This is a genomic window from Streptomyces sp. cg35 (assembly GCF_050410835.1).
Classification (GTDB): domain Bacteria; phylum Actinomycetota; class Actinomycetes; order Streptomycetales; family Streptomycetaceae; genus Streptomyces.
Genome location: NZ_CP191268.1, coordinates 2,314,881 through 2,372,551, shown reverse-complemented (window position 1 = coordinate 2,372,551; position 57,671 = coordinate 2,314,881). Strand labels below are relative to the sequence as shown.

Genomic DNA, 57,671 nt, shown 5'->3' with positions numbered 1-57,671 from the left:
TCGACTCGCTGGAGGACTTCGAGTCCGCGATCGCGGAACTGAGGGAACAAGCGCCCGGCGCGGAGGCGGACGCCGCGGGCGCGGAGCGCGTAGAGAGTGACAGCGGGCCCGGAGGGACTGTGGAAGTCCCCGTGCCCGCCCACGCCGCCGACTGACCGGCCAAGGGCCGGGCGGCGGCGATCCACAGACCTGTTGCGGGCGGCAAGAGCGGCGCCCGCAACACAAGACACACACCGTGCCACGGGAAGAACCAGGCACTTTTGGGCGTTTTAGCCCGGTATATGGGAGGCGGCATGACAGAGACGGCGAGCGGCCCGACACGAGGTTCCCGAGCGAAGGGTTCCAAGGCCACCAAGGGTCTGCGTATCGAGCGCATCCACACCACCCCCGGCGTGCATCCGTACGACGAGGTGGAATGGGCGCGTCGTGACGTCGTCATGACCAACTGGCGCGACGGCTCGGTCAATTTCGAGCAGCGTGGCGTCGAGTTCCCCGAGTTCTGGTCGGTGAACGCGGTCAACATCGTCACCAGCAAGTACTTCCGGGGCGCCGTGGGCACCCCGCAGCGAGAGGTGAGCCTGAAGCAGCTCATCGACCGCATTGTGAAGACGTACCGGAAGGCCGGCGAGGACTACAAGTACTTCGCTTCGCCCGCCGACGCCGAGATCTTCGAGCACGAACTGGCGTACGCCCTCCTGCACCAGATCTTCAGCTTCAACTCGCCGGTGTGGTTCAACGTCGGCACCCCGCAGCCCCAGCAGGTCTCCGCCTGCTTCATCCTTGCCGTCGACGACTCCATGGAGTCGATCCTCGACTGGTACAAGGAAGAGGGCATGATCTTCAAGGGCGGCTCCGGCGCCGGCCTGAACCTCTCCCGGATCCGCTCCTCTAAGGAGCTGCTCTCCTCCGGTGGCAACGCCTCGGGCCCCGTCTCCTTCATGCGCGGTGCCGACGCCTCTGCAGGAACGATCAAGTCGGGTGGCGCCACGCGCCGCGCGGCCAAGATGGTCATCCTCGACGTCGACCACCCCGACATCGAGGACTTCATCGAGACCAAGGTGAAGGAAGAGGAGAAGATCCGCGCCCTGCGCGACGCGGGCTTCGACATGGACCTGGGCGGCGACGACATCACGTCCGTCCAGTACCAGAACGCCAACAACTCGGTCCGTGTGAACGACACGTTCATGAAGGCGGTCGAGGAGGGCGGCAAGTTCGGTCTGACGTCCCGTATGACCGGTGACGTCATCGAGGAGGTCGACGCCAAGTCGCTCTTCCGCAAGATGGCCGAGGCCGCCTGGGCCTGTGCCGACCCCGGCATCCAGTACGACGACACCATCAACCAGTGGCACACGTGCCCGGAGTCCGGCCGGATCAACGGCTCGAACCCGTGCAGCGAGTACATGCACCTGGACAACACGTCCTGCAACCTCGCCTCGCTGAACCTGATGAAGTTCCTGAAGGACGACGGCAAGGGCCACCAGTCCTTCGACGTCGAGCGCTTCTCGAAGGTCGTCGAGCTGGTCATCACCGCGATGGACATCTCGATCTGCTTCGCGGACTTCCCGACCCAGAAGATCGGCGAGAACACCCGCGCCTTCCGTCAGCTCGGCATCGGCTACGCGAACCTGGGCGCCCTGCTCATGGCGACCGGCCACGCCTACGACTCCGACGGCGGCCGCGCTCTCGCCGGCGCCGTCACGTCGCTGATGACGGGTACGTCCTACAAGCGCTCCGCGGAGCTCGCGGCGGTCGTCGGCCCGTACGACGGCTACGCCAAGAACGCCACCCCGCACCAGCGCGTCATGAAGCAGCACGCCGACGCCAACTCCGTGGCCGTCCGTGTCGACGACCTGGACACGCCGATCTGGGCCGCCGCCACGGAGGCCTGGCAGGACGTGATCCGCCTCGGGGAGAAGAACGGTTTCCGTAACTCCCAGGCGTCCGTCATCGCGCCGACCGGCACCATCGGTCTCGCGATGTCCTGCGACACCACCGGCCTCGAGCCCGACCTCGCCCTGGTCAAGTTCAAGAAGCTGGTCGGCGGCGGCTCGATGCAGATCGTCAACGGCACCGTGCCGCAGGCCCTGCGCCGCCTGGGTTACCAGGAGGAGCAGATCGAGGCGATCGTCGCCCACATCGCCGACAACGGCAACGTGGTCGACGCCCCGGGCCTGAAGACCGAGCACTACGAGGTCTTCGACTGCGCCATGGGCGAGCGCTCCATCTCCGCGATGGGCCACGTCCGCATGATGGCCGCGATCCAGCCCTGGATCTCCGGCGCCCTCTCCAAGACCGTCAACCTGCCGGAGACGGCGACGGTCGAGGACGTCGAGGAGGTCTACTTCGAGGCCTGGAAGATGGGCGTCAAGGCGCTCGCCATCTACCGCGACAACTGCAAGGTCGGCCAGCCCCTCTCCGCCAAGACCAAGGAGAAGGAGAAGGCCGAGGTCACGGAGAAGGCCGAGGCGGAGATCCGCAAGGCGGTCGAGAAGGTCGTCGAGTACCGCCCGGTCCGCAAGCGTCTCCCCAAGGGCCGTCCCGGCATCACCACCTCCTTCACGGTGGGCGGCGCCGAGGGCTACATGACCGCCAACTCCTACCCGGACGACGGTCTCGGTGAGGTCTTCCTGAAGATGTCCAAGCAGGGCTCCACCCTCGCGGGCATGATGGACGCCTTCTCCATCGCCGTCTCCGTGGGTCTGCAGTACGGCGTGCCGCTCGAGACGTACGTCTCGAAGTTCACGAACATGCGCTTCGAGCCGGCCGGTATGACGGACGACCCGGACGTGCGGATGGCGCAGTCGATCGTCGACTACATCTTCCGTCGCCTGGCGCTCGACTTCCTGCCGTTCGAGACGCGCTCCGCGCTCGGCATCCACTCCGCCGAGGAGCGTCAGCGTCACCTTGAGACGGGCTCCTACGAGCCCTCCGAGGACGAGGTCGACGTCGAGGGGCTGGCGCAGTCGGCGCCCGTCCAGACGCTGCAGGCTGAGTCCCTGAAGGCCGTCGAGACGCCGAAGGCCGAGGCCGCCACCGCGCAGCCCGCCCCGAAGCAGGCGCACACCAGCGCCGAGCTCGTCGAGATGCAGCTGGGCATCCAGGCCGACGCCCCGCTCTGCTTCTCCTGCGGTACGAAGATGCAGCGCGCCGGCTCCTGCTACATCTGCGAGGGCTGCGGCTCGACCAGCGGTTGCAGCTGATCGCCTGATCCGAAGGGGCGGCGGGACCACTACGGTTCCGCCGCCCCTTCGGCGTCGGCGGGCTAGAGGCTGCCCATCGCGACGGCGAACGAGGCGAGGTCGCCGTCGAAGCCGCGGACGACTTCCTGGAACGACCACTCGCCGTCGGCGTCCCGGGTGAACTCGGCGATCGTGGTCGCCGAACTGCCGCCCACCGCGGAGAGGTCGTGCTGCGACAGGTCGGTGTAGCCCTCCCGTATCCGTACGGCCGTGTTCGCCACGTCCCGGAACACCGTGGTCTGCCCGGCCGGCTGTTGTTCGCTCTGCTGTATGGCGACGCCCACGACCACGCGTGCGTACCGGTCCGCCAGCCGATCCAGCTCGAGCGTCATCACCTCGTCGAAACCGAGTCCCATCCCGGTTCTGCTGTCCCGGTTGAGGGTGATGGTCCCGTCGGGGGAGCGGCTGTCGAAGTGGACGACATAGGCGGGGCTGCCGTGCGGGTCGTCACCCGTGTACGTCGCGGCGATGAGGTCCAGGTCGTGGGGAAGCGAGCCCAACGGGCTCGGGTCCCACTTCAGGCCGACTTCGATCTTCTCGATCCCCTTGCGGAGGCTGCTCACCGAACTCCCCCTTCTCGGTGCAATGTTGAGTGCTACAGACACGCTACGTGGTCCCACTGACACCGCGCGGCCGTACCCGTCAGTGCGGGATGCGGCGGGGCGGCCGGGTGGATGTCTCCTCACGGAAGGACTCGATGGCACTGCTCACCTGCCGGATGAGGTGGGTGTCCTCGATGCGGTCCAGATACTGGCAGTGCCGTGCCACCCCCTCGAGTTCGAACGCGAAGTAGAGCGCCATCAGAGGATTGATGAACAGCTCACTGCCGCGGGTGCGCGCCGTGAACTGCACGTCTCCGAAAGCGCCTTGGACCGCGGCCGCGATCGATCCGTTGACGATGCTCGGATGGGCAGGCGTGTGTTCCTGCGCATGGGCGACAGCGTCCACGAACAGGGCGCCCTCCTTTGATGCGCGGGACAGCGAAAAGGCACCCAAGTAGTCGCCCGACCGCTCCAGAGCTGCGATGTTCTCCAGGACCAGTCCGTGACTGACCCCGTGGTACGCGTCGACTCCGAACCCGAGGGAGAGGACGAGTCGTGCGGGACCTTCGATACGCGCGAGCGCGGCCACGCTCGTGAGGTCCTCCTCGGGTGTGCCGAGACCTGATTCGTCACCCCGCATCAGGATGTCCGTGCCCCCGTCCACCAGGACCACCGCGTCGATGTCGTACTGCTCGATCAGCGACTTGTAGGCGGCGCGCAGCGGCTGCACGCCCACGCGCGCGAGGGCGTGCACCGTGTCGGGATAGCCGTGCAGGCGCAGCCATTGAGCGAGGGTGCGCTCGGGGAAGTAGGTCTGGTGAGGCGCCGAGTCCGGCGTCACCCGTGCCACGTCCGGGGCTGTCCAGGCGTCCGACGGCAGCCCCTCGACCGCGCTGAACGTCAGATTGGCCAGTTGGACTTCCTTGCCTTCATGGAGGAGGGAGAGGGCTATGGGCAGGCCCGCGTAGATGTCGAAACCACCGCCCGCGCCTGCGACGAGGACACGCTGTGCGTCGGCCAGTCGTGCCGAAACCGGGTTGGTGAAGAGCGCCGTCATGTCGATCATTGTGGAATGACCTGGAGCGCGGAAGTACTGGATATTGAGGCCCAGTTGCCGCGGATCGGCTTCAAGGGAGACCTGGAGGCGGATGGGGAGACGCTCCGAGGCTTGTGCCGTGCCCTTGTAGCCCATGCAGTGGCGATTCCGTTCGAGAATCCGGAAATGCTGCTGAGCAGGCCGACACCCCTTGATCTGGCCTTTCTGTAGAACAAGTTGGTGCAAAAGCGCCGTGGCGGCCACGGCTATGAGCGCGACCTGTTGTTCGCAGCCGTACTGGAGCAAATGGGCTTTCCTGCGTGCGAGCGAGGAGTTGCTCTGCGATGTCGGATTAGGTGCGGCCGGGGCTGCGAGAGCTGATTCTCGGTCCACGGGGCGAACGGAACGTTCAGGCGAGCGAGTTGAGGACGTTTCTCGATCGTTAGTTCGGGTTCGAGTTGAGCGTCGGGATCCCGCCGAGTTGCTGCGCGTGCACTACACCGGAGAGTGGCCCCGCTTCATGCGCCGCGCCGTACGATGGCGCGGTGCTGGTCAAGTGGATTCGCTGCACTGTGGTGGACCGTCGGGGGTTCGAGCGAGGGCAGCGGAAATGGGCGGGGCTCCTTGGGGAGCCGGGGTTCCGGGGGCAGGGCGGTGGCTGGAGCAGAAAACGGCCCGACGTGGCCCATGTCTTCGGTTTCTGGGAGAGCCGTGCCTTTTACGACTCCTTCATGGCGCGGTCCCACGACCGGCTCGCGGCGGCGCAGTCGGGGACGTACAAGGGCATTCAAACGAAGCTGTTCGACCACCGCTTCGATGTGAAGACCGGCTTCGAGCCGCGGTTCACGGACGCGGATGTCGTACGGGTCGCGCACTGCCAGGTGAATGCCGAGCGGGCGGAGCACTTCACGTTGATGCAGCAGAAGGTCTGGAACCCGGCCATGGCCGGCTCGCCCGGGATGGTCCGTGGCCTCTTCGGGGAGGCCCCGGGCGACGAGTTCCTGGTCCTCTCGATGTGGCAGTCGGCCGCCGAGCACGGTAAGTACCAGGTCGACCGGGTGGAGCGGCTGTCCCTGAGAGCCCAGATCGAGGCCGACGTGGCCGCCATCACCGGTGACATCGTGAAGCTGGAGCCGACCTGGACCGTGTGAGGCCCCGACCACGCGCGCGTGCCATCGTGCGCTGCCATGCCATGTCTACGCCGGATGGAGCCCGTACGGGTGCTCGGACCCGGCCGATTCGATCTAGGGTCGTGGCATGGCACGACCGCGGCGCATCGTTCTTGTCCGACACGGCGAATCCGAGGGAAACGCCGATGACACCGTGTACGAGCGTGAGCCCGACCATGCCCTGGCGCTGACCGAGACGGGGTGGAGGCAGGCCGATGAGACGGGGCAAGAGCTGCGGGAGCTGTTCGGCCGCGAGCGGGTGAGCGTCTACGTCTCGCCGTACCGGCGTACCCATGAGACGTTCCGGGCGTTCCGTCTCGACCCCGAGCTCGTCCGGGTGCGGGAGGAGCCTCGCCTCAGGGAGCAGGACTGGGGGAACTGGCAGGACCGCGACGACGTACGGCTCCAGAAGGCCTACCGCGACGCCTACGGGCACTTCTTCTACCGCTTCGCGCAGGGAGAATCCGGGGCGGATGTGTACGACCGGGTGGGGGCGTTCCTGGAGAGCCTGTACCGCAGCTTCGAAGAGCCCGACCATCCGCCGAACGTGCTGCTCGTGACCCACGGCCTGACCATGCGGCTGTTCTGTATGCGCTGGTTCCACTGGAGCGTCGCGGATTTCGAATCACTGTCGAATCCCGGGAACGCCGAGACGCGGGCGCTCGTTCTCGGGGAGAACGGCAAATACGAACTGAACCGGCCATTCGAACGATGGTGCGACCCTAGGCCCTATGGGGTCACCGGATAGAGTGGCAGGGCGATGACCGCTGATTCCTCTCCCGACGGGCGCTTGGACCGCGCCTTGTCCAGCCTGCGCGGACTTTCCGTGGGCGATGCGCTGGGGTCGCAGTTCTTCGTCCCGGCGAACTATCCGCTGCTCAAGCGCCGCGCCGTTCCGGACGGCACCTGGCAGTGGACCGACGACACCGAGATGGCATGCTCCGTGGTGGCCGTCCTCGCTGCTCACGACCGTATCGACCAGGACGAACTCGCGCGTTCGTTCGCCGAGCGCCACGACTTCGACCGTGGGTACGGCCCCGCTGTGAACCGGCTGCTGCGGCAGATCCGGGAAGGCGGCGACTGGCGGATGCTCGCGTCCGCGCTGTTCAAGGGGCAGGGCTCGTGGGGCAACGGCGCGGCGATGCGCATCGCGCCGCTCGGCGCCTACTACGCCGACGACCCCGAGCAGGCCACGCACCAGGCCGAGATCTCCGCGTATCCCACGCATCAGCACCGTGAGGCCGTCGTCGGCGCGATGGCCGTGGCCGCCGCCGCGGCGCTGGTGGCCGATCCTGCGGGGCCGCCGAGCCCGCGGGACCTGCTGGACGGCGTGATCGCCCTCGTGCCGCGCAGCGCGGTGGGAGCGGGCCTGCGCCGGGCCAAGGATATGCTCGACTACGGCGACCCGGCCACTGTGGCCGCGGTGCTCGGGTGCGGTCGGCGGACGTCCGCGCATGACACCGTGCCGTTCGCCCTGTGGTCCGCGGCGCGCGGGCTCGGAGACTTCGAGCGGGCCTTCTGGAGCACCGCCCAGGTGGGCGGCGACATGGACACGACCTGCGCGATCGTGGGCGGCGTCGTCGCTTCGGGCAAGGATGGAGGGCCGCCGGCCGACTGGCTGGAGCGGACCGAGGCGCTTCCGGAGTGGGCGCCGACCTCGTCGGTCTGACGCACCGCACCCTTCTGCCTTTGATGAGCGACCGGCATCGTGGATGCCGGGCCGTGCCTCGCTGTGCACAGTGACCCGGCATCCACGTACTCGGCAGGGCCCTCAGCCCCCGGACGGCCCTGCAGCGCTCGCTGTGCCGGAGAGCGCCTCGAGGTCGCTTTTGCGGACCTTGATCACCAGCAAGGCGACCACCACGGCGAGGACGGCCATGGCCGCCGCTGGGATGAACGCCGTGGAGATGCCGTGTGCCAAGATCTCGTGGCTCCACGGCGCTGGCAGCTCGTGGGTCCTGGCGAACTCGGCCTTCTGTTCGGGCGATGCGTTGGCCATGAAGTCGGCCGCCTGGGTCTTGGCCTCGTCACGGCTCGCCGTACCGAAGACGGTCGTCAGAATGGACAACCCCAGCGAACCGCCCACCTGCTGCGTCGTGTTCAGCAGCCCCGAAGCCGCCCCCGCCTCGTGCGGGGCCACTCCGGAGACCGCGGTGAGAGTCACCGTCACGAAGTTCAGGCCCATACCGAAGGCGAAGATCAGCATCGGGCCGAGGATCCCGCCCACGTAGGAGCTGTCAGGGCTGATCAGCGCCTGCCAGGCGAGCCCGACGGCCACCAGGGCCGAACCGCCCACCAGGAAGGGCTTCGGTCCCAGGACCGGTAGGAACCGCTGCGACAGACCGGCGCCGACCGCGATCGCAGCCGTCACCGGCAGGAAGGCGAGACCTGCCTCGATCGGCGAGTAGCCCAGCACGTTCTGTACGAACAGGACGATGAAGAAGAACATGCCGAGCATGGCCGCGGCGAGACTCAACATGATCACGTACGTGCCCGACCGGTTGCGGTCGGCGAACATCTTCAGCGGGGTGATCGGTTCCTTGGCCCGGCTCTCGATGGCCACGAACGCCACCAGAAGCGCGACGGCGGCGCCGAACGATCCGAGGGTCAGGTTGTCCCGCCAGCCCTCCTCGGACGCACGGATGAAGCCGTACACGAGGGCCGCCATGCCGAGCGTGGACGTCAGCGCCCCGGAGATGTCGAAACGTCCCGGGTGACGCTCCGACTCGTTGATGTACCTCGGTGCGAGGACCGCGATCAGAATGCCGATGGGTACGTTCACGAACAGCACCCAGCGCCAGTCCAGCCACTCCGTCAGCATGCCGCCGGCCAGGAGGCCGACGGCGCCGCCGCCCGCCGAGACCGCGGCGAAGACCCCGAACGCGCGGTTCCGTTCCGGTCCTTCGGGGAACGTGGTGGTGATGAGTGCCAGTGAAGTGGGCGACGCGATCGCGCCACCGACGCCCTGAAGGGCGCGCGCTGTCAGCAACTGCCACGGTTCCTGGGCGAGTCCGCCGAGGAGGGAGGCGAAGGTGAACAGCAGGATGCCGGTCATGAAGACCCGGCGACGGCCGAGGATGTCACCGGCGCGGCCGCCGAGAAGCAGCAGGCCGCCGAAGGTGAGGGTGTAGGCGCTGACCACCCAAGTGAGGTCGGTGGTCGAGAATTTGAGAGCGTCCTGAATGTGCGGGAGCGCGATGTTCACAATCGTCGCGTCGAGGACCACCATGAGTTGGCAGGCGGCGATGACGGTCAGGGCGATGCCGGGGTGCCCCTCCCGGCGGGCCGCTCCCGGTTTCTGATCTTGCGTTAACTGAGAGGTTGTCACTATGGATCCCCCACGGGCGTATTAGTGAACGATCCCGTTCACTGTCGCGTCAACGGTAGTGAGTCCCCTTCAGTGAACGCAACCGTTCACTGAACTTGTTGCCGTGCGTTGTTCACCGCTCGACCTGCTCAACGGAGAGATGACGATGGTTACTTCGCGCTGGACGGCCGCCTCCGCTCAGTCGGCCGCCTCCATGCGCAGGCGTGGTCCCGTGCTCGAACGGGCCATCCTGGACGCCGCGCTGGATCAGCTCAGTACGGTCGGCTGGAACGGTCTCACCATGGAAGGTGTCGCCGCGGGCGCACAGACGGGCAAGGCCGCGGTGTACCGGCGCTGGCCCTCCAAGGAGGACCTCGTGGTCGACGCCCTCCAGGCCGGACTGCCCAAACTGGACTCCGCTCCGGATCTCGGGGGAGTACGCGAGGACCTGTTGGAGCTGTGCCGGCAGATGCGGGCGGCCATGTACTCGCGGCCCGGTTTTGCGGTGCGCTCCGTGCTTCACGAGTGCGACACCTTGACGGCCGAGCGCTTTCACGGCGTGATCATCGAGGGTGTCGTCGAGCCCAGTGTGCAGCTGATCAAGGAAGTCGTACGTCGTGGGATCGAGCGCGGTGAGGTGCGCCCTGACGCCGCGGACGCCGCGGTGTGCGACGTCATTCCCGCACTGATGATGTACCGCTCCAAGGTGTGCGGAAGCGAATGGGAAGAGGTGGATCTGGTGGAGATGGTCGACCAGGTGATGGTGCCCCTGCTGCGGCGGCACGCGGGCTGAGCCCGGCCGGGTGTCGCGGCGGGGCGTCGGCGGCGTACGCTGTGTGCCGCCATGCCGTACGAACCACCCACCCACGCCGTCGAGCGCTCACTGCGCGCCACCACCGGAGCCAAGATCGTCGCCGGTGTCGACGAGGTCGGCCGCGGCGCCTGGGCGGGCCCGGTCACCGTCTGTGCCGCTGTCACGGGCCTGCGCCGCCCGCCCGAGGGGCTCACCGACTCCAAGCTGATCAGCCCCAAGCGTCGCGAGACGCTCGCGGAGGAGCTGGAGAGCTGGGTCACCGCGCACGCCCTCGGTCACGCCTCGCACGAGGAGATCGATGATCTGGGGATGACGGCGGCGCTCCGTCTCGCCGCCGTGCGTGCCCTGGAAGGGCTGCCGGTGCGGCCGGACGCCGTCATTCTCGACGGGAAGCACGACTATTTGGGTGCCCCCTGGCAGGTCCGTACGGTGATCAAGGGGGACCGTTCCTGCATCGCCGTCGCCGCGGCCTCGGTGATCGCCAAGGTCCGCCGCGACAAAATGATGGCCGAACTGGGTATCGACCATGCAGACTTCGGGTTTGCGGCCAACGCCGGATACCCGTCGCCGGTGCATCGCGCCGCGTTGGAGGAGCGGGGGCCCACCCCGCACCACCGGCTTTCGTGGGCGTATCTTGATGCGCTGCCCCAGTGGCGGCACCTCAAGAAGGCCCGCAGCTGGGCGGACGCAAGCGTTCCGGAGATCGAGGGCCAGCTCGGCTTCGACTTCTGACCGCTGTGCTCGCACCTATGTGCCACCCGCCGATGCGAGTCGCACCTGCGTTTGATAAATATCAGCTCATGCCTCTCATTCCCGAGGAGCCTCAGATTCACGAGAGTGCCCAGGGTCCCCGCGCCACGCCGGCCAGTGGCCGTACCGCGCCGACCCCTCGTCCCGTACCCGGCCCGCGTCCCGCGGCGCCGCCGCGACCCGGCCGCCCGGGTCCCGCAAGGCCCGCGCCGCCCGCGCAGCGCACCCCGCGCGAGTCGGCTCCCGCCGCCAAGCCGGGGCCGAAGGCCCCTGCCGTCCCGTCGACTTCGGCGTCTCAGCCGCAGCTCCAGCTCATCCCGGCCTCGGCCGAGGGCGCGCTGGACGCCGCGGAGGAAGCCGTCGATCTGCTGCTCGACTCCGGTCGTGCGCCCGGCGACATCCTGGTGATCACCACGGGTGAGCCGCACCTGTGGGCCGCTCACGAGCTGTCGTTCGGCGAGAACGCCTACTGGACGCAGCACGATGCGGGCGACGACGTCTTCTACGCCGACGCCTCCGCCCTGGACCGTGCCGCGTCGCGCCCGGTGGTCGTCGTCGCCGTGAACGGCGGCGCCGACCAGACGGCCACGACGGCGCTGCCGCTGGCACTCGGCAGGGCCGGTGCCCTGCTGATCGTGTGCGGCGACCCGCAGCGCGTCAACACGCTGCTCGGCGCCGGGGTCTGACGTACCGCTTGCCGGCTGCCCGCACCGCTCGTCGGTGTCCGGGGAGTCCGGCAGGCCGGTGCGCGACCGCGGCGATGCGGTTCAGCGGGCCGCCGCCCGGCGGAGCATCTCCGTCGCGGCACCACTGGTCCGTGGCTCCCGCTGCTCGTCGCCGCCGAGCACCCCGGCCACGGAGCCCACACTCGGGCGCCGTCCACCCCGGCCCTCGCCGAGCACCTGCCAGCCGTCACGCGTCATCGTGATGTATGCCCCGCAGCGCAGGCCGTGCAGGGTGCAGGCGTCCCGCAGCCCCCACATCCAGGCCCCGTCCTCCTCCGTCCAACGAGCGTCTCCCTCACGGCAGTACAGCAGGACAGCGGTACGGACCGGAGTGCGGCGACGCAGGTCGTGCGGGATGACCCGGCGCAGCTGGGAGAGCAGCGCGTTGCGGAACGTCCAGCCGTCGGTGGCGCTCTCACGGCGGGTGAACGAGGCGCTGGCGTTCAGCCGTTCCTCCGGGTCGAGTACGGCCACCACGGCGGTCCGGGGCATCGGCCGGTGGCGGGTGTGCAGGCCGCTGACGACCTCGCGAGGATTGCGCAGCAGCGGAATTCCGGCTGCCGCCCACTCCGCGGGTTCCAGCAGCCTGGTCGGTCGGTTGACGGAATCGGCGGACCTCTCGGAGCGCATCGATGACGCGGACATCGACGCGGCCGAGGACGGAGCGAATCCGAAGGTCACGGTCCTCCCTTCGGCTACACGCCCACAGCGAGGGCGGGGTCTGACTGGGGGAGCGCACCGCGGCACAGCCCTTCCGGACCACTGGGGAGCCGCGCGGGGAGCTGTGCCAATTCTTCCTGTCGTACAGGCGCAGGGCAACGAGCAATCACGACCCGGGACCGGTATCCGGCGATGCGTCGCCAATATCCCTGCCCAAAGGTTGGGTCCTCGACGCGCGAATCAGCCCTGTACCGCCAGGACCAGCGGCAACACCCCTTCCGCGCCGGCCCGACGGAGCAGCCGAGCGGCCATGGCCAACGTCCATCCGGTCTCCGTGTAGTCGTCGACGAGCAGAACCGGGCCGCCCGCGCGCGCGAGTGCCTCGGTCAGCTCGTGCGGCAACGTCAACGTTCCCTCCAGGGCCCGGAGACGCTGTGCGCTGTTGCTGCGGGGGATGTGCGCGGTGTCGCTGCCCGGCGCGTATTCGATGGTGCCGAGGAGCGGCATACGGCCGACCTGGGCGATACCGGCCCCCAGCGACTGGATGAGCCGCGGCCGGGTGTGGGACGCCAGAGTGACCACGCCTACAGGGCGCGGCTGCGCGTCGGAGCCGGCGCTCGCCCAGCCGCCGGGCCCCTTGGCCCAGTCGGCGAGAACCTCCACGACGGCCCGGGCGACGTCGTCCGGCACCGGCCCGTCCGGTGCCTGTGGGGTGAGCATGGGCCGCAGCCGATTGCCCCAGCCGATGTCCGAGAGGCGGCCGAGCGCTCGTCCCGCGCCCGCCTGTTCGCCCGCCGGAATGCGTCCCTTCAGATCGATGCCCACGGCCGCGAGGCCGGTGGGCCACATCTTCCTCGGTTCCACCTCGACTCCGGGGCGCCCGAGTTCGCCTCGCGCCGAGGTCAGCGCGTCCGGTGAGACGGAGGCCTCGAACCGCGCCCCCGCGCAGTTGTCGCAGCGCCCGCACGGCGCTGCCGCCTCGTCGTCCAACTGACGGCGCAGGAACTCCATGCGGCAGTCGGTCGTCGTGACGTAGTCGCGCATCGCCTGCTGCTCGGCCTCCCGCTGTTTGGCGACCCACGCATAACGCTCGGTGTCGTACGTCCACGGCTGTCCGGTGGCGATCCAGCCGCCCTTCACCCGGTGCACCGCGCCGTCCACGTCCAGGACCTTGAGCATGATTTCCAGGCGCGAACGACGCAGCTCCACAAGAGGTTCGAGAGCCGGGAGCGAGAGCGGCTTCTCGGACTGCGCGAGCACGTCCAGGGTGCGCCGCACCTGCTCCTCCGGAGGGAACGCGAGCGAGGCGAAGTAGCGCCAGATCGCCTCGTCCTCCTTGCCGGGGAGCAGCAGCACCTCCGCGTGCTCGACGCCACGTCCCGCACGCCCCACCTGCTGGTAGTACGCGATCGGGGAGGAAGGGGAGCCGAGGTGGACGACGAACCCGAGGTCGGGTTTGTCGAAACCCATGCCGAGCGCGGAGGTGGCCACCAGAGCCTTCACCCGGTTCGCCAGGAGATCCTCCTCGGCCTGCTGCCGGTCCGCGTTCTCCGTCTTTCCCGTGTACGACGTCACGGTGTGGCCGCACTGACGCAGATACGCCGTGACCTCCTCGGCGGCGGCGACCGTGAGCGTGTAGATGATCCCCGAGCCCGGCAGCTCGTCGAGGTGGTCGGCCAGCCAGGCCAAACGGTGTGCGGCGTCGGGAAGTTGCAGCACACCGAGGCTCAGGCTCTCGCGATCGAGCGGCCCGCGCAGCACGAGGGCGTCCGAGCCGCCGCCGGTGCCGAGCTGGTCGGCGACGTCGGCCGTCACCCGCGCGTTGGCCGTCGCCGTCGTGGCCAGGACCGGCACGCCCTGGGGCAGATCGGCAAGCATGGTGCGCAGGCGTCGGTAGTCGGGGCGGAAGTCGTGACCCCAGTCCGAGATGCAGTGCGCTTCGTCGACGACGAGCAGGCCTGTGGCGGCGGCCAGTTGAGGCAGGACGTTGTCCCGGAAGTCGGGGTTGTTCAGGCGCTCGGGGCTGACCAGCAGCACGTCGACGTCGCCCGCCGCGACCTCGGCCCGGACGGCGTCCCACTCCTCCGTGTTCGACGAGTTGATGGTGCGGGCGCGGATGCCGGCGCGCTCGGCTGCCTCCACCTGGTTGCGCATCAGCGCGAGGAGCGGGGAGACGATGACGGTCGGGCCGCTGCCCCGCTCCCGCAGGAGTGCGGTCGCGACGAAGTACACCGCGGACTTTCCCCAGCCGGTGCGCTGCACGACGAGGGCACGTCTGTGCTCGGCGACCAGGGCCTCGATCGCACGCCACTGGTCCTCGCGCAGGCGGGCCGTGCCGCTCGGGTCGGACACCAGGCGGGCGAGTACGGCGTCGGCGGCCGTCCGGAGGTCTTCGTTGCTCATGCCCCCATGCAACCCGATGGGACTGACATCGCGCGAACGAAGGCTTCTGCCTGTGGACAACTCCTGTCGTGTCCCTGATCGGGGTTATCCACAGCCCAAAACGGAGTGTGCCGATCCGCGGCATGGTCCTCCCATGACGAATCACAGCAAGCCCGCCGGTGCGACCGGCGAGGCAAAGATCACCCTGCGCACGGCCGGTGAACTCGCCGAGGCGCTTCCGTATTTGCTCGGGTTCCGTCCGGACGACAGCGTCGTCCTGGTCGCCCTGCACAAGGGGCGATTCGGCGGCCGGGTGCGCATCGGCATCCCCGGGCGCGCCGAGGACTGGCCGTCGGTGGCGCAGCAGATGGCCCGCTGCCTGATCGGCGAGTGCGAGCTCAGGGACGGCCGGCCGGACAGCGTCGTCGCTTTCCTCTGCCAGGACGCGGCGGTCTCGGGCGCGGAACCCGCGCGGCGGGTGATGGAGCGGCTGCGCCCCCTCGCCCAGCTCCTGCGCACGGCGTGCGGCAGTTTGGACGTGCCGGTGACGGAAGCACTGTGCCTCTCGGACGGCAGGTACTGGTCCTACTGCTGCCCGCGCGCGGAGTGCTGCCCGCCGGAGGGCAACGTGATCGTCACCGACGGCACCTCCGTGATGGCGGCCACGGCGGCGTACGCGGGGATTCATGTACGCGCGTCTGCCCAGGAGGTGCGGGCACGACTGGCCCCGCTGGAGACGCGACTCGTCGTCGACCAGACCCGAGCCCTGGACGCGGCGGCCATGGACCTCGTGCCGAGGATCTTCGCCGGTGTCTCGCGCGAGGAGGTGGAGGGCGAGACCCTCGACCTGGCGCGCCGCGTCCTGCGCCGTCTCGCGGACGCCCCGTCGGAGGACGGAGTGCTGGATGCCGATCTCCGGGACGACGAGCTGTTGGCCCACGACGAGGCCGCGACGTTGATTCTCGGCCTCCAGGACCGGCTGACCAGGGACCGGGCGGCGGAGTGGATGGAAGGTGCGGAGGCCTCCTGCGCGCTTCGTCTGTGGAGGGCGCTGGCGCGTCGCTGCGTCGGCCCTTACGGAGAGCATGCCGCGGCGCCGTTGTCCCTCGCCGGCTGGGTCGCATGGTCGCTCGGTGACACCGCCGAGGCGGACCAGGCACTCGAGATGGCGCTCACTGCCGATCCGCGCTACGTGTTCGCCCAGCTCCTCAACGCGGCACGTGCCGACGGACTCGACCCGGAACCGGTACGTCGCTCACTGCGCGGAAAGCGGACCGAGCGGGAGACGGAGCCGACCGAGGTGAATGAAGAAGCTGCCGAGGGCGCGGAGGACGCCGGGAAGCTCGGGTCCTCGGGGCCGGCGCCCGTCGTGGATCCGGGGGTGTCCCGGGCGGCCCGCGGTCTGGAGGCCGCGCTGCGCCGCCGGGGCGAGCGCCGAGATCGGGCGGGGACCCGGCCGGCCCGAGCGGGAGCGCGAGCGCCACGGCGGCCTTCGGGACGGCGTCGCGTCGGAAGGCAGCGCACTAGGGACGACGGATGAGCAGGGCCGCGACGGCTTGTCGGTGGGGGAGTCGGTGGTTCGCCGCGCTGTGGCGTTACTTGGGACCGGGCGGCTCCGTTCACCTGAGAGGCGGTAGCGGCGGCCGGGCCGTGCCGTCGGCGCGTCCACCAGCCCGGCAGGATGCCGGCGCCTCGCGCGACCGTGCGCGAAAGGAGCCGCCCCATGCGGGAGTTCGAGCTGAGGCCGATCGTGGACCGGAGGCGTGGCCACCGGCCGGCCGACGCGGGCGGGCGCCGTCCCGGGCGCTCCGACCGGACGCATCGCCCCTGTGCGGCGTGGACTTCACGCGGAGCGCGGACCGCAGGCGGCCGAGGAGTGTCGGCGGTGCGCAGGCCGGTCGGCGTACGCCCGGCGTCCACGGGGAGGGGGCGGCGTTGACGGCGAACGCCCCACGGCGGCCCGTGTCGCCGCGCGACGGCGAGCTCGGTGCCCTCAGGGACACAAGCCCGCCGGAGCCTTCACGCCATCGGCCCCACCCGCTGCCGGGCCGCCCGACCGCCTCGTCGCCTTCGACGGGACCGGCCGCGATGCCCAGACGCTCCTTTGAACTCCCGCCCACCCACCGGTCATTGATCTGCGTGGCTCTGCCGGGACTCGCGATCTCCTCCGAGCACGGTCAACTGACGGCCGAGGGACTCGAAGGCTTCTATCGCGGCGGCAGACGGCTTCTGTCGCGTTGCCGGATCCGTGTGGCGGGACGAGAGCCGCTCGCCGTGCAGGCGCGCATGGTCTCGGCCGACCGCGCCCGTTTCGTGGGGACCGTGCGGGCGGCCCCCGACGCCGGACCGGACCCGGATGTTGTCGTGGAGCGGATCAGGCATGCCGACGGTACGGAACGCATCACGTTGCACAGTTCCGCGGCACGGCCCCTGCGGCTGCCCCTGGAAGTGGCACTCGGTACGGACCTGGCCGAACTCGGCGCGGTGGCGGCCGGCAACCCGGGCCGCGAACTGCCCGCGACGGTCCACGACTCCGGCATGCGGTGGTCGTCCCCGACGGGCAACACCGTGGTCACGGCGACGCCACCGCCCACGGATGCCCTGGCCTCCGCCGGCCTGCTGCGCTGGGAGTTCGACCTGCCACCCGGTGGGACGCGCACGGTGGAGCTGAGAGTTCGGGGGGACGGCACGGGGATCGGCAGAACCGCGGGACACACCGCGGTCCGCCCGCTCGCCGCGGCCCGGGCGCAAGGGGACGACCCGCGCGTGGGGCCCCTGCTGCGGACCTGCATCGATGACCTGCAGGCGCTCTTGGTGCGCGACCCCACGCATCCTTCGGACGTCTACCTGGCGGCGGGCGCGCCCTGGCGCTGCGGTCCGGCCCCCGCCGAGGCGCTGGCGGCCGCCAGGATGGCCCTGCCGCTGGGAACCCGCCTCGCGGGCAGCACGCTGCGAGCCTTGAGCCGTACACAAGTGACGCAACCAGGAAGGGATTTCGGGAGTCTGCCGGGGCCCATGCGGCACATGGGCGCGGGACTGCCCCCGAGCTCCACCGGCATCGAGGCCACCCTTCTGTTCCCCGTCCTGCTGGCGGAGGCGAGACGCTGGGGTCTCGCCGAGCCGGAGGTGACAGAGCTGCTTCCTGCCGCGGAGCGATGCCTGCGCTGGCTGCGCGCCGCCACCTATGAGGGTCCGTACGTTCCCGACCCCGGCCCGGGAGGGCCGCTGCGCTGCGAAACCCAGGCCCACGCGCATCGGGCAGCGGTCCTCGGCGCCGATCTGCTCGACGCGTACGGCAGACCCGGGGGCGCGGAGTTGCGGCAGTGGGCGAAGGAGCTGCGGCACCGGTTCCGGGAGGACTTCTGGGTCGACGACCGGGGCGGCGGCCGGCCGGCGGCGGCACGCACCGCGGACGGACGCCCGATCCCTCACCTGGGCAGCGGCGTCGCCCATCTGCTCGACACCGGTCTGCTCGGAGCGGGCTCGTGCGCGCCGGGCCTGCTGGACAAGGTGCAGACCGAGCAGCTCGCGCGCCTGCTCGGCGGCCCGGGCCTGGACTCGGGCTGGGGGCTGCGCACCCTGGGGGTGAAGGAGGTGTCGTACAACCCGTTCGGTCACCGCGCGGGTGCGGTGCGCGTGCAGGAGACAGCGGTGGCCGTCGCGGGTCTGGCCGTCGCAGGGTACGAGAAGGAGGCAGCGTCCCTGCTCGGCGGTGTCCTGGCCGCCGCAGAAGCCTTCGGGTACCGGCTGCCGGAGATGTACGCGGGGGAGCAGCGGGTCGAGGGAGGCGCCCCGCTGCCGCATCCCGCCGCCTGCAGGCCGGCTGCCGTCGCGGCAGCAGCGGGCGTGCACCTGCTGGCCACCCTCGCGGGCATCCGCCCGGACGTGCCCGCCGGGACGGTCACCTTGTCCCCGGTACGGGGCGCCCCGCTCGGCGAGATCGGGCTGACGGGGCTCCGAGTGGCCGAGCACACCTTTTCCGTACGGGTCAGCCGACTCGGCCTCGCCATGGTCGAGGAGGCCGCGGACGTCCTGCAGTTGGGGGTGTGACCGGCTTGGCAGGAGCCGGACCTGAGCCTGGGCGAGCCACTGCACGAAGAGGGGAAGCAACGAGCGAAGGGACTGTTTATCGTCAGGCAGACGACTATGATCGTTCCATGTCGCCCTACGACCCGTCGGCCTTCCCGCCCTTCGCTGTCACCGTCGACCTGGTCGTGCTGACCGTGCGCCGTCACGCGCTGTGTGCGTTGGCGGTGCGTCGCGGTGAACCGCCTTTTCAGGGGCGTTGGGCACTGCCCGGCGGGTTCGTGCGGGACGACGAGGATCTGACGGCGGCAGCCGCGCGGGAGCTGGCCGAGGAGACGGGGCTGTGCGCCCACGATCCGGCTGCGCCCGCGCAGGACAACGGCGCGCACCTGGAACAGCTGGGGACCTATGGCGACCCGAAGCGGGATCCTCGGATGCGTGTGGTGAGCGTCGCTCATCTGGCGCTTGCGCCCGACCTGCCCGCACCGCGCGCGGGCGGCGACGCGCACAGTGCCCGCTGGGCCCCGGTCGAGGCACTGCTCAACCAGAGCGGGTACGGGCGGGAGGGCGAGCAGGCCGCACCGCTCGCCTTCGACCACGCGCAGATCCTGGCGGACGGTGTCGAGCGGGCCCGATCGAAGATCGAGTACTCGTCGCTGGCCACGGCGTTCTGCCCGCCGGAGTTCACCGTCGGCGAGCTGCGCCGCGTCTACGAGGCGGTCTGGGGCGTCGCCCTCGACCCGCGCAACTTCCATCGCAAGGTGACCGGGACGCCGGGGTTCCTGGTGCCCACCGGGGGCACCACCACCCGCCAGGGCGGCCGGCCCGCCCAGCTCTTCCGCGCGGGCGGCGCCACACTGCTCAACCCGCCGATGCTGCGACCGGAAGTCTGACCAACTCACCTACGAGACCGGGCTGTTCCGGAACAGCCCGGAACGCGCAGGTCGTCGTCCGGCCTTTTCGACTCCGCTTTTGCGGATATCCACGCCCACACCCTGCCCGAAAAGCCGGAAATATCGCGTTATCTTGCTGAAGTACCCACGGGGGTCGGCCGCTGCCCGAGCGGCGGCCGGACCCCGGCCGCCGGGCGGTCGCCCATCCTGCGAGAGAAGCGATGATCCAGGCCATCGGACTGACCAGCAACGCCCGCAAGGGGAGCCCGCCCGCGGTCGACGACGTGTCCTTCGAGGCGCACGCGGGCCGTGTCACGGCACTGCTCGGTGCCCGAGGGGCCGGAAAGACGACCGCGGTCAGGCTCATGCTCGAACTCCAACAGGGGCGCGGCATCACCTGCTTCAGGGGCCGCCCCCTGCACCGCATCGCCCATCCCGCGCGTGAAGTGGGCGTCCTGCTGGGCGACGTACCGGGCCACCCGGGCCGAACGGTCCGTGGACAGCTGCGCATGCTCTGCACGGCGGCCGGAGTGCCCGTCCAGCGCGCCGACGAAGTACTGGAGGTCGTCGGGCTGGTGAGCCTGCGCGACGAGCGCCTGGGCACCCTGTCCCGCGGCATGGACCGCCGGCTCGGCCTCGCCTGCGCGCTGCTCGCGGACCCGCACACGCTGGTGCTCGACGGTCCCGCGGACGGACTGTCGACCCGCGAGAGCAAGTGGCTGCACGGCATTCTGCGCGCGCACGCGGGCCTCGGCGGCACGATCCTGTTCACCACGGACGACCCCAAGGAGGCGGCGCGGACCGCGGACCGCGTCGTCACCCTCGACGAGGGAAAGCTGATTGCGGACCAAGGGGTCGCCGACTTCGCGCGCACCCGACTGCGGCCCCGGGTCGCCGTGCGCAGCCCGCACGCCACGCGCCTCGGCGTCCTGCTGGCCAAGGAGGCCCGCACGGCCAAGCGCACCGTCGAAGTGGTACCGGAGGACGGCAGCCACCTCTCGGTGTACGGCAGTACCTGCGCGGACGTGGGGGAGACAGCGTTCCGGCACGGCATCCTCGTCCATCAACTCGCCGACGAGGTCGGGGACGCGGGACCCGCAGTGGCGCAGATCCTGCCCCCGGGCGACGGCATGGATGTTCCGGAAGCCCCACGCACCGGCGATTCCGCCACTGACGCGCAGGCATACGACTCCCAGGACGCCGACCTCCGCAATACCAAGGGCGCGACCAGCACGTTCGTGCCCCTCGCCGACACCACCCCCATGCCCACAGCCTCCGCGCACGTCACCGAGCGCACCGGGCGCGAGGGGAACGAGGCGTCCCGGCCTCCGGCTGCAGCCCTGCCCCCGCTGCCGCCCCCCATCACCGTCCGTCCCGCCCTCGGTCCGCTGCGCCCCCTGCGCTACGAACTGCGCCGCGCGACCGGCATCGCCACCGGATACATCACCGTCGCGCTCGTCCTCGCCGCCTCCGTGCTCCTCTCCGTACTGCTCGCACGCGCCGGACACACACCGCAGCCCCGCCTGCTCGCCGCCTGGCCGCGAGAACTGCCCCTGCCGCCCGCCGCCCTCGGCGCGGGACTGCTCGGGGCCTTCGCCTTCGGTGACGAGTTCCGTCACCCCGCCCTCGCCGCCGACCGTGGCACCGTCCCCCGACGCCTGGGACTTCTCGCCGCCAAACTGCTGGTCGGCGCGGCGACCGCCGTCCTCATGGCCGTCCTCGTCGTCGGCTGCGACGCCGCCCTGCTCCACCTCGTATACGGATCAGAGCTCACCCAAGTTCCCACCGACTGGCTGTCGCTGACGGCAAGTTGGTTCACGCTCGTCATCGCGTGCGCCTGGGCCGGCGTCCTCGCGTCCGGAGTGTTCCGGTCGACCGCGGCCGGCCTCGCGGCCGTCGTGGCCGTCCCTATCGTCATCGTTCCCCTCGTACAGAAGGCCGTCGAGGGTCCATCTGTGCGAACGGCCGCGGGGCTTCCCGTCAGGCTGCGCGATCTCGCTCTGGTGCACTGGCCGTTCGGCGCGGAGCGGTTCGTCGCGGCCGCAGTGCGGATGATCGCCCAACCTGTGGGCGGTGCGCTGATGTTGTCGCTCAGCGCTCTGCTCTGCACATATCTGTTCATGGTGCTGCGCCCCAGGGTGCGATGACGACCGTCCGGCGTCTTCTGGACCCCCGCTGTACGCAACTCCCCCTGGAACGCCCATTTCTTTCCGATAAGGCGTCAATTGCAGCGAGGGAGGAGATCACCCTTTCGTGTGCTTTTCACCAAAGACCTCAAGGGAGTTGGGAGCGGCGCCGACAACACATTCCGTGAGTACCCTTGCGCACACCATGATGACCGCCGCCCGCTCCGCCGACTCAGGCCTCGCCGGACCGGGCGAACTCGACCGCTACCCCTACGGGGAGTCGGCCGCCGATCGCATCGGCGCCCCCGTCTGGGACAGCACGGACCAGGACCTCGGCCGGGTGGGCCGACGTGCCGCGGGCAGCCGGGGGCGCGGACTGCACGGTCAACTCGTCCAGCAGTTGGGGCAGATGATCGTCTCCGGCGACCTGGGCGCCGACCGCCCCTTGGTGCCCGAGGAGATCGGCCAGCGTTTCGAGGTGTCCCGGACCGTCGTCCGTGAGTCCCTCCGCGTCCTGGAGGCCAAGGGCCTGGTCAGCGCCCGCCCGAACGTGGGCACGCGCGTGCGTCCGGTCAGCGACTGGAACCTGTTGGACCCCGACATCATCGAGTGGCGTGCCTTCGGGCCGCAGCGTGACGATCAGCGCCGGGAGCTGAGCGAGCTGCGCTGGACGATCGAGCCGCTCGCCGCGCGCCTCGCCGCCGGCCATGGCCGTGAGGACGTACAGCAGCGTCTTGCCGACATGGTCGAGATCATGGGGCACGCGCTCGCCCAGGGGGACTCGATCACGTTCTCCCGTGCCGACGCCGAATTGCACTCGCTGCTGATCCAGCTCGCCGGCAACCGCATGCTCGAGCACCTCTCCGGCATCGTCTCCGCGGCCCTTCAGGTCTCCGGTGGCCCCGTCACCGGTTGCGACCGGCCGAACGAGACGGCCGTCGCGCACCACGCGCGCATCGTCGACGCTCTCGCCGCCGGGGACAGCTCCGGCGCCGAGGCCGCCATGCGACAGCTGCTCGTGGTCCACCCCGAGGTGGAGCGCGTCGTGCCGGCGCCGCGCGAGCACTGATCGCGCCGAGGCCGTAGCGGAGCGAGGGAGTACGGACCTGATGTCGCCGGACGGCGCCGCCATGTGCCCTGTGCATGTGGAGACGGGCGCCTTTCGGCGACTCGGCCGTGCGGGTGCGGTCCGTTGCTCGTACGTGGCTGTCACTAGCGCGGGCGGCCACTGCCCGACGGGGTGACGTCATGGCATGACCGGCTCTGCCCGTATCCGTCAGTTTTTGACCGCTTACGGGGTGTGACTCGGGCCACGCGGATTGGGCGTAACGCTCCTCGGGGCAACGCGATGACCTAAGAGGTGACAGCCGAGGAGGGAATACAGCAGCCGTTCGTGGCGCTGTCCATCTCCCCGGCCCCCGCCCGCGCCGTCGGCCCATCCCCAAGTCGGCGGTCGTCGGCTCCGGTCCACACAGGACGGGGCCGGAAGCCGTTTTCCAACGTTCCGAGAGGTTGTTCGTGTCGGCCAGCACATCCCGTACGCTCCCGCCGGAGATCGCCGAGTCCGTCTCTGTCATGGCGCTCATTGAGCGGGGAAAGGCTGATGGCCAGATCGCCGGCGATGACGTGCGCCGTGCGTTCGAAGCCGACCAGATTCCGGCCACTCAGTGGAAGAACGTTCTGCGCAGCCTCAACCAGATCCTCGAGGAAGAGGGTGTGACGCTGATGGTCAGTGCCGCTGAGCCCAAGCGTCCCCGAAAGAGCGTTGCAGCCAAGAGTCCGGTCAAGCGCACCGCCACCAAGACTGTTGCGGCGAAGACGGTCACCGCCAAGAAGGTCGCCGCCACGACCGCTCCCGAGCCGACGGCCGCCGAGGCCGCCTCCGAGGAAGCCGCGCCGGCCAAGAAGGCGGCCGCCAAGAAGACAGTCGCCAAGAAGGCCACCGCCAAGAAGACGGTCGCCAAGAAGGCCACCGCCAAGAAGGCGGGCGGCAAGAAGGACGACGAGCTCCTCGAGGACGAGGCGACCGAGGAGACCCCCGCCACCGGCAAGGCCGGCGAGGAAGAGCCGACCGAGGGCCAGGGCTTCGTCCTGTCGGACGACGACGAGGACGACGCGCCCGCGCAGCAGGTCGCCGCCGCCGGTGCCACGGCCGACCCGGTCAAGGACTACCTCAAGCAGATCGGCAAGGTCCCGCTGCTCAACGCGGAGCAGGAGGTCGAGCTCGCCAAGCGCATCGAGGCCGGCCTGTTCGCCGAGGACAAGCTGGCCAACGCCGACAAGCTCGCCCCCAAGCTCAAGCGCGAGCTGGAGATCATCGCCGAGGATGGCCGCCGCGCCAAGAACCACCTCCTGGAGGCCAACCTCCGTCTGGTGGTCTCGCTGGCCAAGCGCTACACCGGCCGCGGCATGCTCTTCCTGGACCTCATCCAGGAGGGCAACCTCGGTCTGATCCGCGCGGTCGAGAAGTTCGACTACACCAAGGGCTACAAGTTCTCGACGTACGCCACCTGGTGGATCCGTCAGGCGATCACCCGCGCGATGGCCGACCAGGCCCGCACCATCCGTATTCCGGTGCACATGGTCGAGGTCATCAACAAGCTCGCGCGCGTGCAGCGCCAGATGCTCCAGGACCTGGGCCGCGAGCCCACCCCGGAGGAGCTGGCCAAGGAGCTCGACATGACCCCCGAGAAGGTCATCGAGGTCCAGAAGTACGGCCGTGAGCCCATCTCCCTGCACACCCCGCTGGGCGAGGACGGCGACAGCGAGTTCGGTGACCTCATCGAGGACTCCGAGGCCGTGGTCCCGGCCGACGCCGTCAGCTTCACGCTCCTCCAGGAGCAGCTGCACTCCGTGCTCGACACCCTGTCCGAGCGCGAGGCGGGCGTCGTCTCCATGCGGTTCGGTCTCACCGACGGTCAGCCGAAGACCCTCGACGAGATCGGCAAGGTGTACGGCGTGACGCGTGAGCGCATCCGCCAGATCGAGTCCAAGACGATGTCGAAGCTGCGCCACCCGTCGCGCTCGCAGGTCCTGCGCGACTACCTCGACTAGTCACTGCCGCTGTACGGCTCTCTGAAGGCCCGGCACGGCCCCGTTCGCGGGGCAGGCCGGGCCTTCGGCGTACGCGGCCGTGGGCGGATCCTCGCGGTGCACGGAGCGAACCGCTGAAACACTCTGGGTGTGCCTTAGCAACCCAGAGTGAGGAGACCGCATGCGACGTCCCTTCGCGAGAGCGCTGACCGCGCCGCTGGCCGCGCTGGCCACGGCAGCCGCGCTGCCCCTGGCCTCGTCCGCGCCCGCGGCCGCCGATGACGGCATCGTCGGCGGCAGTCAGGTCCACGTGTCCGACAGCCCATGGACGGTGGCGCTCGCCAGTCGTGACCGGTTCGGAGGTACGCGTGCCGGACAGTTCTGCGGGGGAGTGGTCGTCGCACGGTCGACGGTCGTCACCGCGGCGCACTGCCTGAGTGAGGACGTACTCGGAGCGCCGCGCGACGAAGTGCGCGACCTCAAGGTGATCGCCGGCAGAAACGACCTCCGCGCGGACGAGGGCGCCGAGATCCCGGTCCGGGGCGCGTGGGTCAACCCGGACTACGACGGCCGCACCAACTCGGGCGATGTGGCGGTCATCACACTGTCCACACCGCTGCCCGGGGGATACGTGATCCCGATGGCCGACGAGGGCGACCCCGCCTACCGGCCGGGGACGGGAGCCGCCGTCTACGGGTGGGGCGACACGACCGGTGCGGGGGACTACGCACGCACACTGCGCGCGGCACGGGTGCAGGTGCTCGCCGACTCCGTCTGTGAACAGGCCTACCCGGGCAGTTCGGACGGGAGGTATCTGCCGTCGTCGATGCTGTGCGCCGGTGAGCCGGACGGCGGCAAGGACGCCTGCCAGGGGGACAGCGGCGGCCCGCTGGTCGCCCAGGGGCGGCTCATCGGCCTCGTGTCGTGGGGCAGCGGCTGTGGACGTGCGGGGAGCCCCGGTGTCTACACCAGGGTCTCGGATGTCCTCAGGGTGCTGCGCCAGCACGGCTGACGGATACGAGGACGGGCGGCCCTCCCTGGGTGCAGGGAGGGCCGCCCGATGACCGGCCTGATGCCGGAGCTGGCTCGTCGTGGGTGCGAGGCGTCAGCGTTCCTCGGTCTCGGCGCTTGCCGGAACGGCGGTGAGCCGCTCCGTCTCGTCCTGTATCTCAGCGGCGATCTTCTTGAGTTCCGGCTCGAACTTGCGACCGTGGTGGGCGCAGAAGAGCAGTTCACCACCGCTGATCAGAACGACGCGCAGGTAAGCCTGGGCGCCGCAACGGTCACAGCGGTCAGCGGCCGTCAGCGGGCTCGCGGGGGTCAGAACAGTAGTCACGTCGCCTCTTCTCTAGCTCGACGAGCTGTCGTACCAGGGTCAACATCCAACCAGGCCGAAAACGTTCCCGCTCGCGGCTTTTCCTCGAAAAATTTCTTCGAGACCGGCTGTCTGCTGCCGGGTGGCGGCGAATGTGCCGTATTGCGTCTCTTACGTGTCTTACGGGTTCGCGCGTTCCGTCAGGTCGGTCCTCCCCGGCTGGGTTGCCGGTTGTTCATGAGGACGTGCCCGGAGCCTAAATGGTTCATGCCTGGAAGGGAACGTGATGTGTGCTTCACTCAATCGAGGGATCGAACACTCATGCGACCTTGGACTAGTCTGGGCTGAGGTGAGGGTGGCGTTACAACGGCTCTACCAGGCCTCGGTACCCTCTGACGGGCGACCGACGCCGGCCCTCTACCCACAAGGGCCCCATCTGAAATTCAGCGAGGAGCGAACCGCGTGACCGCCGAAACGTCCGTGCCGTCCACAGCGCTGCTGACCGGAGCAGACCGGGACGGTTCCAACTACACCGCGCGGCACCTTCTCGTCCTCGAGGGGCTCGAAGCCGTACGCAAGCGTCCGGGCATGTATATCGGCTCGACCGACAGCCGCGGTCTGATGCACTGCCTCTGGGAGATCATCGACAACGCCGTCGACGAGGCCCTCGGTGGTTTCTGTGACCACATCGAGGTGATCCTGCACGACGACGCCTCCGTGGAGGTGCGGGACAACGGCCGCGGCATCCCCGTGGACGTGGAGCCCAAGACCGGCCTCTCCGGGGTCGAGGTCGTCATGACCAAGCTCCACGCGGGCGGCAAGTTCGGAGGCGGCTCCTACGCCGCTTCCGGCGGTCTGCACGGCGTGGGCGCCTCGGTGGTGAACGCGCTGTCGTCGCGTCTCGATGTCGAGGTGGACCGCGGCGGACACACGCACGCCATCAGCTTCCGGCGTGGTGTCCCCGGTGCCTTCTCCAAGCCCGGTCCCGACGCACCCTTCGACCCCTCGGCGCGACTGAGCAAGGTCAAGAAGGTCCCGAAGAACCGAGTCGGTACGCGTATCCGCTACTGGGCGGACCGGCAGATCTTCCTGAAGGACGCCAAGCTCTCCCTGGAGAACCTGCACCAGCGGGCCCGCCAGACCGCCTTCCTGGTGCCGGGGCTGACCATCGTCGTGCGCGACGAGTTCGGCCTGGGTGACGGGGGCAGCAAGGGCGAGGAATCCTTCCGCTTCGACGGTGGCATCAGCGAGTTCTGCGAGTACCTGGCCCAGGACAAGCCGGTCTGCGACGTCCTCCGCCTGACCGGGCAGGGCACCTTCAAGGAGACCGTCCCCGTGCTCGACGAGCACGGCCAGATGACGCCGACCGAGGTCACCCGCGAGCTCGGTGTCGACATCGCGATGCGCTGGGGCACCGGGTACGACACGACCATCAAGTCGTTCGTCAACATCATCGCCACCCCCAAGGGCGGCACCCACGTGAGCGGCTTCGAGCGCTCGCTCACGAAGACGATGAACGAGGTGCTGCGCACCCAGAAGCTGCTGCGCGTCGCCGAGGACGACATCGTCAAGGACGACGCACTGGAGGGCCTCACGGCCGTCGTCACGGTGCGCCTGGCGGAGCCGCAGTTCGAAGGCCAGACCAAGGAGGTCCTGGGCACCTCGGCGGCCAACAGGATCGTCGCCAACGTCCTGGCCAAGGAGCTCAAGGCGTTCCTGACGTCCACCAAGCGGGACGCCAAGGGGCAGGCCCGGGCCGTCATGGAGAAGGCCGTCGCCGCCGCCCGTACGCGTATCGCGGCCCGTCAGCACAAGGACGCGCAGCGCCGCAAGACGGCTCTGGAGTCGTCCTCCCTGCCCGCGAAGCTCGCGGACTGCCGCAGCGACGACGTGGAGCGCAGCGAGCTCTTCATCGTCGAGGGAGACTCCGCGCTCGGCACCGCCAAGCTCGCCCGGAACTCGGAGTTCCAGGCGCTCCTGCCGATCCGCGGCAAGATCCTCAACGTTCAGAAGTCGTCCGTCTCCGACATGCTGAAGAACGCCGAGTGCGGCGCGATCATCCAGGTCATAGGAGCCGGGTCCGGCCGGACCTTCGACATCGACGCGGCGCGCTACGGAAAGATCATCCTGCTCGTCGACGCCGACGTCGACGGCGCGCACATCCGCTGCCTGCTGCTGACACTGTTCCAGCGCTACATGCGGCCCATGGTCGAGGCCGGCCGCGTCTTCGCCGCCGTGCCGCCGCTGCACCGCATCGAACTGGTCCAGCCGAAGAAGGGCCAGGACAAGTACGTCTACACGTACTCGGACCGCGAGCTGCGGGAGACGATCCTGGAACTGCAGCGCAAGGGCGTGCGGTACAAGGACTCGATCCAGCGCTACAAGGGTCTGGGCGAGATGGACGCCGACCAGCTGGCCGAGACCACGATGGACCCGCGGTACCGCACGCTGCGCCGGATCAACATCGGTGAGCTGGACGCCGCGGAGCAGGTCTTCGATCTGCTGATGGGCAACGACGTGGCGCCGCGCAAGGAGTTCATCAGCAGCTCCGCGGCGACGCTCGACCGCTCGCGCATCGACGCGTAGTACGGGCCGCGCAGTTCGGCGCGGCCCCGCACCGGGCGGCTCCACCCACGGGTGGAGCCGCATGATCCACCCGCGATCCACCCCGGCTCCGATCTGTTGACCTGCCATTTTCCGTAGCGTCGAAGGCGTTGAACCACTCCGCTCCCGACCGCTCCACGGAGGCCGTCATGTCCGGGTTCACCGATGTCCTGGTGATCGTCGCTGCCGTCGCACTGGTCCTCGTACGCCAGTTCAGGACCGAGCGCCTGTCCATGGACCGCAAGTGGTGGCTGCTCCCCGCGATCCTCGGATTCGTCGCGCTGCGCAACGGCTCGCTCGCCGACCCGCACCACATGACGGGCTCGGTGGTCCTGCTCGCTGTCGAGCTGCTGGTCAGCATCGGTATCGGCATCGGCTGGGCGTTCACGACACGCGTCTGGACCGACGAGCAGGGCGACGTGTGGACCAAGGGCACGATGGCGACGGCCGGTACCTGGTTCGGCGGTGTCGCGGCCCGCGGTGCCCTGGTCGGCATCGGCCTGCTGATGGGCGTCCATCTCGGCAGCTCCGCGCTCATGCTGGGCTTCGCCCTCTCTCTCCTGATCCGTTCCGGCCTCCTGATGTGGCGGGCAGGCGGTCTGCGGTCGGCGTACGTTGGGCCTCTCGCGCAGCCGGCCTGGGAGGACCGCAGGTGAGGCAGAGCCACTGGACGACGTGGCCCTCACGGGAGGCACTCTCCCGTGAGGGGCTGACGCGCGCCCGCCGACTGCTGGCCGGGACGGTCCGAGTGGTGGCGATCGCGATCCTGGTGTGGACCGCGGTCACCCAGCGGGACGTCACCGATGGGGCGCTCGCCGCAGCGCTGGTGGGGCTGGCCGGCGCCGTGGCCGCGGCGTGGGCCTTCTTCCGCACCACCCTCGATCACCGGCTGTGGCCCTCGCTCGGACTCCTCGCCGCCCTCCTGCTGATCGCGCTGGGCGCTCAGCAGGTCGGATTCCCGGGACCGGCCGTCGTGCTGTGGTGCGGCTGCGCCGTCACCGCACTCGAGCGCATGCCGCTCGCCGCCGCTGTGCCCGCCACCGCGGTCTCGCTCACCGGGTTCGTGCTCATCAACGACGACGCGTGGCTGACCACCACCGTCGTCGCGGTGGGGCTCTGCCTCTCCGGGTACGTGCTGCGCCTCGACGCCGAAGCCAGGGGCAGTGCCCAGCGGCTGCTGGTGCAGGAGCGGGCGGCCCGGGCCGCGGAGGCCGAGTCGGCGGCGCTCGCCGAGCGGTCCCGCATCGCCCGGGAGATCCACGACGTCCTCGCCCACAGCCTCTCCGCCCAGCTCGTGCACCTGGAGGCGGCCCGGCTGCTCATCGAGCGCGGCGCCGACCGGGACCAGATCCTGGACCGGGTCGTGGCGGCACGCGGCATGGCCCGCGACGGGCTGGCCGAGACCCGGCACGCGCTGTCCGCGCTGCGCGGCGACATGACGCCGCTGGAGGACTTCCTGCAGGAGCTGGTCGCGTCCTCGGACGGTGCCTCGCTCGCCGTGTCCGGCACGCGCAGGCCGCTGCCCGCGGAGGCATCCCAGGCCGTGCGCAGAGTCGCTCAGGAGGCCCTGACGAACGTACGCAAGCATGCTCCGGGTGCGACGGCGCGCATGCGGCTGGAGTACGGCGTGGGTGAAGTGGCCCTGGAAATACGGGACTCGGGAGCGTCCCGACCGCAGGGGGAGCTCACTGTCAGTGGCTCCGGTTACGGTCTGTTGGGGATGAGGGAGCGTGCCGAGCTGCTGGGCGGGACGCTGGACGCAGGGCCGTACGAGGAGGGGTTTGTGGTCACGTTGAAGGTTCCCCTGTGAGCGGGGCGGAGGCGCAGGCCGGCGCGGGGCGGCCCCCGGCCCGCGTGGTGGTGGTCGACGACCAGACGGTGGTGCGCGAGGGCATCGTGATGCTGCTCGGGCTGCTGCCCGGGATCGAGGTGGTCGGCGCCGGGGGAGACGGGGAGCAGGCGCTCGAGCTCGTGGCCGAGCTGGACCCGGACGTCGTCCTGATGGACCTGCGCATGCCGCGCTGCGACGGGGTCGAGGCGACCCGGCGCATCCGCGCGGAGCATCCCAGGACCCAGGTGGTCATCCTGACCACATACGCCGACGACGATTCGCTCTTTCCGGCGCTCAGGGCGGGAGCGCGCGGCTACTTGACGAAGGACGCCGACGGGGACGAGATCGTCCGGGCCGTCGAGGGAGTGCTGTCCGGTGACGCGGGACTCTCGCCGAAGATCCAGCGACGGCTCCTGGAGAGACTGTCGCAGCCCGAGGCCGCCCCGCCCGGGCCCGCGGAGCCGCCGGACGGCCTCACCGCCAGGGAGGCGGAGGTCCTGGTGCTGATCGCCGACGGGCTGACCAATCAGGAGATCGCCCGGGTGCTGCATGTCTCGACGGCCACGGTGAAGACCCACATCAACAATCTGTTCGCGAAGACCGGGCTCAAGGACCGGGCCCAGGCGGTCCGTTACGCGTACCGGCACGGACTCGCGAAGCCGCCGGGAAGGTCCATCACCTAATGGGGTGAAGGGCTTGCGAGGAGAGTCCGGGATCTTCCCATTCTGTCCATCCTTGGGCACGCGGCCGAAGTGGGCCGCGGACAAGGAGAGTTCGGTGGAGAAGCAGGACGGGCGCGAGACGGCGCAGCCCCGGGCCGGTGATCGCGGTGGCATGGGCGATCCCTGGTACGACGCGCTGGCCTCAGGGTGGGGCGAGTGGGACGGCACGGGCGGACCGACGCCCGCCGTGCCCGCCCAGCCCGCGCACCGGGAGCGGAGCGCGGCGGGGGTCTACCTGGAGGTGCAGCGCAGCGCCGCCTTCCAGGAAGTGCGCGGGCGCTACCGGAGGTTCGTCGTCCCGGCGGTCGCGATCTTCTTCGCCTGGTACGTCGCGTACATCGTGGCCGCCACGAGTGCGCCCGCGCTGATGGCCCGGCCGGTGGCGGGGGCCGTGAACGTGGCGATGGTGGCGGGCCTCGGTCAGTTCGCCAGCACGTTCCTGCTGACGTGGCTGTACGCGCGCCACGCCCGGCTGCGCCGTGACCGGCTCGCGCTCGAACTGCGGTGGGACACGCAGGAGATGACTCGTGGGATCAACGACCTCGGTCGCATGAACGGTTCCGCGCGGACGAACGGGACGGCACGTGCACAAGGGGCCGGCCATGAGAACGGTTCGGCGCAGCGCGAAGGAGACCGTCGGTGACCGGCACACATCAGACCTTGGCGCTGGTTCTGTTCAGCGCGTTCGTGGCGGTCACGCTCGGCATCACGACCTGGGTGGGCCGCAACCGGCAGGGTTCGGCGGAAGAGTTCTATGCGGGCGGACGACTCTTCTCACCGATGGAGAACGGTTTCGCCATCGCCGGTGACTACATGTCGGCCGCTTCCTTCCTCGGCATTTCCGGGCTGATCGCGCTCTTCGGGTACGACGGCCTGCTCTACTCGGTGGGCTTCCTCGTCGCCTGGCTCGTCGTGCTCTTCGTGGTCGCCGAACTGGTGCGCAACTGCGGCCGGTTCACGTTGGCCGACGTCGTGGCGGCCCGGATGCGGGAGCGTCCGGTGCGCATCGCGTCGGGAACTTCCTCGGTCACCGTGTCCGTTCTCTATCTGGTGGCGCAGATGGTGGGGGCGGGCAGCCTGGTGGCGCTGCTGCTGGGCGGGAAGAGCGGGAACGCACAGGCGTGGACCGTCGTCGGTGTGGGCGCGCTCATGGTCATCTATGTGTCGTTGGGAGGGATGCGGGCCACCACGTGGATCCAGATCGTGAAGGCCGTCCTGCTCATGGGCGGGACGATCGCCCTGACGGTGCTCGTCCTGGCGCGCTTCCACGGTGACTTCAACCAGCTGTTGCGCACGGCCGCGGCGCGCAGCGGGCACGGCTCCGACTTCCTCGTGCCCGGTCTGAAGTACGGCGGGAGCTGGACCGCGCGCTTCGACTTCATCAGCCTGGGCCTCGCGCTCGTGCTCGGCACAGCGGGCCTTCCGCACATCCTGTCGCGCTTCTACACCGTGCCGACCGCGCGGGCCGCCCGCCGCTCGGTCGTGTGGTCCATCGGGCTCATCGGCAGCTTCTACCTGATGACGATCGTGCTGGGCTTCGGCGCGGCCGCCATCGTGGGCTCCGCCGCCGTCCGGGGTTCGAACGCCGCGGGGAACACGGCCGTCCCGCTCCTCGCCCTCGACCTCGGCGGCGGCCCGGACTCCACGGGTGGCACGGTGCTGTTCGCGATCGTCGCCGCGATCGCCTTCGCCACGATCCTCGCGGTCGTCGCCGGGATCACCCTCGCCTCCTCGGCATCCGTGGCGCACGACCTGTACGCGTCACTGCGCCGGCGTGGCGGGAAGCAGCACAGCGAGGTCGCGGTGGCCCGTGTCGCCGCGGCCGGGATCGGCGCGCTCGCGATCGGGCTCGGACTGCTCGCGCGCGATCTGAACGTCGCGTTCCTCGTGGGCCTGGCGTTCGCCGTCGCCGCGTCCGCCAACCTGCCCGTCCTGCTGTACTCGCTGTTCTGGCGGAACTTCACCACGCGTGGGGCCGTGTGGTCCGTGTACGGCGGACTGGTGCCGGCGCTCGCGCTCGTCCTGCTGTCGCCGGTGGTCTCCGGGAGCCCCACGTCCTTGTTCCCCGGAGTGGACTTCCAGTTCTTCCCGCTGGAGAACCCGGGGCTCGTCTCCATCCCGCTCGGCTTCCTGGCCGGCTGGCTGGGCACGGTGACCTCCGCCGAGCCGCCGGACGAGGCCAAGCACGCAGAGACCGAGGTGCGGGCGCTGACCGGCGCGGGAGCCGTCTGAGCCGACGTATCCAGGCCCTCAGAGGCTGGCGGCCCACTCGTACCGGTGCTCGGGCCGCCCCGTGTCGCCGTACTTCAGGCTCAGCCGCACCCGCCCCGTGCGCTCCAGAAGCTTCAGGTAACGCTGGGCGGTCTGGCGGCTGAGCCGGGTCCGGTCGGCCAACTCCTGCGCGGAGAGCGGGCCTTCGGCACCCATCATGGCTCTGCGTACGAGTTCGGCCGTCGTCGGGGAATGCCCCTTGGGCAGCTCCGGCGCCGGTGTGGCGGACAGTGCGCCGAAGATCCGGTCGACCTCCGCCTGCTCGGCCTCGCCCCCGCCGTCGAGGGTGCGGCGCAGCGTCGCGTAGGCCTCCAGCTTGCCGCGCAGCCCTGCGAACGAGAACGGTTTGACCAGGTACTGCAGGGCCCCGTGCCGCATCGCGGCCTGCACGGTCGCCACGTCGCGCGCCGCGGTCACCATGATCACGTCGATCTGGTGGCCGCGCTCGCGGACCGTACGGGCGACGTCGAGGCCCGTCTCGTCCGGCAGGTAGTGGTCCAGGAGGACCAGATCGACCCGGAGGTCCTCGATCCGTTCCAGGGCCTCGGCAGCGCTGTGTGCCGTGGCGGCCACACGGAAACCGGGCACCTTCGCCACATAGGCGGCGTTCACGTCGGCGACGCGGGTGTCGTCGTCCACGACCAGGACCTCGATCATCGGACCTCCTGGGCCGCGCTCGGAACGGTTTCGGTGAAGGCTTCCGGCAGCACGACGACGAACTCGGCGCCCCCGGTGGGCGACGCCGACACCTCGGCCGTGCCGCCCTGCCGCTCGGCGAACCGCCGTACCAGGGCGAGCCCGATGCCGCGCTTCCCGTGCGCGGGCGGCTCCTTCGTGGACCAGCCTTCCACGAAGACGGACTCCCGCTGATCGGCGGGGACCCCCGGTCCGGTGTCGCGCACCCGCAGGACAGCGGTACGGCCCTCCGCCCGCAAAGTCACTTCCACGCGCGCGTGCCGCCCCGAACCCGCGGCGGCGTCCGTGGCGTTGTCCACCAGGTTGCCGACGATCGTGACCAGTCCGCGCGGATCGACGAGCCGGTCCGGCAGTTCGGTGTCGGCCGAGATCCCCAGGGCGACGCCGCGCTCCGCGGCGACGGTCGCCTTGCCCACCAACAGCGCGGCCAGCAGCGGATCCTGGATCTTCTCGGTGATCTGCTCCGCGGTGACCCGGTGCGCGTCCGCCACCTCACCGACGAACTCCGCGGCCTCCTCGTACATCTCCAGCTCCAGCAGCCCCAGCAAGGTGTGCATGCGGTTGGCGTGTTCGTGGTCCTGGGCGCGCAGGGCGTCGATGAGGCCGCGTGTGGAGTCGAGTTCGCGGCCCAGCTGCTCCAGCTCCGTACGGTCGCGCAGGGTCGCGACGGCGCCGCCGTCGTCGGTGGGCATCCGGTTGGCGACCAGGACGCGCTGGCCGCGCACCGTCAACAGGTCGGTACCGGTGACGTGGCCCGCGAGGACGTCCGCCGTCCGACCGGGGCCCAGTGCGTCGTCCAGGGACCGCCCGATCGCCTCGGCGTCGAGGCCGAGCAGGCGCTGGGCCTCGTCGTTCAGCAGCCGTATCCGCCCGGCCCGGTCCAGCGCGACGACGCCCTCCCGGATGCCGTGCAGCATCGCCTCCCGCTCGGCCAGCAGCGCGGAGATGTCCGAGAACGCCAGGTCGCGCGTCTGCCGCTGCACGCGCCGCGCGATCAGATACGCGGCGAGCGCGCCCACCGCCAGCGCCCCGCCCGCGTAGGCGAACAGGCCCGGGATCGCGTGGATGAGGCGTGCGCGGACGCTGTCGTACTCGATGCCGACCGACACCGCGCCCACGATGGCCCCGTCAGCGCCCCTCAGCGCCACTTTCCCGCGCGCGGAGCGGCCGAGGGTACCGTCGTCGATCTCCATCACCTCGCGGCCCGCCAGCGCGTCGCTGGGGTCCGTCGAGACGACCTCGCCGATCTGGTCGCGGTCGGTGTGCGACCAGCGCACCCCATCCTTGTTCATGATCACGACGTACTCGGCGCCGCTGGCCCGCCGGATCCGCTCCGCCTCGGCCTGTACGGGACCCCGGGCGGACGGACGTGAGGACTGCAGGTCGGCGGCTATCTGCGGCTGCGCCGCCGTGGTCTGCGCGATGGCGAGGGCGCGCCGCATCGCCTGATCGTCCAGCTGGTCGCTCAGCGGCGCCAGGAACAGTCCGGTCGCCAGCACGGCCACCCCCGCGGCGATCGCCACCTGCATCAGCAGCACCTGCGCGAACATGCGCCTCGGCAGACCGAAGCGTCGGCGGCGGGCGGGCGAGATCGGGCTCATGGTGACGAACGGTACGGGCCCTTCCGCCCCCGATCGAGGCCCTTGTGGCGCGGATCTCCTGCGCTGCCTGCCGCGTCAGCCGAGCGCCGCGGAAACCTCACGCACAGCCACGACATCCATACGGGCCGGTGACCCGAGAGCACCGCCGCAGCTCTCCGGGCGCGGAGGCAGCGACGCACCCTGGGCGACCGTCACGCACCAATGGCGTCCGTCCGTGTGCGCGACGGTCACCTCCCAGCGCGACACGTCGTTCCCCGTGGCCTCTGCTCCTGCGACGCCCTCCGCAGGCGCGAGGACATCCGTGCGTACGACATCCAGGGCGTCGGCGCCGTACTCGTGGGCCGCGCGGCGCACCGCCAGTTCCGCGGCCTGGCCCGGGCGGTCCCAGGCGGAGCTGCCGCGGCAGTCGTCGGTGACGATCCGCTTGGCGCGCACTCCCTCCAGGATCTCCTTCACGTCGGCTGCCGTGACCCTTCCGTAGGCGTAGCCGTACGGCAGCACCAGAAGGGTGGGGGAGAAGCGATGTCCGCCGAGGTGGGTGACCTCCCAGACGCCTTCCTCTCCGGAGAGGGCCAGTTCCGAAGCCAAGGGCCGCCCCAGGAGAGCGCAGCAGCGGTCCCGCTTTCCATTGGTGCAGACGAGCGCGAGCGGAGCGCCCTCGTAGGGGTCACCGAAGCCGCTGTGCTCACCGGCCCCCAGCGCGGCGAAGTCGAGCCGCAACAAGTCTTCGGGCGCTTCGACGATGGCGCTGCGCAGCCATGCGTTTCCGGGAGCGGTGTGGGCGACATACACGCGGCGACGGGCCGCGTGGTGACAGTCGGCGTGCCGTCCGGGACGCCGGACGAGTGCGACGCGCACCCCGGTGCCGTCGGCCGCGGTCTCCAGGGCGCGGCCCACTTCAGGATCGAGATGGCTGGAGGTCAGGGCCTTCGCTCCCCAGGGGCCTGGCTGCTCGATGAGCAGCCAGGTCCGGGCGGTGGCCGCGGTCCCCGCGAGTGGTTCGTCAAGATCCAGGGAGGCGGTCGCGCACGTACTCACGCAGGCGAGCCTAACCTGTCGGCGATGTCACTCCTCATCCAGCGCCGGCGGCAGGGGCTGTGGTGGACGCGGGCCTACATAGTGGCCCGTGGGCCGCATACGTAGGGGGCGCTCTCCGTACTCCTCCAAGGCATGGGCGATCCAACCGGTCGTGCGTGCCACCGCGAAGATCGTCTCGCCCGCCTCGGCGGCCATGCCGTGCGAGGCGGTGAGCACGGCGAGGGCCAGGTCCACGTTGGCGTGCAGGTCCGTGTGGCGGGCGGTCGTCGCCACGACGTCGCGGGCGGCGGCCAGCGCCGGCCGGGCGGCGGGCAGCTCCTCCAGAACGGCGAACAGTGCCTGCGCGCGGGGATCCTCGCCCTTGTAGAGACGATGGCCGAGCCCCGGGACGCGGCGGCCGGCGCGCAGCTCGTCGGCCACCACGGGCCCGGCGCTGCCCCGGTCGAGCACTTCCAGGAGCATCCGGTGCGCCAAGCCGCTGGCCGCACCGTGCAGCGGCCCTTCCAGGACGCCCAGGCCCGCGGACACGGCCGCGTACGCGTGCGCCCGGGCCGACGCGGCGACGCGGACGGCGAGAGTGGAAGCCGCCAGGTCGTGGTCGGCCAAGAGGCCGAGGGCCATGTCCAGAGCGCGCAGTGACGCCTCGTCAGGATCCTGATAGGACAGGCGGCCCCACAGGCGCTGGGCGATCGGTTCGCCGTCCGTGTAGGTGGGCGATTGCAGGGGCAGCGCGGCCGCGAGCGTAGGGATGAGGGAACGTGCGGCGCCGAGGACCGACTCCTCGGACAGGTCGTACCGCAGGGGATCGGAGGTCGCGGCCGCGACCGCTGCCACCCGCAACCGGTCCACGGGGCTGCTGTGTTCGGGCAGGGCGCCCACGGCACGGCGGGCGGCGGCGAGGGACTCCTTGGGGGCGACGAACCGGGCGCCGGGGCGCAGCGTGCCCGTCCACAGCCACTCCGCGACCTCCTCGTACGAGTGACGGGCCGCCAGCTGTGCCGCGTCGACCCCTCGGAAGAAGTACCGGTCCTCGTCGATGAGCGTGATCCGGGTGCGCACCGACAGCTCGTCGGGGCCCGAACTCGGTGCGCTCTCACGCCTGTTGCGGCGGGCGAGGGCCTCCACCTCGGCGGCGTCGAAGGTGCTGCCGCGCCTGCCCTGGCCGCGCCGGCTGGTCAGCTGCCCACGGCTGACGTACGCGTAGACGGTCTCGGGCTTCACCCCGAGCAGCTCGGCGGTCTCCTTGGTGGTCAGTCGACGGGCCTGTTGTGCCGGTGCCGGTTCGTGATCCCTCATGCGCGTCACCGTATCCGCTCAGTTCAGTATTGATTCAATCAATATTGACAGAGATCGAGTCAAGCATGGACAGTCAGATCAAGTTCAGGGAGGAAACATGCCGATCAACGGGACCACGACCGCCTCTGTCGTCGACGTACCGCGAGGGCTCGCGGGTGTCGTCGTCACCGACACCGCGCTCGGTGACGTCAGAGGGCGCGAGGGCTTCTACCACTACCGCCAGTACTCCGCCGTGGAGCTCGCGCAGACCCGCAGCTTCGAGGACGTGTGGCACTTGATGATCCACGGCGAGCTGCCCGATGCGGCACAGTCGACGGCCTTCGCGCATCGGACCGCGGGGCTGCGCGCACTGCCCGACGAGGTGCGGGCGGCGCTGCCCGCCATCGCCCGCGCCGGATCCGTGTCCGGGCCGCTCGCCGGGCTGCGCACGGCCCTCTCGCTGTTCGGCGCCTCACGCGGTTTCGGGCCCGTCTACGACATCGACGCCGACCGGCGCCGGGAGGACACGATCGCCGCCACCGCGGTGGTCCCCACGATGCTCACCGCACTGCACCGGCTCGGCGAAGGGCTCGACCCGGTGGAGCCGCGCGCGGATCTCTCGTACGCGGCCAACTACCTGTACATGCTGACGGGCTCGGAGCCGGACCCCGCGCACGCCCGGGCCATCGAGCAGTACCTCATCTCAACCATTGATCATGGCTTCAATGCGTCAACCTTCACGGCGCGCGTGATCGCGTCGACCGGTGCGGATGTTGCCGCCTGTCTGGTCGGTGCCGTCGGCGCTCTGTCGGGGCCCCTGCACGGCGGGGCGCCCAGTCGTGCCCTGGACACTCTAGATGCGATCGGTACGCCTGACCGCATTGACTCCTGGGTCCGTGAGCGGGTCCTGGCCGGCGACCGGATCATGGGCTTCGGGCACCCGGTCTACCGCACGGAGGACCCGCGCTCGCGGATGCTGCGCGGCATCGCCAAGCGGTTCGGAGGGCCCCTTGTGGAGTTCGCCGTCGAGGTCGAGCACCAGGTGGAGGCGATCCTGGCCGACCTCAAGCCGGGGCGGGAACTGCACACGAACGTGGAGTTCTACGCGGGCGTCGTCATGGAGCTGTGCGGGTTGCCGCGAACGATGTTCACGCCGACGTTCGCCGCGGCGCGCGCGGTCGGCTGGAGTGCCAACATCCTGGAGCAGGGCCAGGATTCGAAGATCATCCGTCCGGCGGCGCGGTATGTGGGGGTGGAGCCGACGGTGGCGGTGCCGGTGCTCGGCTGACGCGCGGGCGGCCGCCGTCGGGTGGTCCGGGCGGCGGCCGCAGTGCGTGGCTGAGAGGTCAGGAGTCGGGGATGTCGGCCTTGGCGCGCAGCAGCGTCTCCCGGTTCACGATGACGATGCGCTCGTAGTCGGCGACCCCCGCGTCCGCTGGAAGCTCGTGCTTGAGTTCAGCGGTGGCTTCCGTGCCGATCACGGCGAAGCTCCCGTCGCTGAGTTCGAATACATCGGGGCAGGTGGCGCCTGAGGCGCTGCCGCGAGCGCTCGGGGGCACCCCGATGCGACGTACGATCTTCAAGGGGACTGATTCCTTCTGGAGACGGCGAGTGATGGCGACACATTAGTGCGCTCGGCGCAGTGGCAGCGCACTGAAAGCCGCCATTCCAGGGGGAGTTGACCCGGATGTCACCGGGATGGGGGACTGTGGGACCTCGCGTGCGCGTGTTACCGCAGCGGATGCCGGTGACCGAGGCGTCACACCTCAGGGGGCACTCCTACCACCCACCACTGGTCCGTCTCCGCCTCGTCCAGTTCCCGGAAGAGCGCCTCGGCGATGCGGCCGATCTCGGCCTCCGTGGATGACGGGTCGAGTGCGGCGCGATGGGGCCGGGTGATCTCCCAGTACTCGCGGATGTAGGCGCTCTGGAAGAGCTCGCGAAGGTGGCCGAAGAGCTCGCGCTGGTTGAGCAGGCCGGATTCGTAGAGGTGGAACGCGTTGATGTACCAGAGATTCGCGTACAGGAGTTGCCGTCGCTTCTCCGGGTCCAGGTTCATGCCGAAGGTGTCGATCACGACAGCGAGTGCCGGGTCGTCGATGGCCTTGCTCAACAACTCCCAGTGCATGCGCTGTTGATGTGCGCGAGCCAGTCGTCGCCGCTCCGTGGCGACCGATTCGGCGCCTCTGCCGTGTCGCTGCCACAGATGGACGGCCCCGGCGCCTGCCAGTCCCCCCGTCAATGTCGCGATTACCACACGCCATGTGCCGTAACTTTGAGTGGCCATGTCAACCCCCGATTCAGGCGACCGTCCGCCGGTCGGTCGGGTGCGGGTCGACGGGCGTGGAGACCGGCGAGCGGTGGGCGGCGCGCTTGCCGTCTCCCAGGATGCCGAGCGGCTCTGATCGGCTGGGAGGCGGAGAGGAGGCGCACGGAAGCATGGGTCGCGCAAACCGGCGCCACGTCCAACGTCTGCCCCGCGATCGGCGCTAACAATCGTTCACTTCGCGGCGTTTCTACGCGCACTTATTCTGGGGCGAGATTCATTCTTCGTACGAGAGCCGGAGCCCGAGCCGGTGCACGCTTCGGTGTCAGAGAGGTCGCGTGTTGAGCAAGGCGAGCCCGCAGCAGATCCCTGTCGTCGTCCTCGCGGGCTTCCTCGGTTCCGGGAAGACCACCCTGCTGAATCACCTGTTGCACCGCAGTGGCGGCACGCGCATCGGTGCGATCGTCAATGACTTCGGGGCGATCGAGATCGACGCGATGGCCGTGGCCGGGCAGCTGGGCGATTCGACGGTCTCCCTCGGCAACGGCTGCCTGTGCTGTGCCGTGGACGCCAGTGAACTTGACGTCTATCTGGACAAGTTGACTCGCCCGATCAATGACAGTCATCGCATGGACGTCATCGTCATCGAGGCGAGCGGCATCGCGGAACCGCAGGAACTGGTGCGGATGGTGCTGGCCAGTGAGAATCCGCGGATCGTGTACGGAGGGCTGATCGAGGTCGTCGACGCCGCCGAGTTCGACGCCACTCGGGAGAAGCATCCCGAGGTGGACCGGCACCTGGGGATCGCCGACCTCGTCGTGGTGAACAAGGGCGATCGGGTCCCCGACACCGAGCGGCAGCGCGTCCTGGGCGTGGTGCGGGCGGCGGCAGAACGCGCCGCCGTCGTCTCCGCGTCGTACGGCCGTATCGACCCGGAGCTGCTCTTCGACTGCCGTCCCACGGAGGAGCGGATCGGGCAGCTGTCCTTCGACGACCTGCACCGGCACGGCGCGGGCGAGGCGCACGACGAGCACCTGCACTCCGCCTATGAAAGCGTCGCGTTCACATCCGAAGTTCCCTTGGAGCCGCGCCGGTTGATGGCCTTCCTCGACAGCAGGCCCGACGGTCTCTACCGCCTCAAGGGGTACGTCGACTTCGGCCCGGGCGACCCCGCGAACCGGTACGCGGTGCACGCCGTCGGGCGATTCCTGCGGTTCTACCCCGAGCCCTGGCCGGGCGGAGAGCCGCGCCTCACGCAGCTTGTCCTCATCGGGGCGGGCATCGATACGGAGGCGCTGCGCGAGGAACTCGACGCCTGTAGGGGCGAGAACAAGAGCGACGCCCCGCACACCGTCGACGAGCACGGCATGTGGGGCGTCCTCCGCTACGTACAGGACAAGGGCGAGACCGAGGAAGTCCAGGATCTCGCCGACGTCCCCTAGAGCGGAACGGGCCGGCCCGGGAGGCCTATACCGGGCCCGCCACCACCGCCACCGTCTTCGGCAGTGAGACGCCCGAGCCGTCGCGGCGCGGGTCCATCTCGGTCAGCTCGGCCGGTGTGCCGTTCTTCTGCGCCGCGCGTGCGGGCACCGGGCCCGCCCAGGCGAGGCTCAGGCAGTCCTCGCCCTTCAGGAACCTCTGGCAGCGCACGCCACCGGTCGCGCGGCCCTTGCGCGGGTACTGGTCGAACGGCGTCAGCTTGGCCGTCGTCTGGACCGAGTCGTCGAGCGTGCCGCGCGAGCCCGCCACCGTGAAGACCACCGCGTCGACCGCCGGGTCGACCGCGGTGAACGAGATGACCTTCGCGCCGGTCGCCAGCTTGATGCCGGCCATGCCGCCCGCGGGACGGCCCTGCGGACGCACCATGGAGGCCTGGTAGCGCAGCAGCTGGGCGTCGTCCGTGATGAAGACCAGGTCCTCTTCGCCGGTGCGCAGCTCGACGGCGCCCACGATCCGGTCGCCGTCCTTGAGGGTGATGACCTCCAGCTCCTCCTTGTTCGACGGATAGTCGGGCACCACACGCTTCACGACGCCCTGCTCGGTACCGATGGCGATACCCGGCGACGACTCGTCCAGCGTCGTCAGGCAGATCACCTTCTCGTCCGCCTCCAAGGAGGAGAGGAACTCGGAGATCGGCGCGCCACCGGAGAGGTTCGGCGCGGACGCCGTGTCCGGGAGCTGCGGCAGGTCCACGACGTTCAGCCGCAGCAGCCTGCCCTCGGAGGTGACCACACCGATCTCGCCGCGCGTCGTCGCCGGCACCGCGGAGACGATCACGTCGTGCTTGGCGCGCTTGCCGTCCTCGTCGGCGGCGAACGGCTCACCGTTCGCCGTACGGGCCAGCAGGCCGGTCGAGGAGAGCAGCACCCGGCACGGGTCGTCGGCCACCTGCAGCGGAACGGCGGCCACCGGGGCGCCCGCCGACTCCAGCAGCACCGTACGCCGGTCCGTGCCGAACTTCTTCGCCACGGCGGCCAGTTCCGTCGAGACGAGCTTGCGCAGCTCCGTGTCGGAATCGAGGATGCCGGTCAGCTCGTCGATCTCGCCGTTGAGCTTGTCGCGCTCCGACTCCAGCTCGATCCGGTCGAACTTGGTGAGGCGACGCAGCGGCGTGTCCAGGATGTACTGCGTCTGGGTCTCGCTCAGGGAGAAGCGCTCCATCAGGCGCTCCTTGGCCTGCGCGCTGTTCTCACTGGAGCGGATGAGGCGGATGACCTCGTCGATGTCCAGCAGCGCGACGAGGAGACCCTCGACCAGGTGCAGCCGGTCCCGCTTCTTGGTGCGACGGAACTCGCTGCGGCGGCGCACCACCTCGAAGCGGTGGTCGAGGTAGACCTCGAGCAGCTCCTTGAGACCCAGGGTGAGCGGCTGGCCGTCCACCAGGGCCACATTGTTGATACCGAAGGACTCCTCCATCGGCGTCAGCTTGTACAGCTGCTCCAGGATCGCCTCCGGCACGAAACCGTTCTTGATCTCGATGACCAGGCGCAGGCCGTGCTCGCGGTCGGTGAGGTCCTTCACGTCCGCGATGCCCTGGAGCTTCTTCGAACCGACGAGCTCCTTGATCTTCGCGATGACCTTCTCGGGACCGACCGCGAAGGGCAGTTCGGTGACGACGAGCCCCTTGCGGCGCGCCGTCACGGTGTCCACGGAGACCGTCGCACGGATCTTGAACGTGCCGCGCCCGGACTCGTAGGCGTCCTTGATGCCGGACAGGCCGACGATCCGGCCGCCGGTGGGCAGGTCGGGCCCCGGCACGAACTTCATGAGCGTCTCGAGGTCGGCCCCCGGGTGCTTGATCAAATGCCGCGCGGCGGCGATCACTTCCCCCAGGTTGTGCGGCGCCATGTTGGTCGCCATGCCGACCGCGATGCCCGACGCGCCGTTGACCAGAAGGTTCGGGTACGCCGCCGGGAGAACGAGGGGCTCCTGCTCCTGCCCGTCGTAGTTCGGTGCGAAGTCGACCGTGTTCTCTTCGATCGACTCCGTCATCAGACCGGCTGCCGGGTCCATGCGGCACTCGGTGTACCGCATGGCGGCCGGGCGGTCGTCGTTGCCCAGCGAACCGAAGTTCCCGTGCCCGTCGACCAGCGGTACGCGCATCGAGAACGGCTGTGCCAGACGCACCAGGGCGTCGTAGATCGACGCGTCACCATGGGGGTGCAACTTACCCATGACCTCGCCGACGACACGGGCGCACTTCACATAGCCACGGTCGGGGCGCAGGCCCATCTCGTTCATCTGATAGACGATCCGACGGTGGACGGGCTTCATCCCGTCGCGGGCGTCGGGCAGGGCGCGCGAGTAGATGACCGAGTACGCGTACTCCAGGTAGGAGCCCTGCATTTCGTCGACCACGTCGATGTCGAGGATCTTCTCCTCGAAGTCGTCGGGCGGCGGGGTCTTCGTGCTGCGGCGGGCCATCGCTGCTGCGGCTCCTTCACCAACATGAACGGGTACATGAACGGGAACTGTCGCGGACCATTGTGGACCGCCCCACTGACAACGCTGATCGCGACCCGTCCATACCGGGTGGTTCGCGGCCCGCTCGGGGGCTTCATGCTCGCTTACGGCGTAGCTCGAGCGGGAACTTCGCCAGGTGTCAGCACGCTTGCATACAGTGGCAGGACTGGCAGCAGTTCTGTGTTTTCAGTGTTCGCAGTGTTCTCCGTTCCCCGCGATCGAAGGGACCTACATGCCCATGGGTCACACGGCCACCGCCGAGGCCGGCTCCGGCGGCCTGACAGCGACCGAGCACCGGCTGGCCAACGGCCTGCGTGTGGTGCTCTCCGAGGATCACCTGACCCCGGTCGCGGCGGTCTGCCTCTGGTACGACGTCGGCTCGCGCCACGAGGTCAAGGGCCGTACGGGCCTGGCTCACCTTTTCGAGCACCTGATGTTCCAGGGCTCGAAGCAGGTGCACGGCAACGGTCACTTCGAGCTCGTCCAGGGCGCGGGCGGGTCGCTCAACGGCACGACGAGCTTCGAGCGGACGAACTACTTCGAGACCATGCCCGCCCACCAGCTGGAGCTCGCGCTCTGGCTGGAGGCCGACCGCATGGGCTCGCTGCTGGCCGCCCTCGACGAGGAGTCGATGGAGAACCAGCGGGACGTCGTGAAGAACGAGCGCCGTCAGCGCTACGACAACGTCCCCTACGGCACCGCGTTCGAGAAGCTGACCGCCCTCATGTACCCGGAGGGCCACCCGTACCACCACACGCCCATCGGCTCCATGGCCGACCTGGACGCGGCCACCCTCGAAGACGCGCGGAACTTCTTCCGCACCTACTACGCGCCCAACAACGCGGTGCTCTCCGTAGTGGGCGACATCGACCCCGAGGAGACGCTCGCCTGGGTCGAGAAGTACTTCGGCTCCATCCCCGGCCACGACGGCAAGGCCGCCCCGCGCGACGGTTCCCTGCCCGAGGTGATCGGCGGGCAGCTGCGCGAGGTCGTCGAGGAGGAGGTCCCCGCGCGCGCCCTCATGGCGGCCTACCGGCTCCCGGAGGACGGCACGCGCGCGTGCGACGCCGCCGACCTCGCCCTGACGGTCCTCGGCGGCGGCGAGTCGTCGCGGCTCTACAACCGTCTGGTGCGCCGCGACCGCACCGCCGTGGCCGCCGGGTTCGGACTGCTGCGCCTGGCCGGCGCGCCCTCCCTGGGCTGGCTCGACGTGAAGACCTCCGGAGACGTCGAGGTGCCGGTCATCGAGGCCGCCGTCGACGAGGAGCTCGCCCGGTTCGCCGAGGAGGGTCCCACGCCCGAGGAGATGGAGCGCGCCCAGGCCCAGTTGGAGCGCGAGTGGCTGGACCGGCTCGGCACCGTGGCGGGCCGCGCCGACGAACTGTGCCGCTACGCCGTACTGTTCGGCGACCCGCAGCTCGCGCTCACGGCCGTGCAGCGCGTCCTCGCGGTGACCGCCGAGGAGGTCCAGGAGGTCGCCAAGGCCCGCCTGCGCCCCGACAACCGCGCGGTCCTCGTGTACGAGCCGACGGCCCCCGCCGACCCCGATGACGAGAGCGACGAGAACGACGAGGAGGCGGGCCGGTGACCGAGCAGCTCGCGACCATGGACTTCCACCCCCAGCCGCAGGCCGGCGCGGCCAAGCCGTGGGCGTTCCCCGCCCCGGAGCGCGGCGAGCTCGCCAACGGCCTGACGGTGCTGCGCTGCCACCGTCCCGGCCAGCAGGTCGTCGCCGTCGAGATCAACCTGGATGCGCCGCTGGACGCCGAGCCCGCCGGGCTCGACGGCGTCGCCACGATCATGGCGCGTGCCTTCAACGAGGGCACCGACAAGCACTCCGCGGAGGAGTTCGCGGCGGAACTGGAGCGCTGCGGCGCCACGTTGGACGCGCACGCCGACCACCCCGGCGTCCGCGTCTCCCTGGAAGTGCCGGTCTCCCGCCTCCCCAAGGGGCTGGCCCTGCTGGCCGACGCCCTGCGGGCGCCCGCCTTCGCGGACAGCGAGATCGAGCGCCTCGTCCGCAACCGCCTGGACGAGATCCCGCACGAGAGCGCCAACCCGGCCCGCCGCGCCGCCAAGGAGCTCTCCAGGCAGCTCTTCCCGGCCGGCTCGCGCATGTCGCGCCCGCGTCAGGGCACCGAGGAGACCGTCGCCGCCATCGACGCGGCGGCCGTGCGCGCCTTCTACGAGAAGCACGTACGTCCCGCCACCGGGACCGTCGTCGTGGTGGGCGACCTGACGGGCACCGACCTCGACGCCCTCCTCGCGGACACGCTCGGCGCCTGGACCGGCGACACGAGCGAGCCGCGCCCGGCGCCGCCGGTCACCGCGGACGACACCGGCCGGGTCGTCGTCGTGGACCGTCCGGGAGCGGTGCAGACGCAGCTGCTCATCGGCCGGATCGGGCCCGACAAGCACGACCGCGTGTGGGCGGCGCAGATCCTCGGCACGTACTGCCTCGGCGGCACGCTCACCTCGCGCCTGGACCGCGTCCTGCGCGAGGAGAAGGGCTACACCTACGGTGTGCGGTCCTTCGCCCAGGTGCTGCGGTCCGCGCCCGACGGGACGGGCGCGGCGATGCTCGCCATCAGCGGCTCCGTGGACACTCCGAACACCGGACCCGCGCTCGACGACCTCTGGAAGGTCCTGCGCACGCTGGCCGCCGAGGGCCTCACGGACGCGGAACGCGACACGGCCGTGCAGAACCTGGTGGGTGTGGCCCCGCTGAAGTTCGAGACGGCCGCGGCGGTCGCGGGCACCCTCGCCGACCAGGTCGAGCAGCAGCTGCCGGACGACTTCCAGGCCCGGCTGTACCGCCAACTCGCCGAGACGGGCACCGTGGAGGCCACTGCGGCGGTCGTGAACGCCTTCCCGGCCGACCGGCTGGTGACGATCCTCGTGGGCGACGCCGCGCAGATCGAGGAGCCCGTCAGGGCCCTCGGCATCGGTGAGGTGACCGTGGTCACGGGCTGACCCCCGTCCCGCACGCCGCACGAAGCCCCGATGGTCACGCCGACCACCGGGGCTTCGTGCTGTCGCTCACGTCCGTCCACGACCGGCCTTGGATCACGAATGTCCGAATTGGGGCGGAGGTTGCCTGTCTGGTCTGTGGCATGCACTACAAAAGCCGGGATCCGTTTGTTGATTAAAAGATGTCCCGTTTAGCGTCGGTCCGGCTGTCCGCCAGACCTACGTCGCGCCCGCGACACCGGACAGTCATCGCCGAGTCCCCCACGGCGCGAGCCAGGGGAGCCGGGGACCCATCGCAGTCCCTGGGGTGAATCGGACGCTCTTCCCGTACGGGGAGGGTGTCCGTAGGAGACCTTCCTGCTCCGAACCCGTCAGCTAACCCGGTAGGCGAGAGGGAAGGAAAGGACCAGCCACTTCATGGCGTTCACCCGTGCCACCGGGAAGCACCGTCGTCCCAGCCGTCTCACGCGTACCACCGCGCAGGTCGCGGGTGTCGCGGCGATCACCACGACCGGTGTCCTCGGAGGCCTCGCCGCCCCCGCTCTCGCCGCCGACAACGCGGCCGCCGACCAGAACGGCCTGACCCAGGCCATCGCCATCGGCGACTCCCTGGCCGACCAGATCGACGCGCAGGCCTCCGCGCAGAAGAAGGCCGCCGCTGAAGCCGCCGCCAAGAAGAAGGCCGAGGCCGAGGCGAAGAAGAAGGCCGAGGAGGCCAAGCGCGAGGCCGAGGCGAAGGCCAAGAAGGAGCGCGAGGCCAAGGAGCGCGCCGCCCGTGAGGCCGAGCGCAAGCGCCTCAACTCCTTCGTGGCACCGATCACCGGCTCCTACGTCTCCACCGCCTACAAGGCGAGCAGCGGCCTGTGGTCCTCCGGCAGCCACACCGGCATCGACTTCCACGCGGCGAGCGGCACCTCCGTGCACGCCGTGGGCTCCGGCACCGTCGTCGAGGCCGGCTGGGGCGGCGCGTACGGCAACAACATCGTGATCAAGATGAACGACGGCACGTACACCCAGTACGGTCACCTGTCGTCCATCGGTGTCTCCGTCGGCCAGGCCGTCACCCCCGGCCAGCAGATAGGCCTCTCCGGCGCCACCGGCAACGTCACGGGCCCGCACCTCCACTTCGAGGCCCGCACGACCCCCGACTACGGCTCCGACATGGACCCCGTCGCGTACCTCCGCTCGCACGGCGTGAACGTCTGACGCATCCGCAGCAGCAGTCCCCGAAAGCCCCGGCCGCCGAGCCGGGGCTTTCGCGTGTGCACGCCGTTCCTGTCCAAAAAATATCCATGGATTCCGGCCTGCCGTCGGAAATTCAAGGAGGGTGGAATAGAGTCACTGGGCGGGCGCGTCGAACAGGTGTCAATCGCGCTTGCACGGGCGTCAATCGACCGCGTTTCGCGGGGATTAAGGCGGAGGTCGGGTCATGCGCATTCCCGCGCACTCGGTATGCACGGCGATCCGCGACGACATCGTCGCGGGTGTCTACGAGCGCGGCAGCAGGCTCACCGAGGAACTGCTCGCGCGCCGCTACGGGGTCTCGCGCGTCCCGGTCCGCGAGGCGCTGCGCACCCTGGAGGCCGAGGGCTTCGTCGTCACGCGCAGGCACGCGGGCGCGTGCGTGGCCGAACCCACCGAGCAGGAGGCCGCCGACCTGCTGGAGATCCGCATGCTGCTGGAGCCGCTGGGTGCCGCACGCGCCGCGCAGCGCCGCACCGAGGCCCACCTCAAGGTGCTGCGTGGCCTGGTCAGGCTGGGGCAGGAGCGCTCCAGGCGGGGCCAGAGCGAGGATCTGCGCTCCCTGGGCGGCTGGTTCCACGAGACCCTCGCACAGGCCTCGGGAAGCCCCGGCCTGATCACCCTGCTCACCCAGCTCCGGCACAAGATCGCGTGGATGTACGCCGTCGAGACCCCGGCCCAGCCGGGCGATTCCTGGGCGGAGCACGGCGCCATCGTGGACGCGGTGGCCCGCGGCGACGCCGAGCGGGCCCGCTCCCTGACCGCCCTGCACACCGAGCGCGCCGTCACGGCCCACCGGCTGCGCGTCCCCCGCGCGGGCGACCGTGTGAGGACTTCGCAACATGCCGTAAACACGGCGGGGCTCCAGCATTAACAGGGGGGCCGTATACAAAGAAGTGCGGTATTCATCGAATGAGCCGCGCAGTATCTTTTGCCGCCCTGATTAAAGACGTCCAGTGCGGTGTAATTCTGCTGCCCTATTCGGCGTGCTTGAATTTCGCGCGGTGGTGTCCGAATGCGAAAACGGCGGAGCCGCGCGCCCTCGAAGGGAAACGCGCGGCTCCGCCGAACTGATGGGATCAGACGGTCTCGGGAAGCTCCTCGAGGCCCTCGGAGACCAGCTTCGCCAGACGGTCGAGCGCGGCGTCCGCACCCTCGGCGTCGGAGGCCAGGACGATCTCCTCGCCGCCCTGGGCGCCCAGGCCCAGCACCGCGAGCATGGAGGCGGCGTTGACCGGGTTGCCGTCAGCCTTGGCGATCGTCACGGGGACGCCGGCCGCCGTGGCCGCGCGGACGAAGATGGAGGCGGGGCGGGCGTGGAGGCCCTCGGCCCAGCCGACGTTGACGCGGCGCTCAGCCATGTGATGCTGCCCTTCAGGTGTCTCACGGTTGTCTAGACCATTCTCACACACCGTGGAGCGTGCTCGACGCGGACCCAGGTCCCCTCCGAGCACTGCCCTTCGGCCTTCCATAGCCTGCCTCCCACGCGCGCGGGCCGCGACCCGTACGACTGTCGCCCGCTTGTCGGTGGCCAGCCCTACCCTTGCGGCATGGAGACCCCGTCGGACCGGCACGCCTACCCCGCCCACTGGGAGGCCGACGTCGTGCTGCGCGACGGCGGCACCGCCCGGATCAGGCCCATCACCACCGACGACGCCGAGCGCCTGACCAGCTTCTACGAGCAGGTCTCGGACGAGTCGAAGTACTACCGCTTCTTCGCGCCCTACCCCCGTCTGTCCGACAAAGACGTCCACCGCTTCACCCATCACGACTACGTGGACCGCGTCGGCCTGGCCGCCACGGTGGGCGGCGAGTTCATCGCGACCGTCCGCTACGACCGGATCGACCCGAACGGCAGACCCGCCTCCGCGCCCGCCGACGAGGCCGAGGTCGCCTTCCTCGTGCAGGACGCCCATCAGGGGCGCGGCGTGGCGTCCGCCCTTCTGGAGCACATCGCCGCCGTCGCCCGGGAGCGCGGCATCCGCCGGTTCGCCGCCGAGGTGCTCCCCGCCAACACCAAAATGATCAAGGTGTTCACGGACGCCGGATACACCCAGAAGCGCAGCTTCGAGGACGGCGTCGTCCGCCTGGAGTTCGACCTGGAGCCCACGGAGGCGTCCCTCGCGGTGCAGCGCGCCCGTGAGCAGCGTGCCGAGGCCCGTTCCGTGCAGCGGCTCCTCGCCCCCGGCTCCGTCGCGGTGATCGGCGTGGGGCGGGCACCCGGAGGAGTGGGCCGCAGCGTTCTGGACAACCTCAAGGACGCGGGCTTCACGGGCCGCCTGTATGCGGTGAACAAGGCGTTCCCCGAGGACCTGACCGAGGTCGACGGCGTTCCCGCGCACCGTTGCGTCCGCGACATCGACCCGGCCGAGCCCGTCGACCTGGCCGTCGTCGCCGTACCCGCGCCGCACGTGCCCGACGTCGTCGCCGAGTGCGGTGAACGGGGTGTGCAGGGCCTGGTCGTGGTCTCCGCCGGATACGCCGAGAGCGGCGCCGAGGGCCGCGAGCGCCAGCGGGAACTGGTGCGCCAGGCCCGCACCTACGGAATGCGCATCGTCGGGCCGAACGCGTTCGGCGTCGTCAACACGTCCCCGGACGTACGACTCAACGCCTCGCTCGCCCCCGAGATGCCCCGCCCCGGCCGCATCGGCCTGTTCGCCCAGTCCGGCGCCATCGGCATCGCCCTGCTGGCCCGCCTGCACCGACGGGGCGGAGGAGTGACCGGCGCCACGGGGATCTCGACGTTCGTCTCCGCGGGCAACCGCGCCGACGTCTCCGGGAACGACGTCCTTCAGTACTGGTACGACGACCCGGACACGGACGTCGCCCTCATGTACCTCGAATCCATCGGCAACCCGCGCAAGTTCACCCGCCTCGCCCGCCGTACCGCCGCCGCCAAGCCCCTCGTGGTCGTCCAGGGCGCCCGGCACAGCGGCATCGCCCCCACAGGGCACGCCGTACGCGCCACCCGCCTCCCGTACGCCACGGTCTCCGCGCTGCTGCGGCAGGCCGGCGTCATCCGGGTCGACACGATCACCGAGCTCGTCGACACCGGTCTCCTCCTGGCCCGCCAGCCGCTGCCCGCCGGACCGCGCGTCGCCATCCTGGGCAACTCCGAGTCGCTCGGCCTGCTGACCTACGACGTGTGCCTCTCCGAGGGACTGCGTCCCAAGACGCCCCGGGACCTGACCACGGCCGCCTCCGCGGCGGACTTCCGCGCGGCCCTCGACGAGGCGCTCGCCGACGACAAGACCGACGCGGTCGTCGTCACCGCGATGCCCGCGGTGGGGGAGGGCCCCACCGAGGACGCCGAGCTGGCGGCGGCCCTGAGCGCCGCCGCCGCGGCAGCGCCCACGAAGCCCGTGCTCGTCGTCCACGTCGAACTGGGCGGCCTCGCCGAGGCCCTCTCCGCCGCGACCAGCACCGGCCCCAACGCCCCGGACGCCCCCGACACCCAGACGCCCAGGCCGCTCCCCGCGACAGCCGACACCCCCGAAGGCACCCCGCGCCTCATCCCCGCCTACCCCGCGGCCGAGCGCGCCGTCCACGCCCTCTCCGAAGTCGTGAAGTACGCCCAGTGGCGGCGCGACGCGGCCGAGCCCGGCAAGGTGCCCGAGTACGACGGCATCGACGAGTCCGGGGCCGCCGACCTCATCACTGAGCTGCTCGCCAAGGAGGACGACCCGCGCGGCATCGAGCTCGCCCCGGACGACGCCCGCGCGTTGCTCGCCCGGTACGGCATCGGCGTACGGCAGACGCTGCCCGCACCCGACGCCGACCGGGCCGCCGAGGCCGCGCGCACCCTCGGCTACCCCGTGGCCCTCAAGACGACCGCCCCGCACCTGCGCCACCGCGCCGACCTCGGCGGCGTACGCCTGGACCTCGCCGACGAGACCGACCTGCGCCGCGCCTACGAAGAACTGACCGAGCAGCTCGGCAAACCGGCCGAGCTGCGCCCCGTGGTGCAGGCGATGGCACCGCGCGGCGTCGACACCGTCGTCCGGGCCGTCATCGACCCGGCGGCCGGAGCGGTGCTCTCCTTCGGCCTGGCCGGAGCGGCGTCCGAGCTGCTCGGCGACACCGCGCACCGGCTGATCCCGGTCACCGACCAGGACGCCCGCGGAATCATCCGCTCCATCAAGACGGCGCCGATCCTGTTCGGCTGGCGCGGCGCCGCCCCCGTCGACACCCCCGCCCTGGAGGAGCTGCTGCAGCGCGTGTCCCGTCTCGTCGACGACCACCCCGAGGTGGTCGGAGTGGCCCTCGAACCGGTGGTCGTCGCCCCGCACGGACTGACCGTGCTCGGCGCCTCCGTCCGGCTCGCGCCGCCACCCGCCCGCGACGACCTCGGCCCGCGCACCCTGCCTGTCGCGTACTGATCGGCACCCCCCCGCGAAATGCCCTCACGGAGGGTTATCCACAGGCGCAACGACAGTCTCTCCCCGGCCTTAGGATGGACCCCATGGCCAAGACCAGTACGACGACCCAAGGGCTGCGAGCGGCGATCGAGCGCAGCGGCTACTACCCGGCCCTCGTGGCCGAGGCGGTGGAGGCCGCGGTCGGCGGCGAGCCCATCTCGTCGTACCTCGTGCACCAGGAGACCACGTTCGACGCGAACGAGGTCCGTCGTCATGTCACCGTCCTGGTCCTGACCGACACCCGCTTCATCGTCAGCCACACCGACGAGCAGGCGGCCGACACGACCTCCCCGACGCCGTACGCGACGACGTCCACGGAGTCCGTGAAGCTCGACCGGATCTCCTCGGTGGTGCTCAGCCGTGTCGTCGCCAATCCGGAGAAGTACGTTCCGGGCACGCTGCCGCGCGAGGTCGTCCTCACCATCGGCTGGGGCGCGGTCTCCCGGATCGACCTGGAGCCGGCCGCCTGTGGCGACCCCAACTGCGAGGCGGACCACGGCTACACGGGCAGCTCGACCGCCGACGACCTGAGCCTGCGCGTCAGCGAGGCGGGCGACGGACCGGAGACCGTGCGCCAGGCCCTCGCCTTCGCCCAGTCCCTCTCCGAGGCCACCGCGGACGCGGGACGCTGATGACGCAGGCCGCCTGGGACGACGTAGAGCCGCTGCCCGTCCACTCCGCTCCCGTCCCGGCGTACGGCACCGGCTCCCTCGCCGACCTGCTGCCCACCCTCGGCTTCCACCTGGGGGTTCCCGGCTGCGCGGCCGCGATCCCGGAGCTCGCTCCGGTCGACCGCGCCTGCGTCTTCCTCATCGACGGCCTCGGCTGGGAGCAGCTGAGGGCCCACCCCGACGAGGCGCCCTTCCTGAGCTCGCTCATGGCGTCCTCACGCGGCGGCACCGGCAGCCCGATCACCGCGGGCTACCCGGCCACCACCGCGACCTCCCTCGCCTCGGTCGGCACAGGCCTGCCGCCCGGCGCGCACGGCCTGCCCGGCTACACCGTGCGCAACCCGGCCACCGGCGAGCTGATGAACCAGCTCCGCTGGAATCCGTGGACGAAGCCGCAGGTCTGGCAGCCGTACCCGACGGTCTTCCAGCGCGCCCACGAGGCCGGAGTCCACACGGCCCAGGTCTCCGCCCCCCACTTCCAGTCGACCCCCCTCACCAAGATCGCGCTCAGCGGCGGCACCTTCCACGGCCGGCTGTCCGGCGAGGACCGCATGGACCTGGCCGCCGAGCAACTGGCCGCCGGTGACCGGTCGTTGGTGTACACGTACTACAGCGAGGTCGACGGCAAGGGGCACCGCTTCGGCGTCGACTCCGACCCGTGGCGCGGCCAGCTCATGTACGTCGACCGGCTCGCCCAGCGCCTCGCCGAGCAACTCCCGCCGCGCAGCGCCCTGTACGTGACCGCCGACCACGGCATGGTCGACATCCCCTTCGACGAGCAGTCCCGGATCGACTTCGACGAGGACTGGGAACTGGGCGCGGGTGTCGCCCTGCTGGGCGGCGAGGGCCGCGCGCGCCACGTGTACGCGGTGCCCGGCGCGCAGGGCGACGTGCTGGCCGTGTGGCGCGAGGTGCTCGGCGAGCAGTTCTGGATCGCGAGCCGCGACGAGGCGATCGCGGCCGGCTGGTTCGGTCCGCAGATCGATCAGCGGGTGTACGACCGGCTCGGCGACGTCATCGCCGCGGCCCGCGACGACGTGGTCATCATCGCGTCGCGGAACGAGCCGAAGGAGTCCCTGATGGTCGGCAACCACGGCTCCATGACCCCGGCGGAACAGCTCGTACCGCTCCTCGAAGTCCGTTCCTGAGGACCCGTCCGCCCGTCTCCCCCCTCTCTTCCCGTCACGCGAAAGGTGCTCGACTCCCCATGCCAGAGCTGGTGTTCTTCTCCGGAACGATGGACTGCGGAAAGAGCACCCTGGCTCTGCAGATCGAGCACAACCGCTCGGCCCGCGGACTGCAGGGGATGATCTTCACCCGTGACGACCGGGCCGGCGAGGGAAAGCTTTCTTCACGTCTGGGCCTGGTCACCGACGCCGTGGAGGTCGCCGATGACCTGGACGTGTACGCGTACGTCGTCGACCGCCTCTCCCAGGGCGGCAAGGTGGACTACGTGATCGCGGACGAGGCGCAGTTCCTCGCCCCCGAGCAGATCGACCAGCTCGCCCGCGTCGTCGACGACCTCGACCTGGACGTCTACGCCTTCGGGATCACCACCGACTTCCGCTCCAAGCTGTTCCCCGGCTCCCAGCGCCTGGTCGAACTCGCCGACCGCGTAGAGGTGTTGCAGGTCGAGGCGCTGTGCTGGTGCGGCGCGCGCGCCACGCACAACGCGCGCACCATCAACGGTGAGATGGTCGTCGAGGGCGCCCAGGTCGTCGTCGGCGATGTGAACCACGCCGAGGACGAGGTCGGCTACGAGGTGCTGTGCCGACGGCACCACCGCAGGCGGGCGACGAGCGCGACGGCCCGCGCCGTGGCCCTGTCCCCGGACGTGCTGCCGGTCGCCTCCGCCTGACCGCCGAGGATCACGACGCGGCCATCCGCAACGCCCGCCACTCCCGCGGCGAATGCCCGTAGGCGCCGCGGAACGAGCGGCTGAAATGGGCGGAGTTGACGAAGCCCCAGCGATGGGCCACGGCCGAGACGCTGGGGCCGGGGCCGCCGCCGCGGGTGAGGTCGCGGGCGCACTCCTCCAGCCGGCGCCGCTGGATGAGCCGGCCGACCGTGATGCCCTCGCCCTCGAAGAGCCGGTGCAGGTACCGCACGGAGATGTGCTGTGCGGCCGCGACCGTCTCCGGTGACAGCGCGGGATCCTGGAGGTTGCGGTCGATGTGGTCGCGGATCCGCCGCAGCAGGTCGCCGCGCGCGCTGTCCGCCGAGTCCCTCGTGACGCGCTCCGTCACCAGCGTGGCGAACAGGTCCACGACGCCCGCCGCGAGGCGCTCGGCGATCGTCGGCGCGTAGGAGTGGGCCGACGCGATCAGCGAGGCCAGGAACGGCATGAAGACCGCCCCGATGCCCTCCGCCGTACTGATGGCGGTGCCGCTGATCCGGCCGAGGTCCGCGTCCGGCAGGTTCAGCGCGTGGCGGGGCAGATGGGCGACACGGCCCGCGAACGGCTCGGGGAAGTCCAGGGTGTACGGCCGGCTCGTGTCGTAGACGAGGAGTTCACCCGCGTCCACGACGGTGCTCCGGCCGTCCTGCAGAAACGTCGCCGTGCCCGCCACCTGGACATGGGCCGCCACGAACGCCTCCGGCGAGCGGGCGATGTGCTCCCGCGTACGGCTGACGCGCTGCGCGCCCGCCTCGACGCTGGAGAGCCGCAACTGCCCCAGGCGGTCGGAGACGATCCGCCCCACCAGAGGGCCGTCACCGTGCGGCACCACGTGCATCGGGACGAGGGCCCGGCCGACGGCGTCGCGCCAGTGACCGAGCCGCTCCGGGCCGGGAAGCGAATCAGTCGTCACGACCAGGCTCAACCCGGTTCTCCTCTCCACCTGTGCGGTACCGGCGGGGAGGCCGTGGACACACGGTGTGTCCCGGACCGGGTGCCGCCCGCGCCCGCACGGGGACGACAGAGCACGACACCGGAGCCGGGCGACGACGGTGGGGCCCGGATTCCCCGCCGTGACCAGCCAAGCACCGACCCCGAGCGGGCTCCAGGCACAAAGCAGGCAGAAAGAGTGGGGTTCCGGACGAGCCGGCCGGCTGTGCGCCCGGGGAACAGTGCGGTGCACGCGGAGAACAGACGCGCGTCCCCGCGACGGCTACGGTGAGGACAGTGGTTCGGCGCGGGCGGCCCCCCGGCCGTCGTCCCACGAGGCCAGTCGCTCCCGGGCCCGCGCGACGCGTTGCGGATCCGCGTCCGGCCCGAGCGCGAGGCAGCGCAGGAGCGCCTCGCGCGCCTCCTCGTCCCGCCCGGCGGCCACCAGCGCGTCGCACAGGTGGGTGAGCTGGCGGCTCTCCAACGCGGCGTTGCCCAGCGTCCGGCACAGGGCGACGGAGTCCCGCAGCCGGGCCACCGCCTCCTCCCAGCGGCCGAGCCGGCCGTAGCACAGCCCGATCCCGGACAGCAGCCCCTGCCGATTCGTCCGGGCGATGTGCGGCTCCACCTGATCGGCGACCTCGTCGAGCAGCGCGAGCGTCGCCCGGTACGCGGCGAGGACCTTCTGGTCGTCACCCTCGGACTCCAGGAGCATCGCCTGGGCGTGCATGGCCTGGAGCGTGCCGTGCAGGTCGCCCGCCTCCCGGAACAGGGCCACCGACCGGTCCAGATGCTCGTACGACCGCCGCAGTTCGCCCAGCAGCCGGTGCGCCCAGCTCGCGTACTGATGGGCCCAGGCCTCCTGCTCCCGGTCGCCGGCCCGCCGCGCGGCGGCCAGTGCCCGCGCGGAGAGCGGCAGACTGTCGCGCGGCCGGCCCTCGCACAACAGCACGGCCCAGGCGTGGTAGTTGAGGTGCGTCGCTGTCAGGAGGGGATCGTCGAGGGCCGCCGCGGAGCGCGCCGCGGTCCCGAAGACCTCCGGCCAGTGCCCCCAGAAGATCCACTGGTCGGAGAACCAGTGCAGGGCCTCCGCCACCTCCACCACTCGGGCGTGCTCTCCGTCGCGCGCGGCGGCCCGCAGCGCCTCCAGCCAGTTGAGCCCCTCGTCCTGCAGCCAGCGGCGCGCACGGTCGGCGGACGACAGGTCCACCAGGCCCCGCCAGGAAGCGGGCGGCGCTCCGTGATCGGGCTCGTACCAG

The 57,671-nt window shown here is 70.4% G+C and carries 48 protein-coding genes and 1 riboswitch (2 of these 49 cut by a window edge); of the genes, 32 read left to right on the top strand and 16 right to left on the bottom strand.

The window, feature by feature from the left end:
* Positions 1-155 carry the 3' portion of a transcriptional regulator NrdR gene (gene nrdR, locus ACQUQD_RS10915; protein WP_428951852.1) on the top strand. The gene continues 391 nt to the left of window position 1, outside the view, so the window shows 155 of its 546 coding nt (coding positions 392-546); its start codon lies beyond the left edge, outside the window; the stop codon is at positions 153-155.
* 138 nt (positions 156-293) lie between these two features.
* Complete coding sequence (locus ACQUQD_RS10910; protein WP_428951851.1) at positions 294-3,200, top strand: vitamin B12-dependent ribonucleotide reductase; 2,907 nt, start codon at positions 294-296, stop codon at positions 3,198-3,200.
* A gap of 62 nt (positions 3,201-3,262) precedes the next feature.
* Here the strand turns inward: ACQUQD_RS10910 and ACQUQD_RS10905 are convergent, their stop codons facing one another.
* Positions 3,263-3,802, bottom strand: coding sequence for a TerD family protein (locus ACQUQD_RS10905; RefSeq protein WP_428951850.1), 540 nt, complete (start codon positions 3,800-3,802; stop codon positions 3,263-3,265).
* 79 nt (positions 3,803-3,881) lie between these two features.
* A complete protein-coding gene (locus ACQUQD_RS10900; RefSeq protein WP_428957516.1) occupies positions 3,882-4,838 on the bottom strand; it encodes a DUF1152 domain-containing protein in 957 nt (318 codons plus the stop codon).
* Positions 4,839-5,057: 219 nt separating this feature from the next.
* On the opposite strand from ACQUQD_RS10900, the gene ACQUQD_RS10895 reads away from it, so the two are divergent.
* From ACQUQD_RS10895 to ACQUQD_RS10880, 4 genes are all read left to right on the top strand, one after another.
* Positions 5,058-5,198, top strand: coding sequence for a hypothetical protein (locus ACQUQD_RS10895; protein WP_428951849.1), 141 nt, complete (start codon positions 5,058-5,060; stop codon positions 5,196-5,198).
* 164 nt (positions 5,199-5,362) lie between these two features.
* The gene (locus tag ACQUQD_RS10890; protein WP_428951848.1) at positions 5,363-5,968 is read left to right on the top strand and encodes a YdbC family protein; all 606 of its coding nucleotides are present in this window, start codon (positions 5,363-5,365) and stop codon (positions 5,966-5,968) included.
* A gap of 106 nt (positions 5,969-6,074) precedes the next feature.
* Complete coding sequence (locus tag ACQUQD_RS10885; protein ID WP_428951847.1) at positions 6,075-6,734, top strand: histidine phosphatase family protein; 660 nt, start codon at positions 6,075-6,077, stop codon at positions 6,732-6,734.
* A gap of 12 nt (positions 6,735-6,746) precedes the next feature.
* Positions 6,747-7,655, top strand: a complete 909-nt coding sequence (locus ACQUQD_RS10880) for an ADP-ribosylglycohydrolase family protein (protein ID WP_428951846.1) — start codon at positions 6,747-6,749, stop codon at positions 7,653-7,655.
* A 102-nt stretch (positions 7,656-7,757) separates the two neighbouring features.
* Here the strand turns inward: ACQUQD_RS10880 and ACQUQD_RS10875 are convergent, their stop codons facing one another.
* Positions 7,758-9,314, bottom strand: coding sequence for an MFS transporter (locus tag ACQUQD_RS10875; protein ID WP_428951845.1), 1,557 nt, complete (start codon positions 9,312-9,314; stop codon positions 7,758-7,760).
* A 145-nt stretch (positions 9,315-9,459) separates the two neighbouring features.
* Here ACQUQD_RS10875 and ACQUQD_RS10870 point away from each other — a divergent pair, with 145 nt between their 5' ends.
* From ACQUQD_RS10870 to ACQUQD_RS10860, 3 genes are all read left to right on the top strand, one after another.
* Entirely contained in the window at positions 9,460-10,086 is a 627-nt protein-coding gene (locus ACQUQD_RS10870; RefSeq protein ID WP_428957515.1) for a TetR/AcrR family transcriptional regulator, read from the top strand.
* A 51-nt stretch (positions 10,087-10,137) separates the two neighbouring features.
* Complete coding sequence (locus ACQUQD_RS10865; protein ID WP_428951844.1) at positions 10,138-10,839, top strand: ribonuclease HII; 702 nt, start codon at positions 10,138-10,140, stop codon at positions 10,837-10,839.
* A 68-nt stretch (positions 10,840-10,907) separates the two neighbouring features.
* Positions 10,908-11,543 carry a hypothetical protein gene (locus tag ACQUQD_RS10860; protein ID WP_428951843.1) on the top strand — a complete coding sequence of 212 codons (636 nt, stop codon included), beginning with the start codon at positions 10,908-10,910 and terminating at the stop codon, positions 11,541-11,543.
* An 81-nt stretch (positions 11,544-11,624) separates the two neighbouring features.
* Here the strand turns inward: ACQUQD_RS10860 and ACQUQD_RS10855 are convergent, their stop codons facing one another.
* Positions 11,625-12,263, bottom strand: a complete 639-nt coding sequence (locus ACQUQD_RS10855) for a hypothetical protein (RefSeq protein WP_428951842.1) — start codon at positions 12,261-12,263, stop codon at positions 11,625-11,627.
* Positions 12,264-12,482: 219 nt separating this feature from the next.
* Positions 12,483-14,645 carry a RecQ family ATP-dependent DNA helicase gene (locus tag ACQUQD_RS10850; protein ID WP_428951841.1) on the bottom strand — a complete coding sequence of 721 codons (2,163 nt, stop codon included), beginning with the start codon at positions 14,643-14,645 and terminating at the stop codon, positions 12,483-12,485.
* A 133-nt stretch (positions 14,646-14,778) separates the two neighbouring features.
* Between ACQUQD_RS10850 and ACQUQD_RS10845 the strand changes: the two genes are divergently transcribed.
* From ACQUQD_RS10845 to ACQUQD_RS10815, 7 genes are all read left to right on the top strand, one after another.
* Complete coding sequence (locus ACQUQD_RS10845; protein ID WP_428951840.1) at positions 14,779-16,164, top strand: DUF4192 domain-containing protein; 1,386 nt, start codon at positions 14,779-14,781, stop codon at positions 16,162-16,164.
* Between the two features lie 548 nt (positions 16,165-16,712).
* On the top strand, positions 16,713-18,674 hold the full coding sequence (locus ACQUQD_RS10840; RefSeq protein ID WP_428951839.1) for a glycogen debranching N-terminal domain-containing protein: 1,962 nt from the start codon (positions 16,713-16,715) through the stop codon (positions 18,672-18,674).
* Between the two features lie 107 nt (positions 18,675-18,781).
* Positions 18,782-19,543 carry an NUDIX hydrolase gene (locus ACQUQD_RS10835; protein ID WP_428951838.1) on the top strand — a complete coding sequence of 254 codons (762 nt, stop codon included), beginning with the start codon at positions 18,782-18,784 and terminating at the stop codon, positions 19,541-19,543.
* 221 nt (positions 19,544-19,764) lie between these two features.
* Positions 19,765-21,690, top strand: coding sequence for an ATP-binding cassette domain-containing protein (locus ACQUQD_RS10830; RefSeq protein ID WP_428951837.1), 1,926 nt, complete (start codon positions 19,765-19,767; stop codon positions 21,688-21,690).
* A 163-nt stretch (positions 21,691-21,853) separates the two neighbouring features.
* A complete protein-coding gene (locus tag ACQUQD_RS10825) occupies positions 21,854-22,738 on the top strand; it encodes a FadR/GntR family transcriptional regulator (RefSeq protein ID WP_428951836.1) in 885 nt (294 codons plus the stop codon).
* 449 nt (positions 22,739-23,187) lie between these two features.
* Positions 23,188-24,723, top strand: coding sequence for an RNA polymerase sigma factor (locus ACQUQD_RS10820; protein WP_428951835.1), 1,536 nt, complete (start codon positions 23,188-23,190; stop codon positions 24,721-24,723).
* Between the two features lie 160 nt (positions 24,724-24,883).
* A complete protein-coding gene (locus ACQUQD_RS10815) occupies positions 24,884-25,714 on the top strand; it encodes a S1 family peptidase (protein ID WP_428951834.1) in 831 nt (276 codons plus the stop codon).
* A 93-nt stretch (positions 25,715-25,807) separates the two neighbouring features.
* Here ACQUQD_RS10815 and ACQUQD_RS10810 read toward each other — a convergent pair whose 3' ends face one another.
* Positions 25,808-26,038, bottom strand: coding sequence for a DUF7455 domain-containing protein (locus ACQUQD_RS10810; RefSeq protein ID WP_207826496.1), 231 nt, complete (start codon positions 26,036-26,038; stop codon positions 25,808-25,810).
* A 441-nt stretch (positions 26,039-26,479) separates the two neighbouring features.
* Here ACQUQD_RS10810 and ACQUQD_RS10805 point away from each other — a divergent pair, with 441 nt between their 5' ends.
* The 6 genes from ACQUQD_RS10805 to ACQUQD_RS10780 all read left to right on the top strand — a co-directional run bounded on the left by ACQUQD_RS10805 (position 26,480) and on the right by ACQUQD_RS10780 (position 33,406).
* Positions 26,480-28,603, top strand: coding sequence for a DNA gyrase/topoisomerase IV subunit B (locus ACQUQD_RS10805; protein WP_428951833.1), 2,124 nt, complete (start codon positions 26,480-26,482; stop codon positions 28,601-28,603).
* Between the two features lie 128 nt (positions 28,604-28,731).
* Positions 28,732-29,277, top strand: a complete 546-nt coding sequence (locus ACQUQD_RS10800) for a DUF1453 domain-containing protein (RefSeq protein ID WP_428951832.1) — start codon at positions 28,732-28,734, stop codon at positions 29,275-29,277.
* On the top strand, positions 29,274-30,431 hold the full coding sequence (locus ACQUQD_RS10795; RefSeq protein WP_428951831.1) for a sensor histidine kinase: 1,158 nt from the start codon (positions 29,274-29,276) through the stop codon (positions 30,429-30,431). The genes ACQUQD_RS10800 and ACQUQD_RS10795 overlap by 4 nt, the downstream gene beginning before the upstream one ends.
* Positions 30,428-31,135, top strand: coding sequence for a response regulator (locus tag ACQUQD_RS10790; protein WP_428951830.1), 708 nt, complete (start codon positions 30,428-30,430; stop codon positions 31,133-31,135). The genes ACQUQD_RS10795 and ACQUQD_RS10790 overlap by 4 nt, the downstream gene beginning before the upstream one ends.
* Before the next feature lie 94 nt (positions 31,136-31,229).
* Complete coding sequence (locus ACQUQD_RS10785) at positions 31,230-31,817, top strand: DUF485 domain-containing protein (protein ID WP_428951829.1); 588 nt, start codon at positions 31,230-31,232, stop codon at positions 31,815-31,817.
* The gene (locus ACQUQD_RS10780) at positions 31,814-33,406 is read left to right on the top strand and encodes a solute symporter family protein (protein WP_428951828.1); all 1,593 of its coding nucleotides are present in this window, start codon (positions 31,814-31,816) and stop codon (positions 33,404-33,406) included. Before ACQUQD_RS10785 ends, ACQUQD_RS10780 begins: the two co-directional genes overlap by 4 nt.
* Before the next feature lie 18 nt (positions 33,407-33,424).
* Here the strand turns inward: ACQUQD_RS10780 and ACQUQD_RS10775 are convergent, their stop codons facing one another.
* The 4 genes from ACQUQD_RS10775 to ACQUQD_RS10760 form a co-directional block, all read right to left on the bottom strand.
* Positions 33,425-34,102, bottom strand: a complete 678-nt coding sequence (locus ACQUQD_RS10775; RefSeq protein WP_428951827.1) for a response regulator — start codon at positions 34,100-34,102, stop codon at positions 33,425-33,427.
* Positions 34,099-35,742 (bottom strand): sensor histidine kinase, encoded by a 1,644-nt coding sequence (locus tag ACQUQD_RS10770; RefSeq protein ID WP_428951826.1) that lies wholly within the window; start codon positions 35,740-35,742, stop codon positions 34,099-34,101. Before ACQUQD_RS10770 ends, ACQUQD_RS10775 begins: the two co-directional genes overlap by 4 nt.
* A 75-nt stretch (positions 35,743-35,817) precedes the next feature.
* Entirely contained in the window at positions 35,818-36,780 is a 963-nt protein-coding gene (locus tag ACQUQD_RS10765; RefSeq protein WP_428951825.1) for a sucrase ferredoxin, read from the bottom strand.
* A 27-nt stretch (positions 36,781-36,807) separates the two neighbouring features.
* Positions 36,808-38,076: a citrate synthase gene (locus ACQUQD_RS10760; RefSeq protein WP_428951824.1), complete on the bottom strand. Its 1,269-nt coding sequence runs from the start codon at positions 38,074-38,076 to the stop codon at positions 36,808-36,810.
* A 97-nt stretch (positions 38,077-38,173) separates the two neighbouring features.
* Here ACQUQD_RS10760 and ACQUQD_RS10755 point away from each other — a divergent pair, with 97 nt between their 5' ends.
* Positions 38,174-39,343, top strand: coding sequence for a citrate synthase (locus ACQUQD_RS10755; protein WP_428951823.1), 1,170 nt, complete (start codon positions 38,174-38,176; stop codon positions 39,341-39,343).
* Positions 39,344-39,401: 58 nt separating this feature from the next.
* On the opposite strand, the gene ACQUQD_RS10750 is transcribed toward ACQUQD_RS10755, so the two are convergent.
* Together ACQUQD_RS10750 and ACQUQD_RS10745 are read right to left on the bottom strand one after the other, a co-directional pair.
* Positions 39,402-39,638: a hypothetical protein gene (locus ACQUQD_RS10750; protein WP_428951822.1), complete on the bottom strand. Its 237-nt coding sequence runs from the start codon at positions 39,636-39,638 to the stop codon at positions 39,402-39,404.
* 176 nt (positions 39,639-39,814) lie between these two features.
* Entirely contained in the window at positions 39,815-40,342 is a 528-nt protein-coding gene (locus ACQUQD_RS10745; protein WP_428951821.1) for a DUF6082 family protein, read from the bottom strand.
* A gap of 317 nt (positions 40,343-40,659) precedes the next feature.
* Between ACQUQD_RS10745 and ACQUQD_RS10740 the strand changes: the two genes are divergently transcribed.
* Positions 40,660-41,763: a CobW family GTP-binding protein gene (locus ACQUQD_RS10740; protein WP_428951820.1), complete on the top strand. Its 1,104-nt coding sequence runs from the start codon at positions 40,660-40,662 to the stop codon at positions 41,761-41,763.
* Between the two features lie 25 nt (positions 41,764-41,788).
* Here ACQUQD_RS10740 and ACQUQD_RS10735 read toward each other — a convergent pair whose 3' ends face one another.
* On the bottom strand, positions 41,789-44,245 hold the full coding sequence (locus ACQUQD_RS10735) for a DNA gyrase/topoisomerase IV subunit A (protein WP_428951819.1): 2,457 nt from the start codon (positions 44,243-44,245) through the stop codon (positions 41,789-41,791).
* Between the two features lie 271 nt (positions 44,246-44,516).
* On the opposite strand from ACQUQD_RS10735, the gene ACQUQD_RS10730 reads away from it, so the two are divergent.
* The 4 genes from ACQUQD_RS10730 (at position 44,517) to ACQUQD_RS10715 (ending at position 49,370) form a co-directional block, all read left to right on the top strand.
* Entirely contained in the window at positions 44,517-45,872 is a 1,356-nt protein-coding gene (locus ACQUQD_RS10730) for a M16 family metallopeptidase (RefSeq protein WP_428951818.1), read from the top strand.
* Between the two features lie 17 nt (positions 45,873-45,889).
* Positions 45,890-47,257 carry a M16 family metallopeptidase gene (locus ACQUQD_RS10725; RefSeq protein WP_428957514.1) on the top strand — a complete coding sequence of 456 codons (1,368 nt, stop codon included), beginning with the start codon at positions 45,890-45,892 and terminating at the stop codon, positions 47,255-47,257.
* Between the two features lie 237 nt (positions 47,258-47,494).
* Positions 47,495-47,659, top strand: a riboswitch (cyclic di-AMP (ydaO/yuaA leader).
* 12 nt (positions 47,660-47,671) lie between these two features.
* A complete protein-coding gene (locus tag ACQUQD_RS10720) occupies positions 47,672-48,460 on the top strand; it encodes a M23 family metallopeptidase (protein WP_428951817.1) in 789 nt (262 codons plus the stop codon).
* Between the two features lie 223 nt (positions 48,461-48,683).
* Positions 48,684-49,370, top strand: coding sequence for a GntR family transcriptional regulator (locus ACQUQD_RS10715; RefSeq protein ID WP_428951816.1), 687 nt, complete (start codon positions 48,684-48,686; stop codon positions 49,368-49,370).
* A gap of 205 nt (positions 49,371-49,575) precedes the next feature.
* Here ACQUQD_RS10715 and ACQUQD_RS10710 read toward each other — a convergent pair whose 3' ends face one another.
* Positions 49,576-49,857, bottom strand: coding sequence for an HPr family phosphocarrier protein (locus ACQUQD_RS10710; protein WP_003993478.1), 282 nt, complete (start codon positions 49,855-49,857; stop codon positions 49,576-49,578).
* A gap of 189 nt (positions 49,858-50,046) precedes the next feature.
* Here ACQUQD_RS10710 and ACQUQD_RS10705 point away from each other — a divergent pair, with 189 nt between their 5' ends.
* From ACQUQD_RS10705 to ACQUQD_RS10690, 4 genes are all read left to right on the top strand, one after another.
* On the top strand, positions 50,047-52,875 hold the full coding sequence (locus tag ACQUQD_RS10705; RefSeq protein WP_428951815.1) for a GNAT family N-acetyltransferase: 2,829 nt from the start codon (positions 50,047-50,049) through the stop codon (positions 52,873-52,875).
* 83 nt (positions 52,876-52,958) lie between these two features.
* Positions 52,959-53,546 carry a DUF5998 family protein gene (locus ACQUQD_RS10700; RefSeq protein WP_428951814.1) on the top strand — a complete coding sequence of 196 codons (588 nt, stop codon included), beginning with the start codon at positions 52,959-52,961 and terminating at the stop codon, positions 53,544-53,546.
* Complete coding sequence (locus ACQUQD_RS10695) at positions 53,546-54,733, top strand: alkaline phosphatase family protein (RefSeq protein ID WP_428951813.1); 1,188 nt, start codon at positions 53,546-53,548, stop codon at positions 54,731-54,733. The genes ACQUQD_RS10700 and ACQUQD_RS10695 overlap by 1 nt, the downstream gene beginning before the upstream one ends.
* 59 nt (positions 54,734-54,792) lie before the next feature.
* Complete coding sequence (locus ACQUQD_RS10690) at positions 54,793-55,443, top strand: thymidine kinase (RefSeq protein WP_428951812.1); 651 nt, start codon at positions 54,793-54,795, stop codon at positions 55,441-55,443.
* A gap of 10 nt (positions 55,444-55,453) precedes the next feature.
* Here ACQUQD_RS10690 and ACQUQD_RS10685 read toward each other — a convergent pair whose 3' ends face one another.
* A complete protein-coding gene (locus ACQUQD_RS10685) occupies positions 55,454-56,407 on the bottom strand; it encodes a helix-turn-helix domain-containing protein (protein WP_428951811.1) in 954 nt (317 codons plus the stop codon).
* A 288-nt stretch (positions 56,408-56,695) separates the two neighbouring features.
* A protein-coding gene (locus ACQUQD_RS10680) for an ATP-binding protein (RefSeq protein WP_428951810.1) crosses the window boundary here: on the bottom strand, positions 56,696-57,671 show its 3' portion. Its footprint extends 1,358 nt past the window's final position; the window shows 976 of its 2,334 coding nt (coding positions 1,359-2,334); its start codon lies beyond the right edge, outside the window; it ends in the stop codon at positions 56,696-56,698.

Bases quoted from the DNA above. Each gene is read 5' to 3' on its own strand.
- ACQUQD_RS10710 (WP_003993478.1), bottom strand. From the start codon at position 49,857: ATGGCTGAGCGCCGCGTCAACGTCGGCTGGGCCGAGGGCCTCCACGCC.
- ACQUQD_RS10910 (WP_428951851.1), top strand. From the start codon at position 294: ATGACAGAGACGGCGAGCGGCCCGACACGAGGTTCCCGAGCGAAGGGT.
- ACQUQD_RS10865 (WP_428951844.1), top strand. From the start codon at position 10,138: ATGCCGTACGAACCACCCACCCACGCCGTCGAGCGCTCACTGCGCGCC.
- ACQUQD_RS10850 (WP_428951841.1), bottom strand. From the start codon at position 14,645: ATGAGCAACGAAGACCTCCGGACGGCCGCCGACGCCGTACTCGCCCGC.
- ACQUQD_RS10835 (WP_428951838.1), top strand. From the start codon at position 18,782: ATGTCGCCCTACGACCCGTCGGCCTTCCCGCCCTTCGCTGTCACCGTC.
- ACQUQD_RS10900 (WP_428957516.1), bottom strand. From the start codon at position 4,838: ATGACGGCGCTCTTCACCAACCCGGTTTCGGCACGACTGGCCGACGCA.
- ACQUQD_RS10870 (WP_428957515.1), top strand. From the start codon at position 9,460: ATGGTTACTTCGCGCTGGACGGCCGCCTCCGCTCAGTCGGCCGCCTCC.
- ACQUQD_RS10720 (WP_428951817.1), top strand. From the start codon at position 47,672: ATGGCGTTCACCCGTGCCACCGGGAAGCACCGTCGTCCCAGCCGTCTC.
- ACQUQD_RS10880 (WP_428951846.1), top strand. From the start codon at position 6,747: ATGACCGCTGATTCCTCTCCCGACGGGCGCTTGGACCGCGCCTTGTCC.
- ACQUQD_RS10725 (WP_428957514.1), top strand. From the start codon at position 45,890: ATGGACTTCCACCCCCAGCCGCAGGCCGGCGCGGCCAAGCCGTGGGCG.
- ACQUQD_RS10705 (WP_428951815.1), top strand. From the start codon at position 50,047: ATGGAGACCCCGTCGGACCGGCACGCCTACCCCGCCCACTGGGAGGCC.
- ACQUQD_RS10770 (WP_428951826.1), bottom strand. From the start codon at position 35,742: ATGAGCCCGATCTCGCCCGCCCGCCGCCGACGCTTCGGTCTGCCGAGG.
- ACQUQD_RS10735 (WP_428951819.1), bottom strand. From the start codon at position 44,245: ATGGCCCGCCGCAGCACGAAGACCCCGCCGCCCGACGACTTCGAGGAG.
- ACQUQD_RS10885 (WP_428951847.1), top strand. From the start codon at position 6,075: ATGGCACGACCGCGGCGCATCGTTCTTGTCCGACACGGCGAATCCGAG.
- ACQUQD_RS10715 (WP_428951816.1), top strand. From the start codon at position 48,684: ATGCGCATTCCCGCGCACTCGGTATGCACGGCGATCCGCGACGACATC.
- ACQUQD_RS10840 (WP_428951839.1), top strand. From the start codon at position 16,713: ATGCCCAGACGCTCCTTTGAACTCCCGCCCACCCACCGGTCATTGATC.
- ACQUQD_RS10830 (WP_428951837.1), top strand. From the start codon at position 19,765: ATGATCCAGGCCATCGGACTGACCAGCAACGCCCGCAAGGGGAGCCCG.
- ACQUQD_RS10700 (WP_428951814.1), top strand. From the start codon at position 52,959: ATGGCCAAGACCAGTACGACGACCCAAGGGCTGCGAGCGGCGATCGAG.
- ACQUQD_RS10845 (WP_428951840.1), top strand. From the start codon at position 14,779: ATGACGAATCACAGCAAGCCCGCCGGTGCGACCGGCGAGGCAAAGATC.
- ACQUQD_RS10730 (WP_428951818.1), top strand. From the start codon at position 44,517: ATGCCCATGGGTCACACGGCCACCGCCGAGGCCGGCTCCGGCGGCCTG.
- ACQUQD_RS10815 (WP_428951834.1), top strand. From the start codon at position 24,884: ATGCGACGTCCCTTCGCGAGAGCGCTGACCGCGCCGCTGGCCGCGCTG.
- ACQUQD_RS10860 (WP_428951843.1), top strand. From the start codon at position 10,908: ATGCCTCTCATTCCCGAGGAGCCTCAGATTCACGAGAGTGCCCAGGGT.
- ACQUQD_RS10745 (WP_428951821.1), bottom strand. From the start codon at position 40,342: ATGGCCACTCAAAGTTACGGCACATGGCGTGTGGTAATCGCGACATTG.
- ACQUQD_RS10690 (WP_428951812.1), top strand. From the start codon at position 54,793: ATGCCAGAGCTGGTGTTCTTCTCCGGAACGATGGACTGCGGAAAGAGC.
- ACQUQD_RS10760 (WP_428951824.1), bottom strand. From the start codon at position 38,076: ATGAGGGATCACGAACCGGCACCGGCACAACAGGCCCGTCGACTGACC.
- ACQUQD_RS10695 (WP_428951813.1), top strand. From the start codon at position 53,546: ATGACGCAGGCCGCCTGGGACGACGTAGAGCCGCTGCCCGTCCACTCC.
- ACQUQD_RS10755 (WP_428951823.1), top strand. From the start codon at position 38,174: ATGCCGATCAACGGGACCACGACCGCCTCTGTCGTCGACGTACCGCGA.
- ACQUQD_RS10775 (WP_428951827.1), bottom strand. From the start codon at position 34,102: ATGATCGAGGTCCTGGTCGTGGACGACGACACCCGCGTCGCCGACGTG.